The 56,425-nt window shown below is 39.4% G+C and carries 62 protein-coding genes, 1 tRNA gene, 2 pseudogenes and 1 other annotated feature (1 of these 66 running past the window's edge); of the genes and pseudogenes, 11 read left to right on the forward strand and 54 right to left on the reverse strand.

All coding sequences use genetic code 11. The features are described 5' to 3' along the window. Window position 1 precedes the first annotated feature (1 nt). From yidC to HUK45_RS01600, 3 genes are all read left to right on the forward strand, one after another. Window positions 2-970, forward strand: a complete 969-nt coding sequence (gene yidC, locus HUK45_RS01590; protein ID WP_191910786.1) for a membrane protein insertase YidC — start codon at window positions 2-4, stop codon at window positions 968-970. 54 nt (window positions 971-1,024) lie between these two features. After that, window positions 1,025-1,435, forward strand: a complete 411-nt coding sequence (locus HUK45_RS01595; protein WP_191910787.1) for a peptide deformylase — start codon at window positions 1,025-1,027, stop codon at window positions 1,433-1,435. Between the two features lie 203 nt (window positions 1,436-1,638). Further along, window positions 1,639-2,895: an MATE family efflux transporter gene (locus HUK45_RS01600; protein WP_235971928.1), complete on the forward strand. Its 1,257-nt coding sequence runs from the start codon at window positions 1,639-1,641 to the stop codon at window positions 2,893-2,895. A 53-nt stretch (window positions 2,896-2,948) separates the two neighbouring features. On the opposite strand, the gene yjeM is transcribed toward HUK45_RS01600, so the two are convergent. The 24 genes and pseudogenes from yjeM to polA form a co-directional block, all read right to left on the reverse strand. Further along, window positions 2,949-4,439: a glutamate/gamma-aminobutyrate family transporter YjeM gene (yjeM, locus tag HUK45_RS01605; protein ID WP_191910789.1), complete on the reverse strand. Its 1,491-nt coding sequence runs from the start codon at window positions 4,437-4,439 to the stop codon at window positions 2,949-2,951. 289 nt (window positions 4,440-4,728) lie between these two features. Next, a pseudogene (locus HUK45_RS01610) lies at window positions 4,729-6,489 on the reverse strand (ABC transporter ATP-binding protein). Window positions 6,490-6,521: 32 nt separating this feature from the next. Next, complete coding sequence (locus HUK45_RS01615; protein ID WP_191910790.1) at window positions 6,522-7,142, reverse strand: MarR family winged helix-turn-helix transcriptional regulator; 621 nt, start codon at window positions 7,140-7,142, stop codon at window positions 6,522-6,524. Between the two features lie 517 nt (window positions 7,143-7,659). Next, entirely contained in the window at window positions 7,660-9,138 is a 1,479-nt protein-coding gene (locus HUK45_RS01620) for a HAMP domain-containing sensor histidine kinase (protein WP_191910791.1), read from the reverse strand. A 9-nt stretch (window positions 9,139-9,147) separates the two neighbouring features. Continuing rightward, window positions 9,148-9,834: a response regulator transcription factor gene (locus HUK45_RS01625; protein ID WP_191910792.1), complete on the reverse strand. Its 687-nt coding sequence runs from the start codon at window positions 9,832-9,834 to the stop codon at window positions 9,148-9,150. A gap of 189 nt (window positions 9,835-10,023) precedes the next feature. Further along, the gene (rpmF, locus tag HUK45_RS01630) at window positions 10,024-10,203 is read right to left on the reverse strand and encodes a 50S ribosomal protein L32 (protein WP_003717284.1); all 180 of its coding nucleotides are present in this window, start codon (window positions 10,201-10,203) and stop codon (window positions 10,024-10,026) included. A 52-nt stretch (window positions 10,204-10,255) separates the two neighbouring features. Beyond that, complete coding sequence (locus HUK45_RS01635; protein WP_191910793.1) at window positions 10,256-10,822, reverse strand: YceD family protein; 567 nt, start codon at window positions 10,820-10,822, stop codon at window positions 10,256-10,258. 77 nt (window positions 10,823-10,899) lie between these two features. Then, the gene (locus tag HUK45_RS01640) at window positions 10,900-12,042 is read right to left on the reverse strand and encodes a nucleotidyltransferase (RefSeq protein WP_191910852.1); all 1,143 of its coding nucleotides are present in this window, start codon (window positions 12,040-12,042) and stop codon (window positions 10,900-10,902) included. A gap of 8 nt (window positions 12,043-12,050) precedes the next feature. Then, window positions 12,051-12,794: a class I SAM-dependent DNA methyltransferase gene (locus HUK45_RS01645; RefSeq protein ID WP_191910794.1), complete on the reverse strand. Its 744-nt coding sequence runs from the start codon at window positions 12,792-12,794 to the stop codon at window positions 12,051-12,053. Then, window positions 12,794-13,150, reverse strand: coding sequence for a ribosome silencing factor (gene rsfS, locus HUK45_RS01650; RefSeq protein ID WP_102169158.1), 357 nt, complete (start codon window positions 13,148-13,150; stop codon window positions 12,794-12,796). The genes HUK45_RS01645 and rsfS overlap by 1 nt, the downstream gene beginning before the upstream one ends. Continuing rightward, the gene (gene yqeK / locus HUK45_RS01655) at window positions 13,151-13,768 is read right to left on the reverse strand and encodes a bis(5'-nucleosyl)-tetraphosphatase (symmetrical) YqeK (RefSeq protein WP_191910795.1); all 618 of its coding nucleotides are present in this window, start codon (window positions 13,766-13,768) and stop codon (window positions 13,151-13,153) included. Further along, window positions 13,761-14,411, reverse strand: coding sequence for a nicotinate-nucleotide adenylyltransferase (locus tag HUK45_RS01660; protein WP_191910796.1), 651 nt, complete (start codon window positions 14,409-14,411; stop codon window positions 13,761-13,763). The genes yqeK and HUK45_RS01660 overlap by 8 nt, the downstream gene beginning before the upstream one ends. A gap of 15 nt (window positions 14,412-14,426) precedes the next feature. Continuing rightward, window positions 14,427-14,738, reverse strand: coding sequence for a ribosome assembly RNA-binding protein YhbY (gene yhbY / locus HUK45_RS01665; RefSeq protein ID WP_191910797.1), 312 nt, complete (start codon window positions 14,736-14,738; stop codon window positions 14,427-14,429). A 13-nt stretch (window positions 14,739-14,751) separates the two neighbouring features. After that, a complete protein-coding gene (gene yqeH, locus HUK45_RS01670; RefSeq protein ID WP_191910798.1) occupies window positions 14,752-15,879 on the reverse strand; it encodes a ribosome biogenesis GTPase YqeH in 1,128 nt (375 codons plus the stop codon). After that, the gene (locus HUK45_RS01675; protein WP_191910799.1) at window positions 15,872-16,402 is read right to left on the reverse strand and encodes a YqeG family HAD IIIA-type phosphatase; all 531 of its coding nucleotides are present in this window, start codon (window positions 16,400-16,402) and stop codon (window positions 15,872-15,874) included. The genes yqeH and HUK45_RS01675 overlap by 8 nt, the downstream gene beginning before the upstream one ends. A 150-nt stretch (window positions 16,403-16,552) precedes the next feature. Further along, window positions 16,553-16,906, reverse strand: coding sequence for a 50S ribosomal protein L20 (gene rplT / locus HUK45_RS01680; protein WP_003717274.1), 354 nt, complete (start codon window positions 16,904-16,906; stop codon window positions 16,553-16,555). A gap of 41 nt (window positions 16,907-16,947) precedes the next feature. Beyond that, entirely contained in the window at window positions 16,948-17,145 is a 198-nt protein-coding gene (rpmI, locus tag HUK45_RS01685; protein ID WP_003715352.1) for a 50S ribosomal protein L35, read from the reverse strand. A gap of 25 nt (window positions 17,146-17,170) precedes the next feature. Next, window positions 17,171-17,683 carry a translation initiation factor IF-3 gene (gene infC, locus HUK45_RS01690; RefSeq protein WP_003717273.1) on the reverse strand — a complete coding sequence of 171 codons (513 nt, stop codon included), beginning with the start codon at window positions 17,681-17,683 and terminating at the stop codon, window positions 17,171-17,173. Between the two features lie 43 nt (window positions 17,684-17,726). Further along, window positions 17,727-17,856 (reverse strand) — a sequence feature (ribosomal protein L20 leader region). A 60-nt stretch (window positions 17,857-17,916) separates the two neighbouring features. After that, on the reverse strand, window positions 17,917-18,855 hold the full coding sequence (dnaI, locus tag HUK45_RS01695) for a primosomal protein DnaI (protein ID WP_191910800.1): 939 nt from the start codon (window positions 18,853-18,855) through the stop codon (window positions 17,917-17,919). Continuing rightward, window positions 18,852-20,228 (reverse strand): replication initiation and membrane attachment family protein, encoded by a 1,377-nt coding sequence (locus HUK45_RS01700; RefSeq protein ID WP_191910801.1) that lies wholly within the window; start codon window positions 20,226-20,228, stop codon window positions 18,852-18,854. The genes dnaI and HUK45_RS01700 overlap by 4 nt, the downstream gene beginning before the upstream one ends. A gap of 17 nt (window positions 20,229-20,245) precedes the next feature. Continuing rightward, complete coding sequence (gene nrdR, locus HUK45_RS01705; protein WP_102169149.1) at window positions 20,246-20,710, reverse strand: transcriptional regulator NrdR; 465 nt, start codon at window positions 20,708-20,710, stop codon at window positions 20,246-20,248. 42 nt (window positions 20,711-20,752) lie between these two features. Further along, complete coding sequence (gene coaE, locus HUK45_RS01710) at window positions 20,753-21,358, reverse strand: dephospho-CoA kinase (RefSeq protein WP_191910802.1); 606 nt, start codon at window positions 21,356-21,358, stop codon at window positions 20,753-20,755. Beyond that, window positions 21,351-22,193 carry a DNA-formamidopyrimidine glycosylase gene (gene mutM, locus HUK45_RS01715; protein WP_191910803.1) on the reverse strand — a complete coding sequence of 281 codons (843 nt, stop codon included), beginning with the start codon at window positions 22,191-22,193 and terminating at the stop codon, window positions 21,351-21,353. Before mutM ends, coaE begins: the two co-directional genes overlap by 8 nt. An 18-nt stretch (window positions 22,194-22,211) precedes the next feature. After that, window positions 22,212-24,872 (reverse strand): DNA polymerase I, encoded by a 2,661-nt coding sequence (polA, locus tag HUK45_RS01720; RefSeq protein ID WP_191910804.1) that lies wholly within the window; start codon window positions 24,870-24,872, stop codon window positions 22,212-22,214. A gap of 122 nt (window positions 24,873-24,994) precedes the next feature. On the opposite strand from polA, the gene HUK45_RS01725 reads away from it, so the two are divergent. After that, complete coding sequence (locus HUK45_RS01725; protein WP_191910805.1) at window positions 24,995-25,663, forward strand: YoaK family protein; 669 nt, start codon at window positions 24,995-24,997, stop codon at window positions 25,661-25,663. A 66-nt stretch (window positions 25,664-25,729) separates the two neighbouring features. Here the strand turns inward: HUK45_RS01725 and HUK45_RS01730 are convergent, their stop codons facing one another. The 4 genes from HUK45_RS01730 to HUK45_RS01745 form a co-directional block, all read right to left on the reverse strand. Continuing rightward, on the reverse strand, window positions 25,730-26,443 hold the full coding sequence (locus HUK45_RS01730; RefSeq protein WP_191910806.1) for a Bax inhibitor-1/YccA family protein: 714 nt from the start codon (window positions 26,441-26,443) through the stop codon (window positions 25,730-25,732). 80 nt (window positions 26,444-26,523) lie between these two features. Then, entirely contained in the window at window positions 26,524-27,831 is a 1,308-nt protein-coding gene (gene murC / locus HUK45_RS01735) for a UDP-N-acetylmuramate--L-alanine ligase (RefSeq protein ID WP_191910807.1), read from the reverse strand. Between the two features lie 40 nt (window positions 27,832-27,871). After that, window positions 27,872-28,522 carry a YtpR family tRNA-binding protein gene (gene ytpR / locus HUK45_RS01740; RefSeq protein WP_191910808.1) on the reverse strand — a complete coding sequence of 217 codons (651 nt, stop codon included), beginning with the start codon at window positions 28,520-28,522 and terminating at the stop codon, window positions 27,872-27,874. Window positions 28,523-28,611: 89 nt separating this feature from the next. Continuing rightward, window positions 28,612-28,932, reverse strand: coding sequence for a thioredoxin family protein (locus HUK45_RS01745; RefSeq protein WP_191910809.1), 321 nt, complete (start codon window positions 28,930-28,932; stop codon window positions 28,612-28,614). 139 nt (window positions 28,933-29,071) lie between these two features. Here HUK45_RS01745 and HUK45_RS01750 point away from each other — a divergent pair, with 139 nt between their 5' ends. Then, window positions 29,072-29,419: a PepSY domain-containing protein gene (locus tag HUK45_RS01750; RefSeq protein ID WP_191910810.1), complete on the forward strand. Its 348-nt coding sequence runs from the start codon at window positions 29,072-29,074 to the stop codon at window positions 29,417-29,419. An 83-nt stretch (window positions 29,420-29,502) separates the two neighbouring features. Here HUK45_RS01750 and HUK45_RS01755 read toward each other — a convergent pair whose 3' ends face one another. Genes HUK45_RS01755 through HUK45_RS01770 form a run of 4 tightly spaced genes read right to left on the reverse strand, consistent with a single transcriptional unit; the run spans window position 29,503 to window position 32,500 of the window. Continuing rightward, window positions 29,503-29,892 (reverse strand): HesB/YadR/YfhF family protein, encoded by a 390-nt coding sequence (locus HUK45_RS01755; protein WP_191910811.1) that lies wholly within the window; start codon window positions 29,890-29,892, stop codon window positions 29,503-29,505. 10 nt (window positions 29,893-29,902) lie between these two features. Further along, window positions 29,903-30,559, reverse strand: coding sequence for a tRNA (guanosine(46)-N7)-methyltransferase TrmB (trmB, locus tag HUK45_RS01760; protein WP_191910812.1), 657 nt, complete (start codon window positions 30,557-30,559; stop codon window positions 29,903-29,905). 8 nt (window positions 30,560-30,567) lie between these two features. Continuing rightward, the gene (locus HUK45_RS01765; RefSeq protein ID WP_191910813.1) at window positions 30,568-31,770 is read right to left on the reverse strand and encodes an ABC transporter permease; all 1,203 of its coding nucleotides are present in this window, start codon (window positions 31,768-31,770) and stop codon (window positions 30,568-30,570) included. Next, window positions 31,763-32,500, reverse strand: coding sequence for an ABC transporter ATP-binding protein (locus HUK45_RS01770; protein ID WP_191910814.1), 738 nt, complete (start codon window positions 32,498-32,500; stop codon window positions 31,763-31,765). The genes HUK45_RS01765 and HUK45_RS01770 overlap by 8 nt, the downstream gene beginning before the upstream one ends. Before the next feature lie 125 nt (window positions 32,501-32,625). Between HUK45_RS01770 and HUK45_RS01775 the strand changes: the two genes are divergently transcribed. Together HUK45_RS01775 and HUK45_RS01780 are read left to right on the forward strand one after the other, a co-directional pair. Next, window positions 32,626-33,063 carry an HIT family protein gene (locus HUK45_RS01775; protein WP_191910815.1) on the forward strand — a complete coding sequence of 146 codons (438 nt, stop codon included), beginning with the start codon at window positions 32,626-32,628 and terminating at the stop codon, window positions 33,061-33,063. Next, complete coding sequence (locus HUK45_RS01780) at window positions 33,044-33,268, forward strand: hypothetical protein (RefSeq protein WP_191910816.1); 225 nt, start codon at window positions 33,044-33,046, stop codon at window positions 33,266-33,268. The genes HUK45_RS01775 and HUK45_RS01780 overlap by 20 nt, the downstream gene beginning before the upstream one ends. A gap of 69 nt (window positions 33,269-33,337) precedes the next feature. Here the strand turns inward: HUK45_RS01780 and HUK45_RS01785 are convergent, their stop codons facing one another. The 6 genes from HUK45_RS01785 to argS all read right to left on the reverse strand — a co-directional run bounded on the left by HUK45_RS01785 (window position 33,338) and on the right by argS (window position 42,597). Next, window positions 33,338-34,270: a peptidylprolyl isomerase gene (locus HUK45_RS01785; RefSeq protein WP_191910817.1), complete on the reverse strand. Its 933-nt coding sequence runs from the start codon at window positions 34,268-34,270 to the stop codon at window positions 33,338-33,340. A 105-nt stretch (window positions 34,271-34,375) separates the two neighbouring features. Further along, on the reverse strand, window positions 34,376-36,844 hold the full coding sequence (locus HUK45_RS01790; protein ID WP_191910818.1) for an ATP-binding protein: 2,469 nt from the start codon (window positions 36,842-36,844) through the stop codon (window positions 34,376-34,378). Continuing rightward, window positions 36,834-38,039: a metallophosphoesterase family protein gene (locus HUK45_RS01795; RefSeq protein WP_191910819.1), complete on the reverse strand. Its 1,206-nt coding sequence runs from the start codon at window positions 38,037-38,039 to the stop codon at window positions 36,834-36,836. The genes HUK45_RS01790 and HUK45_RS01795 overlap by 11 nt, the downstream gene beginning before the upstream one ends. 94 nt (window positions 38,040-38,133) lie before the next feature. Beyond that, entirely contained in the window at window positions 38,134-38,508 is a 375-nt protein-coding gene (locus tag HUK45_RS01800) for a YlbF family regulator (RefSeq protein WP_102169130.1), read from the reverse strand. Between the two features lie 67 nt (window positions 38,509-38,575). Then, the gene (locus HUK45_RS01805; protein ID WP_191910820.1) at window positions 38,576-40,741 is read right to left on the reverse strand and encodes a PBP1A family penicillin-binding protein; all 2,166 of its coding nucleotides are present in this window, start codon (window positions 40,739-40,741) and stop codon (window positions 38,576-38,578) included. Window positions 40,742-40,896: 155 nt separating this feature from the next. Beyond that, window positions 40,897-42,597 carry an arginine--tRNA ligase gene (gene argS, locus HUK45_RS01810; RefSeq protein ID WP_191910821.1) on the reverse strand — a complete coding sequence of 567 codons (1,701 nt, stop codon included), beginning with the start codon at window positions 42,595-42,597 and terminating at the stop codon, window positions 40,897-40,899. A 392-nt stretch (window positions 42,598-42,989) separates the two neighbouring features. Between argS and thiD the strand changes: the two genes are divergently transcribed. Together thiD and HUK45_RS01820 are read left to right on the forward strand one after the other, a co-directional pair. Further along, on the forward strand, window positions 42,990-43,817 hold the full coding sequence (gene thiD, locus HUK45_RS01815) for a bifunctional hydroxymethylpyrimidine kinase/phosphomethylpyrimidine kinase (RefSeq protein ID WP_191910822.1): 828 nt from the start codon (window positions 42,990-42,992) through the stop codon (window positions 43,815-43,817). After that, window positions 43,817-44,749, forward strand: coding sequence for an L-lactate dehydrogenase (locus HUK45_RS01820; protein ID WP_191910823.1), 933 nt, complete (start codon window positions 43,817-43,819; stop codon window positions 44,747-44,749). The genes thiD and HUK45_RS01820 overlap by 1 nt, the downstream gene beginning before the upstream one ends. Window positions 44,750-44,800: 51 nt before the next feature. Here HUK45_RS01820 and HUK45_RS01825 read toward each other — a convergent pair. Further along, a tRNA-Gly gene (locus tag HUK45_RS01825) sits at window positions 44,801-44,871 on the reverse strand. A 47-nt stretch (window positions 44,872-44,918) separates the two neighbouring features. Next, window positions 44,919-45,236, reverse strand: a complete 318-nt coding sequence (locus tag HUK45_RS01830; RefSeq protein WP_191910824.1) for a hypothetical protein — start codon at window positions 45,234-45,236, stop codon at window positions 44,919-44,921. Between the two features lie 140 nt (window positions 45,237-45,376). On the opposite strand from HUK45_RS01830, the gene HUK45_RS01835 reads away from it, so the two are divergent. After that, window positions 45,377-45,718, forward strand: coding sequence for a hypothetical protein (locus HUK45_RS01835; RefSeq protein WP_191910825.1), 342 nt, complete (start codon window positions 45,377-45,379; stop codon window positions 45,716-45,718). Here HUK45_RS01835 and HUK45_RS01840 read toward each other — a convergent pair. The 10 genes from HUK45_RS01840 to HUK45_RS01885 all read right to left on the reverse strand — a co-directional run bounded on the left by HUK45_RS01840 (window position 45,659) and on the right by HUK45_RS01885 (window position 53,049). Then, on the reverse strand, window positions 45,659-46,288 hold the full coding sequence (locus HUK45_RS01840) for a non-canonical purine NTP pyrophosphatase (protein ID WP_191910826.1): 630 nt from the start codon (window positions 46,286-46,288) through the stop codon (window positions 45,659-45,661). The genes HUK45_RS01835 and HUK45_RS01840 overlap by 60 nt on opposite strands. Before the next feature lie 12 nt (window positions 46,289-46,300). After that, window positions 46,301-46,696: an ASCH domain-containing protein gene (locus HUK45_RS01845; protein ID WP_191910827.1), complete on the reverse strand. Its 396-nt coding sequence runs from the start codon at window positions 46,694-46,696 to the stop codon at window positions 46,301-46,303. A 65-nt stretch (window positions 46,697-46,761) separates the two neighbouring features. Continuing rightward, window positions 46,762-47,133: a hypothetical protein gene (locus HUK45_RS01850; protein WP_235971917.1), complete on the reverse strand. Its 372-nt coding sequence runs from the start codon at window positions 47,131-47,133 to the stop codon at window positions 46,762-46,764. Further along, complete coding sequence (locus HUK45_RS01855; protein WP_191910828.1) at window positions 47,133-48,143, reverse strand: type II secretion system F family protein; 1,011 nt, start codon at window positions 48,141-48,143, stop codon at window positions 47,133-47,135. The genes HUK45_RS01850 and HUK45_RS01855 overlap by 1 nt, the downstream gene beginning before the upstream one ends. Then, window positions 48,121-49,098, reverse strand: a complete 978-nt coding sequence (comGA, locus tag HUK45_RS01860; protein WP_191910829.1) for a competence type IV pilus ATPase ComGA — start codon at window positions 49,096-49,098, stop codon at window positions 48,121-48,123. Before comGA ends, HUK45_RS01855 begins: the two co-directional genes overlap by 23 nt. A 179-nt stretch (window positions 49,099-49,277) precedes the next feature. Continuing rightward, the gene (locus HUK45_RS01865) at window positions 49,278-50,015 is read right to left on the reverse strand and encodes a YebC/PmpR family DNA-binding transcriptional regulator (protein ID WP_191910830.1); all 738 of its coding nucleotides are present in this window, start codon (window positions 50,013-50,015) and stop codon (window positions 49,278-49,280) included. Between the two features lie 72 nt (window positions 50,016-50,087). Beyond that, window positions 50,088-50,924: a hypothetical protein gene (locus tag HUK45_RS01870; RefSeq protein WP_191910831.1), complete on the reverse strand. Its 837-nt coding sequence runs from the start codon at window positions 50,922-50,924 to the stop codon at window positions 50,088-50,090. Between the two features lie 7 nt (window positions 50,925-50,931). Next, window positions 50,932-51,939 carry a catabolite control protein A gene (gene ccpA, locus HUK45_RS01875; RefSeq protein WP_191910832.1) on the reverse strand — a complete coding sequence of 336 codons (1,008 nt, stop codon included), beginning with the start codon at window positions 51,937-51,939 and terminating at the stop codon, window positions 50,932-50,934. A gap of 223 nt (window positions 51,940-52,162) precedes the next feature. Further along, window positions 52,163-52,618 (reverse strand): hypothetical protein, encoded by a 456-nt coding sequence (locus HUK45_RS01880; RefSeq protein ID WP_191910833.1) that lies wholly within the window; start codon window positions 52,616-52,618, stop codon window positions 52,163-52,165. Then, window positions 52,618-53,049, reverse strand: a complete 432-nt coding sequence (locus HUK45_RS01885) for a DUF948 domain-containing protein (RefSeq protein WP_191910834.1) — start codon at window positions 53,047-53,049, stop codon at window positions 52,618-52,620. The genes HUK45_RS01880 and HUK45_RS01885 overlap by 1 nt, the downstream gene beginning before the upstream one ends. A 130-nt stretch (window positions 53,050-53,179) precedes the next feature. Between HUK45_RS01885 and HUK45_RS01890 the strand changes: the two genes are divergently transcribed. Next, on the forward strand, window positions 53,180-54,049 hold the full coding sequence (locus tag HUK45_RS01890) for a mechanosensitive ion channel family protein (RefSeq protein ID WP_191910835.1): 870 nt from the start codon (window positions 53,180-53,182) through the stop codon (window positions 54,047-54,049). A 99-nt stretch (window positions 54,050-54,148) separates the two neighbouring features. Here HUK45_RS01890 and cbpB read toward each other — a convergent pair whose 3' ends face one another. From cbpB to murI, 4 genes and pseudogenes are all read right to left on the reverse strand, one after another. After that, window positions 54,149-54,616, reverse strand: a complete 468-nt coding sequence (cbpB, locus tag HUK45_RS01895) for a cyclic-di-AMP-binding protein CbpB (RefSeq protein ID WP_191910836.1) — start codon at window positions 54,614-54,616, stop codon at window positions 54,149-54,151. Between the two features lie 31 nt (window positions 54,617-54,647). Then, a pseudogene (locus tag HUK45_RS01900) lies at window positions 54,648-55,170 on the reverse strand (metallophosphoesterase). Next, window positions 55,170-55,766, reverse strand: coding sequence for an XTP/dITP diphosphatase (locus tag HUK45_RS01905; RefSeq protein ID WP_191910837.1), 597 nt, complete (start codon window positions 55,764-55,766; stop codon window positions 55,170-55,172). The pseudogene HUK45_RS01900 and the gene HUK45_RS01905 overlap by 1 nt, the downstream one beginning before the upstream one ends. Further along, window positions 55,766-56,425, reverse strand: partial view of a glutamate racemase gene (gene murI, locus HUK45_RS01910; RefSeq protein ID WP_191910838.1) — the 3' portion only. Its footprint extends 141 nt past the window's final position; the window shows 660 of its 801 coding nt (coding positions 142-801); its start codon lies off the right edge, out of view; its stop codon occupies window positions 55,766-55,768. Before murI ends, HUK45_RS01905 begins: the two co-directional genes overlap by 1 nt.

The raw sequence follows: 56,425 nt of genomic DNA on the forward strand, positions 1-56,425 counted from the left end.
GATGAAACGAAAACGACTTTCGGTTGCGGGACTATTAACCGTTACCCTGTTATTTCTGACTGGTTGTGTACGAACAACAAAGTCGGGAAAGCCATATGGACTGACATATACGTATCTTGCAAAGCCAATGCAACATTTAATGGAATGGCTCGCTAGTCACTTAGGTAATAATTATGGTTGGGCAATTATTGTAATTGTTGTTGTGGTTCGGACAATCCTGCTACCAGTAATGTTCTCACAGATGAAGAAATCAACCATCATGCAAGAAAAAATGGCTAAGATTCAGCCACTACTTAAAGATCTTCAAAAGAAGCAACGGGAAGCCAAAACTCCAGAAGAGCAAGCTGCTATTGGTGCACAAATGATGGCTGTCTATCGGGAAAATAATGTTAGTCTGACTGGAGGAATTGGCTGTTTACCACTACTAATCCAGTTTCCAGTCTTTGCTGCCCTCTATGCTGCAATCCGTTATTCCCCCGACCTTTATCATGCGACCTTTATGGGGATCGCGCTCGGAAAGCCAAGCATTCTTTTTGCAATCCTTTCCTTTATTGCATATGCAGCACAAAGCTACCTTGGATTAGTTGGCGTCCCTGAAGAACAAAAGAAGCAAATGAAGATGGCAATCTGGATGAGCCCATTTATGACCTTCTTCATCTCGTTAACTTCATCGGCTGGACTAGGTCTTTACTTCTTTATTGGTGGATTATTTGCAATCCTTCAAACCTTAATGATCAATGCATACCGTCCACGAATTCGTAGACAAATTGCAGAGGAAAACAAGAAAAACCCAATTAAAGTTCCTGATACTTTAACAACAAGTGATTCAGCAGCGAACGCAACTAACAACGTTTCTGCAACAATTGATCAATTAAAGAAATCCGCTGCACCGGCTTCTTCAGCTACACCGAAGCTAAGCAATCGTCAACGAAATGCTGGTAAGCAACATCATCATAAAAATAATAATTAAAAAAATAAGGACTATGGCAATCACTATAGCCCTTTTATTTTAGGAGACAAGATAATGATTAAACCAATTAACCACGATCAAATACTTTTACAACAACGTGCCACTCCCGCAACAAGGCAAGACCTTAATGTCGGTATCGATCTCAAAGACACCTTAAATGCACACCAAGCAGAATGCATTGGGATGGCAGCAAATATGATTGGCATCAATAAGGCAATTATTATTGCAAGCCTTGGGCCAGTTAATATGATAATGTACAATCCTCAAATAACCCAAAAACAAGAGCCATATCAAACCACTGAAGGCTGCCTCTCACTTCCCGGAAAAAGAGCCGTTACGCGCTATCGTCAAATTAAGGTTACCTTCCGTGATCAAGATTGGCGTTTACAAACCTTACAACTCTCAGATATAGCTGCAGAGGTCGTCCAACACGAGATTGATCACCTTAATGGGATCCTGATCTAAGGCCCACCTCTTTTACCGCTACACTCGATTTGCTAAGATAAAGTTAATGAAATAAGAGCCACAAAATCGCCGGGTTTTGTTTATAAATTATTTTACTTTCCAAACAGGCGTCCAATTTCTGGAGGATGGGAAGCTAATCTGGAGGTTTTATTTTGCCAATCACTAAAGAAGTTTTTCATTATGTTAGTCGAAACATTATTGCCATGCTTGGAACATCAATTTATGTTTTGATTGATACCCTCTTCATTTCAATTGCTGCGGGCGCATTAGGATTAACTGCTCTTAACCTTGCTCTGCCCATCTTTAATCTCTTTAACGCCCTTGGGTTATTACTCGGTGTTGGTGGTGCAACAATTTTTTCGCTCAATAAAATTCTTCATCCTGAGCGAATTGAATCTTTGTATAGCTCACTAATGATCTCCGCAGCAATTCTGGGAATAACACTTGCAATTCTAATTGACGTTTTTTCAGTCGGCATTGTTGACTTTCTCGGCGCCAATAATGCCACAAGGGAGCTCGCCATTACCTATGTACGAATAGTGGCATGGTGTGGCCCATTTGTAATGTGCAATTATGTCAGCATCAACTTTATTCGTAATGACGGCAACCCAACCTTAACCATGTTGGCGACTGTTAGCGAAACATCATCAGTAATTATCATTGACTGGTTCTTCATCTTTGGTCTCGGTTTAAAAATGGAAGGAGCCGCTTTAGCAGTAATCTTTTCACCCGCAATTAGTCTAGTAGTTTTATCATTTCACCGGAAATTTAAAAATCGCCGGCTGCACTTTCACCTTGTTCGTCCCTCTTTTAAGCCACTTATTGAATCAGCACGACTAGGTTCAGCAGCCGCATTAAATGAATTAAGCACCGGCGTTAGCGTTTTCTTCTTTAACCATGTTCTTTTAATGCTAGCAAATAATTATGCCGTTGCCGCCTATGGTGTAATTTCAAACATCGCAATCGTGGTTCTAGCAATTGCTAATGGGGTCGCCCTTGGTGTTCAACCAGTTGCTAGTCGCGAATATGGTGAACATCATTTTAACAATGTCTCGCACGCATTAAGAGTCGGAATTGTCATTACACTTGTGTTAGCCTTTACTGAATTTATTATCTTAACTACATTTAAGTACCCAATCATCGGGCTTTTTAATACTCAAAACTCACTTCAGCTCGTTCATTATGCCGCTGTAGGACTACCGATTTACTTCACGAGTGCCTTCTTCAGCGCCTTAAATTACCTCTTCATTTTGTTCTTAACAGCAACCAATTCGGCTCGTGCTTCATTCGCTCTATCACTTCTCCGCGGTTACCTGATTCTCCTGCCATTAATATTTATCCTGCCGTTTTTCTTTGGCCTTAAGGGAGTCTGGGCAGCGGTTCCGTTAACTGAACTAATTGTCACGGGAATTGGAATCGTCTTAATTCATCAACGGATTATTCAATACAAAGATATTTAAAATTAAATGAGGTTTAAAGCTCCACAATAATAAAGCTTTAAACCTCATTTTAGTTATGCTCGTGCATGTTTAGATGCATAATCATAGAGTATCCACGCAACGATTCCGAAGAAGACCGGTCCGATGGCTGTCCAAAAGGCCGTTTGATAATCATGATCCAAAATTGGTTGGATACAAGTAAAGATGATCCCCAAACAAACGATAATTTCGACAAACCATACCAAAACCTTAGTCCAAAAGCGGTTCTTAAATGCCACAAATTCACGTGGAATATCTTTCCGCTGAAATGCTGGAAATGCGCCAACCAAGAAAATATATGGCGCACAAGTGGAAACATTCCCCATATCAGTTAGGATCTGGTAAAAACTAGCTGCTGCAGAGCCACCAAAAGCTACTAGAAAGATAATTACCGAAACAATAATTGCTTGAATCCACATTGCAAAAGCGGGCATTCCATGTTGATTCAACTTGGTAACTCGTGCTGGCCATAAATCAGGGTTTGATCCCATAATAAAAGACTTAATTGGCGTATACACAAGGATAAACATCGCACCAAGCATCCCCATTAAACCGGCAAGGGCAATCAAGCGAGTAAATAAATCACCCAGGAAAAGATTTACTCCATGACTTAACCCTAGAGAAACACCCATCATGTAACCTAAACGGTGGAAAACAACATATGTTACATTTCCCAGATTAACACTTGATTTAGCAATTACTTGGTTATAATTTACACTAAATCCAGTCATTACAATCATTAATACGTAACTACCAATGGTCAAGATAGCCCCAATTGTTAATCCTTTAGGAAAAGTTCTTGAAGGATTTTTCATACTATCGGTAACCCCACCAAGATTTTCCATTCCTGCATATGCAAAGATCGCATAAACAACAAACGAAATAATTGCAATTGGCGTTTGAAATGATGGATTAGGCGATACAAAGAATGTCTTAATTCCGTCAATTGGCTGTGCCGGAACCCCATGATTTGCAATAATCGTAATTAAGCTGGCAAAAATAAAGATAAAGTTCATTATGATCATGAAAGCACCACCAAAGGAACTAATCTTTGTAATACCATTAATTCCCCGCGAACTTAACCAGGTAACAACGATCACAAAAATAATTGCCAAAAGCCCAATCAACTGTGTCGAATCTAAAGAACCAATATGCCAACTTTGAGTAGTGTCTCGCCCAAAAAGTAACGCTGATAATGTAATCCAAAGTCGTGAAGCACTTGAAACAATCCATAGGACCCAACTTGCAAGCCAGATGAACGTTCCAATGAATGCAAGCTTTTCGCCAATTGAACCCGCTAACCAGGAGTAAATTCCCCCTTTCGCTTCGTTAAATGCTGAACCATATTCGGCCATCATTAAACAACACGGGAAGAAGAAACAGATTCCTCCGACAATATACCAAAACATTCCTGCATATGACATCTGAGCATAGGCAATAGAAACATTTCCGAACCCATAAATGGTCGAAATGATCATCAAGACCAGCGTCGGTGTCGTAATTAACTTTTTCTTTTCCGTCGCCACGGATCTTCAACTCCTTATTCCAATTCCTTAACAATATTAAGTTATCCGCTTACATTATAAGCCTAAATCAACAAAATTTGTACAAACGATCACAATTCGTTGCGGTTTTAGATGTAATTATGAAGACAAAAAAGGTGGAGTTGGGTCCTAAGTCCTATTACTTAGATAAAGTACGAACGGTGCAGTATACAAACAAGGCCTCCAGTGCTCGGCAAAGCCGAACTCTGGAAGCCTGTTTTTACTTTCTAAAGGCTAACTACACGCACCCATCCCTTATCCAAGATTCTGATTAATTTTCTCCATTGCTTGCCTTGAATTGATTATGAACATACTCAGCATAAAGCGGTGTGCTCTTAATTAATTCCTTATGAGTACCGGATCCTGAAACGGTTCCATGATCAATAAAGTAAATTTGATCAGCATCGACAATGGTACTTAAACGATGAGCAATTATTAAGGTGGTTCGTCCCTTCATCAAGGTTGCTAATACTTTTTGACCCATTGATTCTGATTCAGAATCAAGACTAGCGGTTGCTTCATCAAGCATTAAGATCTTTGGGTTACGTAAGAATGCCCGAGCAATTGCGATTCGTTGTCGTTGACCACCAGAAATTTTAACACCACGTTCACCAATTTCAGTATCAAGTTGGTTGTCTAATTCCCGAACGAACTTATCCGCATACGCCATTTCCAATACCCGCCATAGTTCATCATCATTCACTTCACGGTCCAAACCATAGATCAGGTTTTCGCGAATCGTCCCTGGCATTACCGCTGAATTTTGACCAACTAAGCCAATTTGTTTTCGCCAGTAACTAAGACTGATATTATCAATGTTTTCATTACCGATTTTAATTGTTAAAGCAGTTGACTGGTAGAAACGTTCAATCAGCGAGAAGATCGTCGTCTTTCCACCACCAGACGGGCCAGCAAAAGCAACCACTGTATTTGGTTTAGCAACCACATTAATATCATGTAAAATTTGCTTTCCTTCTTCGTACGCAAAGTCAACATGCTCTAGCTTTAATGGCTGATCAATTACCGTAATCTCTTTTTCTGCTTTAGCCTTTTCTTCATCTTCATTGAGCATTTCTTGGATCCGTTCAGTTGAACCACTAGTCTTGGCCAACTCGTTAAATAATTGACTAACCATCATAACGGGACCCATCATTTGGAAAAGATACATTAAGAAGGAAATTAGCGTCCCCATTGATAATGAATGGTTCATTACACGGACCGCATCATAGCTTAAAACACCGATGAAGAGTACCATCATCATATTTGTTAATGGGGCCGTTAACGAGTTAATTTACACCAATATTTATAGGTTATTAATTCGTTGTTTTCCGGTAACAAATTCTTTTTTCTCCGAATTTGAAGATTTTACTAAGCGAATTTCACTAAGAATATTAGTTGAGTCTCCGGCTAAATTTGCCAATTCATCTTGCCGCTTCCAGCCAATCCGTCCAGCAATCTTCATTACCAGCATTACAGCGACAAAAACAATTGGGACCGTGATAAAAATAATCGCCGTCATTTTCCAGTCCATTGCAATCATGATCACTAACGCACCGACGAACTGCAGTAAAGATGTCAACGTATTGGGAACGGTATTTGCTAAGAGGTTCTTCACTTGAGAAGTATCGTTAGATAAACGCGAAGCAATTTCACCGGTTTTAGTCCGGTCAAAGTAGCGAACAGGTAGTTTTAATAATTTTTCCCATAACTCACGCCGGAGGTTAGCCACAACATTCTCACCAAATACACCAAGAATTAAACCAGAAAAGGCACTAATAATTGTTCCGGCAATGAACAAGCCAATTGTGATTATGACTAATTCTTTATCTAAGTGACCATTGTAACTATTGATTAGCTTTTGGGCCATCTTTGGAACCCACAAATTGATCCCAGTAGCAACCAGTCCAATTATAATTCCCAAAATGAACTGCCAATATTTAGGGTGAACCTGGTTAATTAATTTAAAGAAACTTCGAAAATTAAAGCGGCCATGCCCCTTCTCTACTCGAAGTCCACCATGTCGTTCGTTCATATTCTCTCATCTCCACTTATTATTTTGACTAGCTATTTTTTATTGCCAGCAATAATCTTGTCTAGCAACCGTGCTAATTCTGCTTTTTCATTTGCTGTTAGGCTATCGAATAAATGACCAAACATTTCCTTTTGTTGATCCTCGACTTCACTTGCACGTGCCTTTCCTAGATCAGTTAAAAAGATTAGGGTAGCTCGTTTATCAGTAGGATCGGTTGTCCGCCTAATATAACCATCATCTTCTAACTTCCCAAGCGATTCCGAAACAGATGATTGATTAATACCAGCTTGAGCAGCAATTTGCTTTGCGCGAATTCCTTCAGGAGCATCAGCAATAATCGTCAGGAGATTTTCCCGAACTAATCCTTGACGCCCTGAAAATTCTGGTTGCCGACCGTTCATCATTGAAAAGGCGCCATTCATCGCCCAATCGCCTGACATTGTTCGCCTAGCTCTTGGTGAAAATTGATGATCGTTAAACATTCCGTTAGGCCCGATTCCCCTACCCGGAAATTCTTGACCATCTCTTCCTAAACCAAAACCAGGCATTGAACCTTGGAATGGCTGATGAACATTTGCAAATGAATTCTCCCTAAGGATCACTAAGCTCTTCAACATTTTTTTAATTAATTCCATATTACTAATTTCAGTCATTATTAACTCTTCCTTTCCTTCTCAAATCTCAAATTCTTGCTAGTTTAAACCACTATTTTTTCTTTACGTCAGCAGTTAATAACGAGTTACTAGATAAAATAAGGATTAAGATTCCCGTCATTACTATTAAGCCAATCAGTTGATGGATAATCATATTATTTCTCCTACTTAATATATTATATTCTTCGGTACCGATGTATATAATATATTACTAGCAATTATTTTGTCAATATATTTTGGTACCAAATTATTTTTTAATTACCTCATTAAACACAAGTCAACTAGGCCAGGATAAAATAAGCGCCCAAAGTACGGGAATTCCCGTGCTTTGGAATTCTGGTTCTCCGATATTCAGTACTAATAAATGATTTCCCATCTGTTGGTGCTTGAGGTGTTTCGATTAATAAAAAATGGTTCATTATCAACCAATAATGATTGACAATGAACCAGAATCCTTATTCGTATTTATCAAAAACTAACTCCCCATCACCAAGAGTAAAATAAAGTCACAATTAACTTATTTAGTATCTAAGTTATCTTCTTCAACGATCGGTAAAATTATCCGAAAAATTGAGCCCCCACCTAATGAGCTTTCAAGAGTAATCGAACCATGATAGCCTTCAACTAATCGTTTAGCAATGGAAAGTCCTAACCCATTACCGCCTTTTTTCCGACTACGCGCCTTGTCAACCCGGTAAAAGCGGTCAAAGACCTTCTTAACATCTTCAGGGGCAATTCCTTCACCGAAGTCCTGAACACCAATTTCAACAGTGTTCATCCCGCGAGAAAGTGAAATATGAATCTCTTTCCGCTCCTGTGAGTATTTAATTGCATTATCACATAAAATTACCAGTACCTGTTCCAGATGATCACGGTAGATGTTACTAATAACCGGTGAATGAAGATCATCATCCAGAGTAAAAGTAAATTCCGGGTAGAGCATTTTAAAATTATTAAATACTTGATGAACCACATCATTAACAACCGTTTGTTGGTTACGGAAGTTAATTTCGACTTGTTCCGCACGACTCAAATCGAGCATCTCTTGAACAAGATTTTTCATTCTTTTGGTTTCAGCAAGAGAAGCATTTAGTGACTCCGCTAATACTTGAGGATCATCCTTCCCCCAACGCTGAAGCATTTCCAGATGTCCCTGAATAATTGCCACTGGTGTCCGTAATTCATGGCTTACATCACCAGCAAATTGTGACTGCTGGTCAATGTACCGTTGCATCCGGTCCAACATTTCATTAAACATTGCAGTTAATTCAGCTAACTCATCGTTTCTCCCCGTTACAGGAACTCGAATATTCTTTGTCGGGTCTTTACTAATTTCTTTTACCGTATCGTGAATATCACCTAATGGTTGAAGAAGAAAGTATGATAAGAAGTAGCCTAATAACCCGCTTGTTAAGATTACCAGTAACATCGCAAAGAAGCAAACTAATTTGAACTGATTATAACTTTTATAGTAGGCATTTAGACTATTTTCTACTTTTAAATAACCAATTAACTGGTGATTCCTATTAGAGTAAATTGCCTGTGTTCCAGCGAGAACATTATGTTCGGGACCAGGAACCTCACTAATCCGCTTGCTTTGTGAGAATTGGGAATGACTTAGCGGTTTTCCAGTACTAAAAATATTCTGCTTGTTAGGAGTATAGATGTTAACAATCAGGTGCGAATCACTTAATTCTTGAATGATTGGCCGTCGATAACGCTGACCATTGATAAAATCATCCCGTTCATGCTCAGGAATAATGATATTATTAATCCCCGTCTTGCTCAAGATGGTATTACTGCGTCCAAGCTGCTGACTGATTACGTTCATTCCTGAATTAAGCAACTCACGCTCAGAACTTAAGAGGTTCTGTGTAAAAGCACTAAACAGCGACATCGCTACCATGCAGAAGATCAAGAAAGAACCAATAGAAGTTCCTAGCGCCCATTTTAATTTTAACGAGAAAAATTTCTTTTGCTTTTGTGATTTTTCCATCAGTCAATCCTAGGAACGAATAACGTATCCTGTACCCCGAACTGTTTGAATGTAGCTCTTTTCACCAGGTCGGTCGATCTTATTCCGTAAGTAACGAATATAAACATCAACCACGTTAGTTTCAACCTTAGAATCGTAGCCCCAAACTTTACTTAATAGTTCTTTCCGTGACATTACAACGTTAATGTTTTCCATTAAGATTAAAAGAAGTTCATATTCCCGCTTAGTAAGGTTGATTACTTCATCACCACGACGAACAATCCGATTCTCTTTTTCAATTGTTAAATTCTTATATTGAACCGTCGTCTGGTGTTCCTTGTTACTACTATCTTCAATGTTAATTCGCCGTAGTAAAGCACGAACACGGGCCAAAAGTTCTTCAATTGCAAATGGCTTTACAATATAATCATCTGCACCATGGTCAAAGCCAGATACCCGATCGATCACAGAGTCTCGGGCGGTCATGATAATGATTGGTGTATTTTTTAATTCACGAACCCGCCGAGCGACCTCAATTCCGTTTAGTTCTGGCAACATTAGATCAAGTAAAATTAGATCAAAGTCCTGGTTAAGAGCCGCTTGCAGTCCTGCACGACCGTCTAATTCAACATCGGTCTCATATCCCTCGTGCTTAAGCTCCATCTCAACAAACTTTGCTAAATTTTCTTCATCCTCAATAATTAAAATTCGACTCATTGCTTTCACCTACACAATTAATTCTTATTTCGCACATTAATAAAACACAATAATTTTATCACAATTTTCTAATAAACCCCAGCCTTAATATGGTGATGTTTGAAGTAATCTCCACATAATAAATTAAATTTAAAAATAAAAAGACCCTTTCAGGTCCGGCGCCTAGAAAAGGATCTTTTTGTATTGATGTTAGTTGTTAGTATCAACAACTTGCTTGCCATCGTAGTAGCCACAATTTGGACATACCATGTGTGACTTGCGAAGTTCACCACAGTTTGGGCAAGGTGCAAGACCAGGTACACTCAACTTGATGTGACCCCGACGCATACGCTTCTTAGTCTTTGAAGTCTTCCGTGCTGGAACAGCCATGTTTGACACCTCCTAAGAAATTAATTATCCACAAATGGTTGTTAACCGTCCGCTACTTTTTTTCATCCTGATCAGGAAATAGTTTTTTCAACTTAGCGAGACGTGGATCAACTTTTTTAGCATTCTGCTGATTAGCTTTATAGTCATCTTCAGTGATAACTTCCCAGCCTTTCCCGTTTGGTAATGACTTACCATCGCGTTCATCATCAGAAAGAACTCGCAGCGGGATTTGCTCAACAATATTTTCGGCCATGGCTTCATCAAAATCAATTTTTTCACCGTGTTTTAAGACAAAGACAATTGCATCACTATCCTCGTCATCTTCATAACGAGAGAGGTGTGCAGGATCATCAACATAAGTCTCAGTAAACGAAAAATCGAGCGGTAACGCTACGGGTGTTAATGATCGACTAGAAGGTACAGTTACCGTTGTCTGTACATGAGTACTAATGGTAACATCCCCCTGATCATAACTAACATATCCATCAACCTTAACTGGTTGAACAGCCAAGATGGTGTCCGGAAATGATGTTGTTAAGATCTGGTTTAAATCGAGGGTTGTCTGAATGTGTAGCGGTTCATCTGAATAACGATGTAACTCTGCTATTGACCATTTCATCGTATTAACCTCCTAATGCAACAAGCACAATTATACTAGTCACAAATTTGCTTGTCAATGTTTTATCCTTGACACTTTTAATTCCCTTTACGAACAATAATTGGTGCATGTTTAACGTCCTGTTCTACGTCTGTAAACATTTGATATAACTTTCCTGCTCGATAGTCTAAATTAACTAAACCATCATGTTCATCCTGACCAATCTTGGTTAACAAGGGATATTCAACCCTTTTTTTAATCTGATGTAAATAATCTTGTCCTCGTTCTGTGAACCCCAAAACATGCAAGTATGGATGATCACTGGCCAGCGCTATTTGAGAATCTGTAATTCCCATCACAGCATACAAACATACCCGAAGTAAGCGTGAATAAGTATATCGTTTTGTTTTTACGCGACGAATAAAACCTGGAAACGTTAATTCTCGTTCTGCTGCATCACGATAACGATACTCTAGTCCTTCAGCCATTTGGTAAATCTGGTGAAGACTTTTCACTGGTGTTTGAATTAGAAAATTTCTTAATAACGGGTACAGTTGCTCCCACTTTGGTAATTGCGTTAGTTTGGCTAATGCAATTACAGTTTCTGCAGGTGCTATCTGAGCAATTGTCTCATGAAGCTCAACCGCCCTGCGAATTGCGCTTGCACTAGCGATTGTGCCAGTAACCGTTTGATCATGATACTGACTTCCCAAGCGATTAATTGGGTGAAGGGCAATTGGATACTGATTGTCAATGATCGCTTTATAGTACGCGAAAGCTAAAATATCATTTGGATCTGTTAACTGATGTCCAGTTAATTCATTTAATTGTTGGTTAAATTGCGTTGCATAGGTTGCATTAAATTGCTCAAAGGATTTCTCGTTAAAGTGCTTTTCTGCCATTACAAACTTCGAAAAGTCCCAAGATGGGTGTTCTGCCCCAAAAACCACATCAGTTACCTGCAAATCGTTTAGTAATTGTAATGCTCCCGCTGCAAAACGATGAGAAGGCTGAACAGCCATAAAAACAGGTAATTCTATTACTAGATCAACCCCATTTGCCAGTGCTGCTCGTGTTCGCTGCCATTTATCAAGGATTGTCGGTTCTCCACGTTGCGTAAAATTACCACTCATTACCGCAATTACTACATCAGCATTCGTAATCTTTTTTGCCTGCTCAATATGATAAATGTGCCCATTATGAAACGGGTTATATTCGGTAACTAACCCAACTGCATGCATCCTAGTTCCTATTTCTGACATTTAAAGAACCACCGCTCATCTTTATCAGTTACCTTATTTTGCCCAAAGTTGCTGGAGACTTCAATCCGTTCAAAGCCAACCTGGTCTAACGCTGTTTGCAATTCTACCAACTGATAGGCTCGTTCAAAATGGGTTTCCCCAACCCGCTGATACTCACCATTGCTTAACCGGTTGAAAAAGGCTAACTCATGGATTACCCCATGCTTAACCTCATCATCCATAAAGCTTCGCCACATAAACGCGTGCCGGTGAGCCTCATCTTCATAATTATACATGTAACCAGGATAGACAACATCTGTCTTGTAGGGGCTTATCATATCAAATAAAAAGATCCCATCAGTAGTCAAATGCTCATAAACTTGACGAAAAGTCATCTGCACGGCCACCATGTCATCTAGGTAGTTTAGCGAATCAGCATAGCAGGTCACTAAATTATATTGAGGCAAATTAGTAAGGTTCCGCATATCGGCCTCAATAATTTTTAAATTAACTCCGGCCTCATCAGCATGTTGATTTGCAAGACTTAACATCTCAGAAGAAAAATCAGCAACCGTAACATCATAGTGACGTTGAGCTAACATTACAGCAAGACGACCAGCACCTCCTGCAAGATCTAAGACTTTATTCCCCGCAACGGTTTGTCCGCAATTCAAGGTAAAATCAAGCCAACGCCTATACAGCTTCTGGTCAAATAATTGGTCGTATAGTTGGGCAAAGCTCTGGTAAATCATTAATCATTAACCCATTCACTAATATTAACCATTGGCGCATCTGACCATAACTTCTCAAGGTTATAAAAAGCCCGCGTTTCTTCACGGAAAACGTGAACAACAACGTCGCCAAGATCAATTAGTACCCATTGGGCATGATTCTTTCCTTCGACGCTTCCAATATTAACTTTTTCTTCATGAGCTTTTTCGATAATCGCGTTGGCAATTGCTTGTACTTGCCGGTCAGAACCACCAGTCATAATCACAAAGTAATCTGCCATTGGACTAATTTGGTCGACTTTCAAAGCAACGATATCCTCAGCCCGACGACCATCACCAGCTTTAACTGCCATTTCTAATAATTGTTTACTATCCATCTAGTTTATCTTCCTTTCATATTTTGGTACCCAAGCATTATAGGTTTCAATTGTCTTTGGATAAACGGGTTTATTATTTGCAATCAAATATTGAAGAGTGTGTTTTGTCTGATAAGCGACTCCAGCACCAAGATCATCAGCAGTAATTTTTCGTGCTGTTTGGACTCCATCAAAATCCCGTGCTGGTTCAATATAGTCTGCCATATAAATAACTTGTTCTAGCTTACTCATTATTGCAGCGCCAGTTGTATGATGGCGAACCGCATTTAAGATATCTTCATCCCAAATACCGAGTTCATCTTTCAACAACTCAGCACCAACAACACCGTGCCAAATGGCATTCCCGTAGTTTAACAATTCTGGTGACATTTTTTTATCCTTAATTACTTGGATAAAAACATCATCTGGACGTTGTTTTGCATAATCATGACAAAGGCCAGCAATACTTGCCTTTTCTGGATCAATTCCATTAGTCTTCGCCAATTTAACTGCTGTTTTCTCAACTCGAAGTACATGATTAAATCGTTTAGGACGCAATGCTAAGTGCAGGCGTTCTACTAATTCGTCCCGAGTTAATGGAATATAGTGCTTTTGATACTTAATTTGCTCTTCACTCATGATAAAGTCGGTGCTCCTTTATATATTGTGCAACCTTTTCTGGAACCATATACCTAATCGACTGTCCCGTTGAGATTCGATGACGAATATCAGTTGAACTAAAAGCAACTAGCGGGACATCAACCCAGATCACCGGATAGTGAGTTTCATTCTTTGCGCCCTGACGACGAACGCCCACAAAATGAAAACGAGGCAACTTTACTAAGTCATTAATTCGGTGCCACTTTGGCAAGTAGTCCACCATATCACCACCAATGATAAAGTAATATTCCGTTAGCGGGTTTTGTTCCAACAATTGTTTCATTGTGTCATAGGTATAACTAACCCCCCCACGGTTTAACTCTGCCATTTCAATTCCAAAACGACTATTATCACTAATTGCTAACTTTAACATCTCAACCCGTTTTTGAGCGTCAATGGCGCTTTTATGGTCAATATGTGGAGGAATAAAATCCGGCATAAAATCAACTCGGTTTAAACACAATAAAGATTGAACCTGATCTGCCACCAGTAAATGAGCATTATGAACTGGATTAAATGTTCCACCATATAAGCCAATCCGTTGACGTTGCTGATTAGGAGCAAGTTGAGGTTGCGACTTAGTAATTGGTTTTGTACTTGTTAAAACTCCACACTGTTGCAAAAAGCCTCACCCCAATTAGATCTTCTTTACCCGTGATGATAGTTCCCGAGCATCCTTGTTTGCAGATACCTTAAAAAGAACTAGTACCCGACCGATTATTTGGACAACCTGAATTGTCGTTTGACTTTCAATAAAGTGTTGAACCTCTTTAGGCGTCACATCAGAATTTTGGAGAATATTAACCTTGATTAATTCTCGACGATCCAATGCCCCATCTAATTGATTAACCCAGTTTTGGGTTAATCCCTCCTTACCAACCGCAAAAATTGGTTGAAGATGGTTAGCCTGTGCCCTTAAGAAACGTTTTTGCTTTCCTCTTAATTCCATTCTGTACCTCTTTTTAAATCATTGCTCGCCGTACTAAACTTGAAACACCTTTTGGAACCCAGGCAGCAACACTGGTCCCTGCCGGAACGGTGATCCAGCCCAAGCCTTCAAAAACAATATCACTCTTCTCAGATAAGTGAAACTCCTGACGCTCTAATGGCGGAAATCCTTTTAATTCGTCCTTCGTTGGTGGTGTTAATAATTCGCCAAGGTGTTTTTCATAAAAGTGATCAGCATTAGCTAACTTTGTTCGATGAAGGAGAAGGTTATTATCAAAGTAAGCAATTATCCCCGCATGATGACCTGTTAAGTAGTCAAAGCGAGCTACTCCACCAATAAAAATTGTCTGTTCCGGATCCAATTGGTAAGTCCGTGGTTTAATTTCCTTTTGTGGTGAAACATACTTTAAATCTTTAGCTGATAAGACATGAGCCATTTGATGCTGGTGAATAATTCCTGGGGTATCAATTAACCGATGACCATCATCAAGCGGAATTTCAATTTTATCTAAGGTTGTTCCCGGGAATTTAGACGTTGTGATTAGTTCCTTAATTCCTGTTTGCTGTTTAATTATTTGATTAACCAGCGTCGATTTACCAACGTTAGTTACCCCAACAAAATAGACATCCCGTTCTTGACGGTACTTATCAATCACTTCTAACAAGTAATCAATTTGATGGTTCTTTTTGGCAGATACAAGAACTGTATCGATTGGCCGCAAGCCTGCTAAATTAGCTTGCTGACGTAACCAATCACGGAGCTTCGAACGTCTTAATGAACGGGGTAACAAGTCTTCTTTATTACCGACAAGTAAAACTGGATTTGAACCAACAAAACGATGCAATCCCGGAATTATACTACCGTTAAAATCAAAAATATCAACAACATAAACAATTAGCGCATTATCATTCCGAATTTGACTAAGAAGACGAAGAAAATCATCATCACTCAAAGAAACTGGGGCAATTTCATTATAATGCCGAAGCCTAAAGCACCGTTGGCAATATAGTTCATTGTTCTTCAATCCCTTTTCAAGCGCTGATTGAGGAGTATAGCCAGGTTCTTTGGGATCAGTTGTTTGAATCTTTGCTCCGCAACCAATACATCTTAAATCATCACGATTTTGTTTTTCCTCAGTCATTCAAATCCTCCTGCCATTTTAAATTCGGGTAATGCCGACGCAATTCACGCCAGACATACTTTTCTATCAACCGATTCATTCTGGTAGTCCACTTATCAGTTTGGACGATTGGCTTAACCAAAATACTACGAACTCCAGCTTGATGAGCAGCCAGCATATCTGTCATTAACTGATCGCCAACCATCACTACCTCATTCTTAGCTAAACCTAGCTTTTTACGAGCTCGGGTAATCCCAAAACTTAACGGTTTTAAGGAACGCGACATGAATGGTAGTTTTAAATTAGCAACAGCTTTGGCAACTCGCTTCTTATTATTATTTGAAATAACAATTAACGGGATCCCCGCTTCCCTTAGCTCTGCCATCCATTGGTGTAATTCCGGTGTCCCCTCCGGATTATTCCAAGCGATCAAAGTATTGTCTAAATCACTAAAAACAGCACGAATGCCACGAGCCTTTAATTGTTCAGGAGAAACTGAATAAATACTCTCTACCATCCATGTTGGTTTAAACTCTTCTAACAAAGTCATACCTCTCAAATAATTACTATTATTCTAATTATAACGATTGTTTCTTCCAACCGCTACTCTTAACGACCTAATTAACCTGGGAAAATAAAAAAGCAACGATCCACTGGCTACTCACCAATGACCGTTGCTTCATTTTAAGAACTCTTAGTTAAGAGCCTTCTTTGCTTCGTCAACGATAGCCTTAAATGCTTCAGCATCGTTAACAGCCAAGTCAGCTAACATCTTCCGGTTGATGTCAATGTTAGCTAACTTCAAGCCATGCATTAACTTGCTGTAGCTAATATCGTTCATGCGTGCAGCAGCGTTAATCCGGGCAATCCAAAGTTCACGGAACTTACGCTTATTAACCTTCCGGTCACGGAAAGCATAAGTGTAGCTCTTCATTACTTGGTCCTTAGCAGTCTTAAAAAGACGGTGCTTTGAACCACGGTAACCCTTTGCTAATTTCATGATGCGCTTACGACGTGCGCGCGTAACAGTTCCACCTTTAACTCGCATGTTGAATTCCTCCTACGTGTTTTTCTTATTTCGAACGAAGTTTACTTAAATGGGAGTAACTTCTTGTAACGTTTTACGTTGGACTTGTCCATCATGCTCAAGCCACGTAATTGACGACGTTGCTTCTTGGTCTTACCGTGGAAACGGTGACTGGTGAATGAATTACCACTCTTGAATCCACCATTAGCAGTACGCTTAAAACGCTTTGCAGCGGCACGGTTAGTCTTCATCTTTGGCATAAGAAAAATTCCCTACTTTCTTAAATTAGTTTTTTGCTTTATCAGCAGCTGGGGCAAGAGTTAAGAAGATACTCCGCCCTTCCATCTTTGGTCGTTGTACAACTGTTGCAATGTCCTCAGTTTCTTTGGCCATTCTTTCAATCATGTCACGACCGATATCCTTATGGGTGATAGCACGACCACGGAATCGTAAGGAAACACGAACTTTATCGCCCTTTTCAATAAATTTACGAACACGCTTTAACTTGACATTAAAGTCATTCGTATCGATTGAAGGGCTCAACCGAATTTCCTTAACCGTTACAGTCTTTTGCTTCTTTCGAGCTTCACGCTCTTTCTTTTGCATTTCGTAACGGTACTTTCCGTAATCCATGATCCGGGCAACAGCTGGTCGAGCCTTTGGGGCTACCAGAACCAAATCAAGGTTAGCATCTTCAGCTAATTGTAACGCCTCGCGTTTTGACTTAATTCCTAACTGTTCGCCATCTTGACCAATTAGCCGTACTTCACGAGCACGAATACCGTTATTGACAATCATATCTTGAGCTATGGCAACGCACCTCCAATTTTATTAGCGAAAGATCAAGCAAAAAAGCGGAGTGCATTCTACACCCCGCTAATAATAAACAATACTATCATTGTTCTTATTTAACTCGTCAGCCCGGCAATCCTTATCACCTAGGCGAGAAGCGGGTGCTCCTGCTTTTTCTTTCAACGTTATCTAGGATACTAAAGCGATCATTCAATGTCAAGGGATAGCATTAAATATTTTTATCCTTTATCACGAAGATTGGCCCCCGCCATTTCATATTGGCGAGAAAGGAACTTGATCCGCTCCATAATCCGACTCGCCTTGACCGGCTCTTCTTCTCCCTTTACATTTACCGTTAAGTGACTTTGAAGCTCATCCATTGAGAAGTTAGAGCTAAAGAATGTTGGAAGCTCTTCTTGCATTCGGTATTCCAAGATAACACCCAGAATATCGTCTCTGGCCCAAGTGGTCATCGCATCAGCACCAATATCATCAAGCACCAATACCGGGGCCTTTTTTACCGCATCAAGTTTTGAGCCTAAATTATTCGTCTTAATCGAATTACGCATCTCAACAACAAAACTTGGAAAATGCATCATCGTTGTTGCAACACCCTTTTGTTGAGCAAGCTCATTAGCAATCGCTCCCAAAAGATAAGTCTTTCCAACACCAAACCGGCCATAAAGATATAATCCGGGATGAAATTCATTTGGAGAATATTGTTCAACAAAATCAAGCGCTGCATTTAAAGCAATGTTCCGTGTTTCTGTTTGGTACGGCCCCTCAATATAAAACCGATCAAAGGAAGCCCCATGAATAAACTTAGGCATATTAATTGAAGAAACCAGTTGCTTAATATGAGCTTGCCGTTGTTGCTCAAGCAGCTTTTTAGTGGGCACATAAGTTACATCAATTTGTCCCGCATTAACAATCAATTGCGGGAAATAGCCTGGTGCTACCGTGGCCGTCCCCTTACTAATCAATTGTTTTTCGTGAAAGTATTCGTAAAGCTTAGCCTCGCCTCGCTCAACTGCCTGAGGTGAAAGTTTTTGGGCATTATTCTTCAAAAAGGCAGCAACTTCCGGATCATTCAGAACCTGACTGATCACTTGCTCATAGGCAGGACCAAAATTTTGGCTCTTCATAATTTCTTTCATTGTTTTACTCAACGATTTCATTTACTCTCATCCCCTTCAGGACCACCCGACTTTTTTCGCCTTGCTAACCGCTGACGAAGCCGCTCTAATTGTTCTGGTGTTGGCTTCTTGATTTGCTGTTCATCTTCATTAGCCCATGCTGGCATCTTCTCTCGAACAGTAGTGGTTTGTCGGCGGTAATAGTTTGTTTGACGACTAGTACGTTTCTGCGCCTTTTGATCGTTAAATTCATGGATATGGGCAAGCGCTTCTTCAGCTGTCGCCACTCCAGCACGCATCCAATTATTAGCAATTGCATTTACATAATTTGCTTGAAGTGTCGGTCGTTTAAGCGACGCAATTACATACCATGAAAGAATATTAACAACGCCCGCATCTAATTGTTGTTCCTGAATTAAGTTCCGAATAATTGCTCGTTCTCCTGAAGTCACAAATCCGCCCATCTGTTGTTTTAGCTGTTGAAGAAACGTCACTGGCGCATAGTATTTGCATGTTTCAATTAACTGCTGTTCTTCCTGTGAAAGTGTGACTGTTCCTTTTTCTTCACTAACTTTTTCTTTACCCGGCTGCTTAGCATCTACTCGGTATTTTCCAGCTATAATTTGTTTAAGTCGTTGCGGACGAATTTTGCTTGTTGTCAAATCAGTTGATTGAGTAATCAGTCGGGCCATTGTTGGCTCATCAATCCCATAAAGCTGGTGCTCAACTTCTATTAAGTCACGGTTACTACTTAGATCCTTTTCGGTTATGGGCTGACCCTTTAACAACTGCACTAGGGTCGGCCAGTCAAAATCAACGTTAACTACCTTCTTTGGTTTCTTCTCACTAACTATTTTTTTGCGAGTAGTAGTGATCTCTGTCGGTAAATGCGTAATCCGTTGATCATTAACATGAAAAGCATCGAAGAAGTTATGGGTTATTTCTTTTAATGTTACTTGGTGACTTCCTAAAGCAAAACGGTTAGCAAATTCACCCAACTCCTTAAAACGCGCTTCACCAACAGCCTCTAATAGCAGAATACTAAGAAGATTATCATTAATAAATTCAGCTGGCGTAAGTGTTGGCTGAAGCTCATAAACGAATAAATCGCCAAGCTGATCAGTTTGGGTAAAAGTCCGTAGCATCCCAGTTGCTTCCAGGCGTTGAATGCCTTCTTCAGCTGTCTGCAGTCCTGCATTAAGCTGAACTAGTAATTGAGATTGGAGATGCCGATCACTAATTGCTGGTTTTTCGTTTAATTGTGTTCGTAAGGCATGAAACATCGCAAATGCGGCTGTTCCTAATATTGGCTGATAAAAAAGTTCAAAAACATTTTCATTAAAATTCGACCATTGGTGGCTAGCAGTAACAATATATCCAGCCCCTGGATCAAATATTGATTTACTTTTAGTCATTATGGCCTCGTTCCCCTTTACTTCTTATCGCTATTTTTCATCATGGATTCCAACTCGTTCATGAATGCATCAACATCCTTAAATTGACGGTAAACACTTGCAAAACGAATGTAGGCAATTTCGTCAATGTCTTTCAATTCTTGCATAACAAATTTACCAATCACCTGACTGGAAACCTCATTTTCACCAAGGCTGCGAACTTCTTTTTCAATTTTATCGGTTACTTTTGTTAGGCGCTCCATGCTAACAGGACGTTTTTCCGCAGATCTAACAATCCCGTTTAAAATCTTTTGACGACTAAATTCTTGCCGTGTTCCATCTTTTTTTATCACTAATAATGGAGTCTCTTCATACCGTTCAAAAGTGGTAAAACGGAAACCACAGTGAATGCATTCTCGACGTCGTCTAATAAAAGTGCCATCTTCACTTGGCCGACTATCAACAACACGCGAACCGTTTTTATGACAGTGTGGACAACGCATCTGGCCTTCCTCCTTGCTTACTATTAAATAGTTTTCATTTTATCATAACTTATTATTGTGCATCTGATCAATCAATCCAGCAACTTGCCGCTTTAATTCTTCCTTACTTCCATTATTATCAATTACAATATCAGCCAATTGTTTTTTCTTTTCTAATGACATCTGAGAGTCAATCCGCTGCTCTGCCTCAGTTTGCGAATACCCATTTCGCTTCATTAGTCGTTGGACCTGGATTTGATGATTAGTAGCAACAACCACGACCAGGTCACATTCATCAGTATAGTGTTCCTCAAACAGGAGCGGAGCATCTAAAATAACATATGGAATTTGTTGTTTTTGGTAGTTTTTTACCTGTCGCCAAATCTCTTCACGAATCAATGGCTGCATTATCATATTCAACTTAGCTAATTTAGCTTGATCACTGAATACAAGGGAACCCAACGCCTGCCGATTTAACGTCTGGTCAGCATTCAAGATCCCACTTCCAAATACTGCTGTTAACCGTTCTAGCCCTTTTGAATGTGCGGCCTGGAGCTGACGAACCACCTGATCCGCGTCAATTACCGGATACCCACTCAACCTTAGCAAAGTACTAACAGTTGATTTACCAGTTGCAATTCCACCAGTTAATCCAATTAACTTAGTCATTTTTCATCTCCAATAATGGCTGGCAATGTGGACAAAATGTGGTTCCGCGCTGGTTAACTTTTATTTTTACCATTTTTGTACCACACCGCGGACAATTATCTCCACCATGACCATACGCATTTAACTGCTCCTGAAATGCACCAGCATCGCCAAACGCATTTTTAAATGTATGAACAGTTGTCCCTTTATACTCAATTGCCCTTGATAACTCTTGAATAATATTATCATGCAGGGTCTGGATCTGCTTATCAGTAAGGGTGTTAGCGGGCTGTTCAGGATTGATCCCGCTCATCCAAAGAACTTCATCAACATAGATATTTCCTAATCCAGCAACATGGCGTTGATTAAGCAAAAACGGTTTTATTTTTCCACGGCTTCGTCGCAAGATTCGTTTAAAATAGTCAACCTTAAAATCAGTGGCAGTGGGCTCTGGACCAATTGTTTTCAACCCGCCAACTGTCATCTCATCGCCGGTTTTTACTAGTGTCATTCGGCCAAATTTCCGAGTATCACGGTAGCAAAGTTCTGTTCCATCCGTAAATTTAAAGACAACGTGAGTATGCTTATCAACCGAAGCTCCTGCCGGTTGTGTATAGTAACTGCCCTCCATACGTAAGTGGGAGACCATTGTTAGGTGATTACTAAACCGAAAAAGAAGGTATTTGCCACGACGATCAACAGTTTCGATTGTCTGGCCAATCAGTGACTGCCTAAACTGTTCAACATCATTAGTAATTGTCTTACCATAATGAACATCAATTCCATTGATCTTTCGTCCTGCAGCAATCTTTAATAATCCCCGACGAACCGTTTCAACTTCTGGTAATTCCGGCATCGATCCTTCCTCCTCAAATTATTTCTTCAAATCATACCATGTATCGCCATACTTACTATCGACCTTTAACGGAACAGAAAGTTTAACTGCTGAATCCATTACGTCAGGAACTAGTTTATTCAATACTGGGATTTCTTCTTTTGGCGCTTTAAAAACCAGCTCATCATGAATTTGAAGAAGCATTTTTGCCTTTAATTGACGCTTTTCTAATTCGTCCTGCATCTTAATCATTGCAATTTTAATGATATCTGCAGCACTTCCCTGAATTGGCGTATTCATCGCGGTTCGTTCTGCAAATGAACGCCGGCTAAAGCTCTTGGCATTAATGTCTGGCAAGTAACGACGACGATGAGTAATCGTTTCAACATATCCATTTTGCCGTGCAAACTCAATCGTGTTATGAATATAATCCTTAACTTTTGGAAATTCTTTAAAGTAATTTTGAATAAATTCGTGAGCTTGGCTGCGACTAACGTGAATTCGTTGGGCTAACCCATAATCACTGATCCCATAAACAATTCCAAAGTTAACCGCCTTTGCCCGCCGACGCATATTACGATCAATCTCTTGATCTGGTTTTAAATGAAAAATCCGGCGAGCTGTGCTGGCATGGATATCCTCACCATTCTTAAAGTCTTCCTGAAGGTTATGATCACCTGTAATATGAGCAAGAACTCGTAATTCAACCTGTGAATAATCAGAAGAGAATATCTGCCATCCCTCATGACTCGGAACAAACGCTTGACGAATAAGCCGCCCTTCTGGTAATCGTACTGGGATGTTCTGTAGATTAGGATCAACCGACGATAAACGTCCAGTTTGGGTTAATGTTTGTAGGTAACGGGTATGGATCTTTTGATCGCTCGAATGAATAACTTTTAGCAGTCCCTTAATATACGTTGATTGTAGCTTTGAGATCTGGCGATATTGAAGAATATTTTCCACAATTGGTGCCTGGGGAGCTAATTTTTCGAGAACATCAACAGCTGTTGAATACCCTGTCTTAGTTTTCTTAATAACAGGTAGCTTTAACTTTTCAAAGAGAATTTTACCAAGCTGTTTAGTGGAGTTAATGTTAAACTCTTCGCCAGCTTCTTGATAAATCTGTTCCTCAATCTCCGCGAGCCGTTCAGTTAACTTGCTCCCCATATTCTTTAACGTTTGCGCGTCAACATGAACCCCAGTAATTTCCATTTTGGCTAAAACATGGGTTAGTGGTAATTCAATATCAGTATAAAGAGGTAACTGTTCATTTTTCTTTAACTGTTCAAATAATTGGGGACGCAACTGTTCAATTGCTCGTGCCTTATTGGCAAGATGCTGAAAGAACAGCTGATCATCATCAGGAATTGTCCTCTTAGCTCCCTTTCCATAAACTTCTTCATCCGTTTGCACATCATCATATCCATGCTCATGAGCCAATTTTCCCAAATCATTGCTATTGTCATTGGTATTCAGAAGATAGGAAGCCAGAAGAAGATCAAAATCAATTCCGTCAAGAGTAATTCCTAATCGATTCAGGCCAACGATCTGTGCTTTCGCATTAAAAACGTCCTTCTTGATTTTAGAATCGGTTAGCCAGCTTTTGACCTCGGCCGTCTTCAGTAATTCAGGATCACGACTTACTAGCCATTGTTTGCCGTTACCCAAAGCAAAACCGGCAAATGATGAAGTGTGATAATTAGGATCTGGCATTTCTAAATAAAAGCTTCCCCGATCACCTAATTTAGCAATAAGATCCAGGTTATCAGCAGTCAGTTCCGTGTACTCAACCGGTGCAATTTCGGTGTCCTGATCATCTGGTGAAACAGCCATTTTCTTTAAAAATGACTGAAAATCCATCTTCTGATAGAAGTCAATTAGTTTTTCTGTTTGCGGACCCTTATATTCAAGATCTGCTAGCTTAACTTCAACCGGTGCATCGCGCAAAATAGTGGCTAACGTCTTACATTGTCGAGCAATATCTTCCTCTTCGACTAGGTGTTCTTTCATCTTGCTCTTTTTCAATTTATCAATATTTTCATAAATACCTTCGACAGAACCAAACTGTTTTACAAGCTTAATCGCGGTCTTTTCCCCAATTTTGGTAACTCCGGGATAATTATCAGAGGTATCACCCATTAAAGCCTTCATATCGATAATCTGGGCCGGTGTGATCCCAAGTTTTTCTTGAACATGTTCTGGCGTATAATGTTCAGTATCGGTAACTCCCTTATGGGTAACTGCTACCGTAGTATGTTCACTGGCAAGTTGGGTTAAGTCACGGTCACCTGTAACAATTAAGGTCTCATAGCCAGCTGTATCACCTTCCTTAGCGAGGGTTCCGATAATATCATCAGCCTCATAGCCCTTTAATTCATAACTATGTAATCCAGAATCTTTTACTAGTTCACGGACATACGGAAGTTGCTCAGTTAATTCTTCGGGAGTCTTACTCCGGCCACCCTTATAGTCGCCATACATTTTGGTTCGAAAAGTAACCTTACCAGCATCAAAAGCTACTAGTGCTGCATCTGGATGAAAATTTTCTAAAACATGATCAAGCATCAACTTGAAGCCATAAATAGCTGCCGTGTGCAGGCCATCCTTGTTAGTAAATTTATCAATCTGGTTGTGCATTGCAAAAAAAGCCCGAAAAACAATGCTGTTACCATCAATTAATAATAGTTGTTTTGCCATTTAATACCGCTCCTTCTCTTATTCTTAATAATTGTACCAAAGATTGGAAGGCTCCGTTAGTTTCCTGTTCACGAATTTAATGAGAGCGTTAAGGTTTTATCATCAGTTAAAGAAGGGATCTTTTGAACAAATTACTTAATACTCATCACGTTGAAGAGGCACGTCTGTTTGCCATCATCATGACTTTTTGTGGCGGCTTTCTTGATGCGTTCACCTATGTTCAATGTGGTCATACGCTTGCTGCTGCACAAACTGGAAATATCGTTTTTCTCGCTGCAGCGTTAGTTAATCATAATGTTATTGGGATTATCGATCGATGTGGCGCAATTGCCCTCTATATTCTCGGGATTATTGTTGCTATTACCTTACAGGCCCATATCAAATACTGGCGAATCTTCTGCCTTTTCCCAATCTTAATCATTGGTGGATTCGTGGGCAGTATGCCTGAGAACTTTCCTACATATCTTTCAGTCGGTCTGGTTTCCTTTGGCCTTGCTTTACTAAATACCGCTTTCAGTAAAATCGAGGGGCTCGGTTACAGCAGTGTTTTTACTACAGGTAACATTAAAAAGTCAGTCGTTTTCGGCACCGAATATATCTACCACCATCGTCAACAAGATTTAGAAATTGCTATTAACTACTTCATCATCGTTTTAGCATTTACCCTTGGCGCCATTTCATCGGCAATCATTCAGCCCTTCTTCAGGATGAAAACAATTTGGGTTGCAGTCGCCATTATCTTCTTAACTGATATATTTTATTATTATCAAAAAGTCCATGAATCTAATTAGAATAACCATTGAAAAAAGGAAGAGAGTGAGAAAAGCTAAACGTTTTCTCACCCCCCTCCCTTTTAATTAGTTTCGATCACTCATCCCAAAAATTTGGAGGAGTGAAATGAAGAGGTTAACAAAGTCTAAGTACAATTGAAGTGCACCCAAAACTGCTAATCCGGTTACTGAAACTTGATCACCATAGTTAACATAAATCTGCTTCATTTTCTGTGCATCCCAGCCAGTCAGTACAGTAAAAATAATTACTGTGATGAAAGAGAAAATGTAAGCAATCGCTGGACTTTGCAAGAACATATTAATAATGTAAGCAATAATCAAAGCAATCAATGCTGCCATTGCATGTGATCCAAACTTAGTCAAGTCCCGTTTAGTTACGGTCCCGTAAATCGCCATTACAATAAAGATCACTGATGATGAAACAAAAGCCGAAGCAATACTTGCACCAGTATAAACACCGGCAATCAATGCGAACTCAACTCCATAAATGATTGATATCAGCATCAACATTACGAAAGCACCAACAGGATTCCTGGTAGCGCTAAAACTAATTCCCATTGACAAAGCAATTGGCAACAGTAAGACAAGCCAGATCATTGCCGGATGGGCACCAAAGTAACCGAAAACCTCACGACGAAATGTATTCATTGTTAAATAGGCGGAAAATGCAGAAACCAAAATCGCAACCACCATGTTACCGTACATCCGAGTCAAGAACCGATTCAATCCTGCGGAATCAGTAACAACCCGGCGCTCCGGTTGTCCAGAAAAGTTATTCATTTATATCATTCCTTTTAATTTGACTTTCTCTGACCTTTCAAAAATAATAACAAATTTAATTGCGGCCTTCAACCTGCCAACTACTTGTTTAACAGCTCTTTATACTTATCTTCATATTTTTCAATATCTCCAGCACCCATGAAGACAACCACAGCATCATGATAATGAAGAAGCTTTGTCATCGTATCCATATCAATTCCTTCACTATCAGGAATCTTTGCTTCAAGATCTTCACTTGAAACATGCCCAGCTTGTTCACGAATAGAACCAAAGATTGGTGTAACAAAAACCTTATCTGCTTTTCTTAATGATTCTGCAAAGCCATCAATATAAGCGGCTAATCGCGAATAAGTATGTGGTTGGAAAACAGCAATCACTTGGCGATCCGGATATTTCTGCCGAGCAGCATCAATGGTTGCCTTAATTTCACTTGGGTGGTGAGCATAATCATCAATCAGTGTTTCATCGGCAATGTCGGTTTCACTAAACCGCCGCTTAACCCCAGTAAAGTTTGCCAGCTCACGTTTAATATCTGCCATATCGACATGTTCCATGTAAGCAACGGCAATTACTGCCAAGCTATTAAGAACACTGTGTTCGCCATAAAGATGAATGGTGAATGTTCCTAACTTTTGATCCTTAAAGTAGGCATCATAGGTCGAACCAGCTGGTGTTCGTTGGATATTTTCTGCACGGAAATCGTCTCTTTCATTTGTTCCATAGTAGTAAACAGGAACATCAACATCGAGTTTCCGCAGATTATCATCATCACCCCAAGCAAAGATCGCCTTCCTAACTTGCTTTCCGTATGTCTCAAAGGAACTGCGAACATCATCAATATCCTTAAAAAAGTCAGGGTGATCAAAATCAATGTTTGTCATAATGGCATAGTCTGGATGATATGCTAGGAAGTGATCACGGTACTCATCTGCCTCAAATACAAAGAAGCGGTCCTTGGCATTTCCCTTACCAACACCATCACCAATTAAGTAGCTAGTAGGTTCAACACCATCAAGGACATGGGCTAGGAGAGCTGTTGTACTGGTCTTACCATGCGCACCCGCAATTCCAATACTGGTATGACTAGCCACCTCGTTTTCTACCGCTTCAGGATAACTCATAACTGTTAATCCAAGTTCATGGGCCTTCTTTACCTCTGGATGATCTTCACCAAAAGCATTTCCTTGAATAACAATCATTCCTGGCTTTAAGTTAGCTGGATCAAACAGCAAAATCTTAATACCATTCTTCAATAATGGTCCCTGGGTAAAGGTTTCCTTTTCGATGTCTGACCCTAAAACCTCATTCCCCTTATCATGAAGGATTCGGGCAAGTGATGCCATCCCTGTTCCTTTAATTCCAATAAAATAATAAGTTTTTTTATCCATCAGTCTGGTTCCTTTCACAAATAGTTGTTAAATTAGCAGCCTAGTTTTGGGCTGGAAAGTAAGTATCGGCCCGTTTAAAGTCAACCGCTTCACCAGTTTCCTGCCAATCATCAGGAATTATCCATAGCCCTTTCTTATCAGGAGCATTCTTTAACCGAAGCTCACGAAAGCCGCAAAGCATTCCTTCACTTTTAACCCCCATTAATTCACCAGGCCAGATAATTTTACCACTCGGCATCATCGCACCAGGACGCGCTGCAACAACCTTAATATGCTCCTTAACATTAGGAGATCCACACACAATTTGAACCGTCTTGCCATCTTCTACTCGTGTTTGAGTAATTTTAAGGTGATCTGACTTGGGATGATCCTCAATTTTCTCAACATAACCAACTACAAACTTAGGTGTATGATCAGCTGTTAATTCATCAGTAAAACCTGCTTGAGTCAGCACTTTATTTAACTTAGCAACTTGTTCATCGCTTAAAAATACTTGTCCCCGTTCATCCTTCAGCTCTGGTAATACTTCACTTGCATTAAAGAAGTTATAGCCAAGAAGGCTTCCATCCTTCGCAGCAGTAATTTGTGTAACGTTTTCTTTAGAATTTACAGTCTGGTCAGCCACATCAGGACCAGTAATAACAACTAAAACATCGCCCATCTCTTGAGGGTTATAACTAGAAATTAACATCAGATTTTCCTTTCTCCATCAAAATAACAATGAAGGGAATCGTGATTAATAATACGCCGACCCCTTCATTCTTTTTACCGTTTACCATTTTACTTCAAATCATTTAAAAAATCTTCTACTTGTTGCTTAGTTTTTCGATCTTTGTTTACAAAACGACCGATTTCTTTGCCATCACTGTAAACAACAAAGCTTGGAATACCAAAAATATTTAATTCAGCAGCAAGGTCAATGTTTTCATCACGATCTACCTCAATGAAGGTGTATTCTGGGAAATCTTGTTCAATTTGTGGCATTGCTGGCTTAATAAAGTGACAGTCAGGACACCACCCAGCATCAAAAAACAGGACGACTTTCCCTTTACCAATCTTTTCTAATAATTGCTCTTCTTGCATTTGCGGTAACTTTTCCATTTTCTTACCTCCACGATAAATTGAAGTAATTATATCATTATGCTATCACATTAGCTCTTAATTAGCTTTTTCTATCCGTTAATGTTAAAATTAACATTATTAATTTTGATACTAACTGACAAAGGAAGCAATTAATTAAATGAATGATTCTAATAATTCACTCAATCCTTGGTTATTACCAGTAACACTCGGTGCATCTGGGGTGGTTGGGTTCCTTGCTGGAAAGTTGTTTGGTCAACGACGGATTTCAGCTGACCAAATTCTCAAAATGATTCGCGATGATTTCAAACGTGAAGGAGAGGTTACCGGTAGTTGGATTAATCAACATCGAATCCCCTATCAACGTTTCGCAGTTAAAACTGAAGCTTACGAAGGTGGCGTTACCCGTTTGGAAGATGATCAGCCAGTTGATTACCAATTTATTGCTGATGCCAAAACAGGGAGTCTTCTTTCATTGAAGCGGGTTGAGCGATCATTAAATAACTAAAAATTTCTATGAATAGAAAGAAAAATATAGGGTTCCAGAATTCGGTATTACCGAACGTTGGGACCCTATATTTATATACTTTACTATTCCCAGTAATCTTCAAATTTACTTGAAGCTCCAGTAGTAGCGTCAACATTTTCGCCAATAAAATTATCTGCAGTTACTACTTGCCCATTTTCTTCCCGTTGAAAGAAGAAGACAGGATACTGCGCATTATTTTGATAGTCGATTAACGTTACTAGTCCCGAAAAGAACCAGCTATCGTTAAAATTAATATGATAATTAATTCCATCCTTTTTCTCAATTACCGTTGCATTTGATAGATCCCTTTCTGGGGCAAACCCTTGCCGGGAACCGTGATGAACATCTCGTGGTTGAATAGTTTCCCCATAAATTCTAACCCCATCCCCAGGTTTAAGGGCGTAATTATCCTGAAACCATTTACTGGCACTGTTCGTAATAATTAATTTCATTTAATCATCCCTATAGGCTATCTTTTTTCGGCATTGCTGCGGTTAGCTTATAAATTGGCTGTCCCTTTGAAGCAAACTTATGCTCATATTCGGTTTCAACATTATGTTCATTCTCATCACTATTATGAAGATCAAGCCAAAGCCCAGCAAACTTCATTCCAAAATTATTCATACTAACAACGGAAAATTCAAAGAATCCCATATTATCAGTTTTCAGTTCAACTTGTCCTTGTGGCTGCAAAATGAGTTGATACTCACTCAAAAAGGTGTGATAGGTTAATCGCCGTTTTGCATGTCGTTTCTTTGGCCATGGATCTGAGAAGTTCAGGTAAAGTTTCTCAACTTCACCAGGTTCAAAATATTCAGTTAACTCCTCACCTTCACCACAAATCAACTGCAAGTTAGGTAGTTTTTCTGGAAGGGCTTTTTTTAAAGCAATTGCAGCAACAGTCCGCTGAATTTCCAAACCGATAAAGTTAATCTCCGGATGTGCTTTTGCCATTCCAATAATAAATTGCCCCTTTCCCATTCCTACTTCAAGATGAAGGGGCTGTTTCTTGGAAAAGCGCGATTGCCATTTTCCCTTAAACTGTGTTGCATCATCAACCAATAATTCAGGGTGTTCCGCCATTAATGGGTCCGCCCACTTCTTATGTTTTACACGCATAATATTCCTCACTTTGTCATTTTTTTAATTCGACGTTGAAAATAGAATTTAGTTAAAAGATAGCTTTCCACAATTCCTAAAACCAAGTTCAACCCTAACCGTTGCCAGTTAAGGTCCCGACCAATGCTTGCGATCACTATTAGTAACATTTCAATGATAATTACCCTACCCAATAGCCGTTGAAAGTCCTTAACCCGAACTTCATGGGCAATCGGATAAATATGAGTAAAAACGTTATTCTGGTACTGTTCGTAAAATGGCATTAGCTGGGTAGCAACAAGGTAAATAAACAGCAGAGCAATAACGGTATTTAACCAATTGACCGGAATGAAAAAGACAACTAGCATTCCAACAATCGTTAACCGCATTACTAATCCACTTACCTCAGTATTTCGCACAAAACCATGCGCATACAAGTATGCCCAAGGATGATTATCATTTTCTAGTAATTTAATTAAACCAGCTGCCCATTTCCGTCGCTTAATACGTCCCTGAACACTTGGGACATCAGTAAAGAGGTTAAAGAACCGGTAAATGCTAAACATCCGATCTTGTTCTGCTCGAACAGCTAGTCGCCAATCAATCGCAACACTTCTATAATAAGTAGTCATCGCAATTAGTAAGATTACCGATACTAACAGGCCCCAAATAGGTCCCACAAACCACGTCACCAGCCAAACAATTAATGGGTTTATCCAATATTCAGCAATCGTTCTGCTACGTTGTGCTCCCCAGCGAATACTGATCGCTTTCCTGGCTGTCCAAAGCCACGTTACCTTAACAATCAACGCTGTGATTAAGATTAGGCTAATATCAAGCTCTGTTAACCGCTCTGTCGTTAAAGCAAACGGTAGAGCAATTGCAGAGAGAATAAGCATCATAAGCACGCCTAAAATCATGCTATAGATAGTTGCTTGTTTCAAATAACGGCTAATAGATCTTACCTGGGGAAGAAGAAAGACAGGATCAGGGCGTTTAACCAGCGTTGCCAGCCGCCCAACCTGAGTAATTAACACAAACCAAAGAACTAGCAGCCATCGCGACCACCAGAGATGGTCATTTAATTGTGGCAGCCACTGTGAATAACCATAAGCCAGTACACCAAAGAGGAAGAATAAAGCAATGACAAAGTGGTCATTAAATACTAACCGCCAATACTTTAGTAACTCCGTGAAATGCCTTTGCCGACGTTGACTAAATAAATTATTCATTTTGATCATCCCTTGCTAGGCTGAGATAAATATCATCAAGTGACTCATCAGGCTTATCAGCTTTTTGCCGTAATTCGTCCAATGTCCCCCGAGCGCGAACTTTACCGTTAGCTAACAGGACAAAGCGATCACAGTAACGTTGAGCAGTGTCAAGAACGTGAGTTGACATCAAGACAGCTGTACCTGCCTTTTTCCGTTCCTCAATCAATTCTAACAAATCATGAACCGCCAATGGATCAAGTCCATAAAAAGGTTCATCAACAATTAATAATTTGGCATCAGTCATCAGAGCACAGCAAATCATTACTTTCTGCTTCATCCCTTTTGAAAAGTTAGCCGGAAACCAGTCAAGTTTATTATCCAACCGAAACGTTTTTAATAATTTCTGAGCCCTAGACCATGCCTCTGCGTTATTTAATGAGTATGCCTTAATCGTTAACTCAATGTGCTCCCGAAGAGTTAGTTCATCGTACAAAATTGGTGTTTCTGGAACATAAGCAATTTGTTTTTTATAATCGACGGGATCCTGTTGAATATTAACCCCATTTAAAGTAATTTCACCTGAAAATGGTCTTAATAATCCAATGACATGATTAATTGTTGTTGACTTACCAGCACCATTAAGACCAATTAGGCCGACCAGCTCACCAGGCTTAACCTGAAAACTAATTCCTTTTAGTACCGGGATTCGGGAATATCCCCCAATCAAATTTTTTATTTCAAGTGCCATTATTTTCCCTCTTTTTATTGACTTATCTAGCGTTGATTATATCATAGGTCACTTATTGACAGCTCTTTTTCGGAACACTTTTGGTATACTTATGGTAACAATATTTTTCAAAGGAGCGATCACTAATGGATGACTGTATTTTCTGTAAAATAGTAAAGGGTGAAATTCCTAGTTATACGGTATACGAAGATGACGTAGTAAAAGCGTTCCTTGATATTTCTCAAGGAACACCTGGACATACCTTGGTCATCCCCAAGAAGCATGTTCCAGATCTCTTTGCATATGACGAAGAATTAACTGCTGCCGTTTTCTCCCGCCTGCCAAAAATTGCACGGGCAGTTAAGGCCTCAAACCCTAAAATTAAGGGCCTTAATGTTTTGAATAATAACGGTAAAGTTGCCTACCAATCTGTTTTCCACTCACACATTCACTTAATTCCTCGTTACTCCGATCAAGACGATTTTAAGATGATTTTTAAGGATAATTCAGGTGAATACAATGACGCTAAATACAAAGAAATTCAAGAGTCAATTAAGCGACAATTTGATAACACCAATAACTAATCATTTTCAAGCAGACTTAGCTAATATTAAGTTTCTTCTCCACTCACTTAAACAACTATCCACAAGTACCCAGAAATTACAGGATGCTGCTAAAGGACTTGAAAAGTACGTTGATGAGGTTGAACTTCTTCATGAGCAATGGCAATTTAAAAGTCAGCCTCATCTTGAAAGAATTCAGCAAATTATTGATAAACTAAAAGAATAACAAAGGAAGCCCATCGTATTCGGATTAACCGGATGCCAAGGGCTTCCTTTTATTTTAGCCAGAATAATTTTAGTTATTAGCGAGGGATGAGCCACTATTTGATTTAGTGGTGCTTGCATTACTATTTAAGTAATCATCCATAATATTCTTTAGATCGTTATCTTTAATTGAAACGTTTCCCTTCTTAAGGACGTTTGAAACAACCTTATGTAAGAACTTAGAATCATTCATCTTTTCTTGAACGATTTGTGTCTTCAAGTCATTAATGTGTTGGCTCTTCTTCCCCTTTGCCGGGTGTTCAATCATGTAGATCACAACATAGCCGTCATCTGTTTTAACCGGCTCAGTAGTATATTCACCAGTCTTCAACTTAAATGCCGCCTTCTTGTATGCTGAGTCAACAGAAGTTGAAGTATTATCGAATGCTGCTACCTTACCACCAGCATTTTTGGTTGAGGCATCAGTTGACTTAGACTTAACTAACTTCTTGAAGGTCTTGTAAGGATGATCTGAATTATTCAACTGATCAATGATACTTTGAGCATCGTCCTTACTTCCCACAAGGATTTCAGCAGTTTGGACCTTTGGCTCGTACTTCTTCCACTGCTTATCAATTTGTGCATTAGTAATGTGGGTATAGCTTCGCACAGCAGCTTCCAAGCAGAGATTAGAGCGAATTTGTTGCTTTAACTTTTTCTCAGTCAACCCTTGCTGTTGTAACACCGCACTAAATTGTGAACCATATTGATTCTTGTACGTGTTGTATTGGGCGTTAACTTGCTTATCAGAAACCTGCTTCCCGTACTCCTTCTCCAAGACCTTATCCAAGATCATTTGTTGAAGAACTTGCTTCCCGTTAGTGGTGGTTTTCATTTCGTTATAGTACTCTTCCTGAGTAATCTTTCCCCCACTAGTAGTTGCAACGGCCTTACTCCCACAAGCTGCTAATGGCAGGACTAGCGTTGCACAGGCAATCATAGCGATTAACTTCTTAGATTTCAAAAAAACACTTCCTCGATTAAATTTGATTTTCACAAAACTTACCAATCTAATATACCACACTCAAAAAGTGATACCACGACTTGATCCAGAATGTTTAAACGATTTTCAAACTTTATTCTTATTTAGCTGATCGAGATCGACAACGGGTGCCCCCAGCTCCTTAATCTGATCATTAGCGGTAAAGTAAATTACTTGGTTTTCCTCAGCCATCTGGTTCAATAATTTTAACATCCGTCCCCGACGAACATTATCAAAATTAACAAAACCATCATCCACCATAACCGGTAATTTAATCTGGTCATTAATTACCGTAATGAATCCCAAACGGAGAGAAATAAATAATTGTTCTGCTGTTCCAAGCGATAGTTCAGCAACCTGAAAGATTTGCTGGTTATCGTTTAATACACTAATTCCACTATCATCAACAATAATTTTCTGGTAACGATCAGCAGTTAAAATTGCAAAAAACCTTTCTGCTTGTTGAAGAATCTTCGGGTACCGATCTTGAGATGCTAGTTTCAGTGCCCCATTAATCCACCGAATAGCAAGCTGGTCACTTAACCATTGTTTAGTTTCATCCCAAATTACCGTCTGCAGATTTGTTAACTGCTGGTTTAATTTACTAAATGAGCCATCCTGAACTAAGGTATTAATTTTAACATTGATTTGGGCTAATGCAGTTTCAAGCTCCGTTTGTTTTTGTTCATTAGCTGCTAATTCCTGATGAGCAAGAGAAACCTTATTATCAAGCAAATCCTTGCTATCATAGCGGGCTAATTGTTGACGATCACCAGTTGTTAGCTGCTGACCATAAGCTGATGCCGTGACCTTCCTAGTTTGGTCAGCTACTTTTTGTGCCTGAAGTTGTTTAAATTCATTATCAGTTTTAATTCCAAGCGACTTATATTCAGTCTCCTTAGCTTGCCGACACTTAGTCAACTGTTGCGTTAATTGGTCAATTTGGCTTTGGATTCGGGTTAGTTCCTGTTCCACACTACTTAATTGTTGTTCCTGATCCTGCATCTCAACAAGCCATCGCTGATAACTATTAATTAATTCATTGAGAGAATTAGCCGCTAACCTAACTGGTAGTTGTTGCTTAATTAATTCTAGCTGGTGTTCAAAACTAGTTTTACGCTTATCTGCTTGCTCTAATTGAGCTTTTAAATCATGGTAACGATGAAGGTCCCCCTGCATCATTAACCATTTACTTGTTGGAAATGCCGCTAAATTATGTTTCTCTCCAAATGACTGAAGCATAGCATTTCGTTCTGCCGTTAACTTTTTTTCGCGTTGTTGCTGCTTAAACCATAATGCTCCTGCACCACCAAGAGCAATAATTCCGCAAATCCAAACTAGGGGCTGGCGAAGAATCAATCCCAATACAAAAAGGACAATTCCAATTCCAGGAATAAATAGATTTTGGCTATTGCTAATTTGAGAGTTGGTCCTAAGCAGCCCTTCCAGTTCACTCACCGCTCGTTCAGAAAGTGGCTCTGGTAACTTAACACTTCCATAACGTTCCGCTAGCTGCTTAAGTTCGGTATGCCATTGTTCCTGCTGATCAACTGCTTGACTATTTTTTTGAATTTGTAAGGTCAACAACTGATCTTTTAATTGCAGATAATGTGCTTTATGTGATCGATAATCCTTTACTTCAGGATCAGCCATTTTTTTGATAACCGCTTGCTGTTCAAGCCGCTGTTGATTAAGTGACTTATATTGAGCGTTAAGTTCCCGCTCCCTACTTTGCAGTTCTTGAATCTTAATAATTTCATCGTCCGTTAACCGCTCTGTAGGGGATTCTTTCTGGTGATTTTGCCACTGTTCGTAAATTGGCCATAGTCGTTGAAGTCGTTCTTCTTTTTCGACCTGATGTTTGAGCTTTGGCTGTTCCTGCTTTAGTTGTTCTAATTCAGATTGTTTTTCAACTTGTTCTTCAACTAAACGGTGGTACTCACTACTCTTTGATTGAGCTTGGTTAACCCGTTCACGAAGTTCATCATATTCTTTCAAATGACGATTTAGACTTAACTTTCGTCCGCGGGGTTTATACAGGGAATCTGCTGCTTTTTCTAGGTGAGCAATTTGCTGGAGCCATTCCTGACTGCCAACTGCTCCTAATCGCTGTAAATGCTGCTCTAATTGTTCCCGGTCCAATTCATCATTTAGAATATTATTTTGGTTAAAGCTGTAGATGGTTTGATAAAGTTCACGATCTAAGGGGCCGAGCAATTTAGCAAGGAAATCCTGTTTTTCCTTTTTCCCCTTTTCATTGGTAATTGTGACTTTCCCACCATTTTTCCCCTTGACACGTTTGATAACATACTGGTGTTGATCAGCAATTACTGTTAAAGAGCCACCATAACGCGAACCATCTTTAGGGATATATTGTTGGTATTTATTTTTCCCTCGACCATCCGCAAATCCAAAAAGGATACTCAGGATAAACGAAGCTAAAGTGGTCTTCCCAGCTTCGTTGGCTCCATAAATTAGCACCGGATTGTTAGAAAAGCTAAAATCCTGATCATGCCATTTTCCGAAGCCATCAATGTGGACCTGTTTAATTTTCATCGTGATCCCCCTCACCTAATTTTTGACTTGCTTCGTAACGTAATTGTTTAACTAGGGAAGGATCTGCAAGTTGATCTGCAATAAAGCCATACTTCGCCAACTTATCAGCCAGATCAATAACGGCGGCTTGACTAAAGACATCCTTAGCAGATTGGTCCCAATATTTCTGGTCTAAATCGGTCATTTTCGGTAAGGCAGTATCTTTTAAGAGATTAAGTTGATATGGCCACCACTGGTAATCGCCCTTTTCACTCAATCTTTCCTGAAGCCGAGCCAAAATTGTCCCATTAGCTAGCAATTTTTTAGTTAAATCATTAACTTGACCTGTTAAATGGATATTAAACGCAATCATCTTAAAACGATCTTCTGTCTTTTCCTTATGAAGAAGCATTTCAATTAATGAATCAGCTGTTTGATCGTGGTTTAATTGAGCATCAATCTCACACCATTCAATTGGCGCAACCGACTTAAACTCTGCCGTTAACTTATCAGCATCACTTTGAACAAGATAATAGCCATGGTGACCATCCTCGTTTTTATGGCGTCCCTGCGGATTCCCTGGATAAATAACCAGTGGTTCCTCGTTCAGAACCTGGTGCTTATGAATATGTCCTAATGCCCAATAATCATATTTCTTCTGTAACAGTTCAGAAAGTGTGAAGGGAGCGTAGTGATCCTGATCGGGATTATTTTGTGAGATGGCGCCATGAAGCATCCCAATCTGCCAATCAGCAGTCCCTTTTTTCGGAAATTTACTGGTTTGATCTTCAACTAACCAACGCTTACCGTAACTAAATCCTGTAATTGCTACTATCTGGCCATCAGCAAGCGTTAATGTTTTTGTTTCAACCTGGTTACCAAATACATGAACATTGTTCGGCAATGAATTTAATTGTTCCGTTACTGGCTGATAATCATGATTACCATAACTCAGGTAAACAGGAATTTGTTGTTTTGCTAACTGTCGACACTGGTGGATAAAGAAATCTTCCGCTTCAGCACTGTGATGATCGCGATCATAAATATCGCCAACAATCAAGACAAAATCAACTTGCTGATTAATTGCATCATCAACAATTCGTTCAAATGCCGTAAATGTTGACTGGTGAACCCGTTGCCAAATTTGGGTTGGCATTTCATCCAGTCCCCGAAACGGGCTATCTAAATGTAAATCTGCAGTATGAATAAACTTCATTTTTTCACCCTTTGAATGGAAAAACGGGAAGAGCACTCAGACACGACTGTCATCATTCTGCTTCCCGTTATCATCTTTATAACTAAATTAACAGTTACTTGTCAGTTGGTTGTGGACCTTGTGGCATAACATCCTTGTAAATATCTTGGATAGGACTAGTAATTGTCCGGTTGAGTTGTTGAAGCATATTATCAACAGCACGTTCTTGGTTCATTAAGGTTTGAACTTCAGGCTTGGAGCTCATTTCCTTAGCAACGGTTTGAATTGCATTAATTTCGTCTTGAGTAAGCTTTTGACCAGTCATTTGCTTTTGTTGAGCATCTGCTTGCATTTGTTGGAACTTCTTAAAAGTTTCAAAAGTGTCTTTTTGGGCCTTCAAACTATCAAAAGCCTTCTTTAATCCTTGATATTCTTGGGTTTCTTTTAATTGATTACTAAGTTCATTAGCGGTGTCATAAATATTAACCATTTTTGTAACCTCTTTTCATTTATTCAACAATTCGATTGTATCATACTATCAGCTAATCATCATTCTTTCAGAATAAAGAGCGAACATTATTCCACAGCTGCCCAGCACGATTACCAAAGTCATTTACTGATTGATTAAACCGGTTCATCAGGTCACCACCATTTTTCAGCAGTGAGCCCCAACCCTTATTACTCTTCCCGCTATTTGCGGTTGCTCGTGTTTGGGCATCCTGAACGTTAAATTTCGTATTTGGCGTATTCTTCAAAATCCCACTCATCTCAGCTTTATAAAGGCTATTAACATTTTTCATTGAGATATCTTGAAGGGCATGGGATGAATTAGTATCATCATAACCTTCCCAAGTAGCAACTACCACATCAGGAGTATAACCAACAATCCACTTATCACGATCATCAGCACTATCGCTTTTAACTGCCGATTCCGTTGTTCCTGTTTTCCCGGCTAACGTGTAACCAGCAGGCCGAGCGGATTGACCAGTCCCGTGTTCAAAGACGCCGATTAACATACTTGTCATGTTCTTAGCAGTATTAGCAGTGACAACCCGTTTTGGTTTGGCCGTCTTGGCGGTAACAATCGTCTTTCCAGAAGCATCCTTGATCTTTGTAATGTAGTGGGTGTCAGGCATCTTACCCTCATTAGCAAAGGTAGCATAAGCACGAGCAATTTGTTCAGGAGAAACACCCTTAGTCATTCCCCCTAAAGCAAGGGCAAGGTTCTTATCCCCTTTTTCCACTGGTAGGCCAAATTTCTGGGCCATCTTATATCCAGTATTAACCCCGATCTTGTTTAACAACCATACTGCTGGCGCATTCAGACTTTCATAGACTGCCTTATACATAGGAACACTTCCGGCATAAGTATCATCATAGTTTTTTGGTGTATAGTCATTGGTCCCATACGCTTGTTTCTTATCCTGCAGCGTGGAATCATAGAAATAACCATGTTCTAAGGCTGGAGCATAAACAACCAGTGGCTTAATCGTTGAACCTGGTTGCCGACGCATCTGTATTCCCCGATTGAAGCCTCGGAAAACATGTTTCCCTCGACCACCAACAATTGCGGTAACCCCACCCGTTTTCGGATTCATCGCAACTGAAGCCGACTGTACCTTAGTCCCATCAACTGAATTGCTAGGGAAGTTATCATCGTCTTCGTAAGTTTGTTGCATTGAGCGTTGCTGATCCTGATCCAAGGTCGTATAAATCTTATAACCATTATTCATGATTTCCTTTTCTGAAAGGTGGTATTTATTAATTGCCTCAGAAATCACGGCATCGAAATAGTATGGGTAACGATAGGTATCCGGTGCAACATACCCGTTAGTAACTTCTAACGGAACCTTTTTATATTGGTCAGCTGCTGTTTGACTTAATTGGTGATTTTCAACCATTAGCTGGAGGACTAAGTTACGACGTTGCTTAGTTGCATCCGGATGAGTAACTGGATCATAAATTCCTGGTGATGTTAGCATTCCTGCCAACGTTGCAGCCTGAGGGACAGTTAGTTCATCTGCATTACAATCAAAATACCTTTTGGCGGCATCCTGAACCCCCCAGACCCCATTACCAAAGTAGGCATTATTAAGATACATCGTAAGAATTTGCTTTTTACTGTATTGATTTTCAACTTCTACCGCGATAAAAATTTCTCGTGCTTTCCGTGAAAATGTTTGCTGTTGGGTTAGAAAGGCATTCTTAACTAACTGCTGAGTCAAGGTGCTTCCCCCACCAGAAATGTAATCACGATGTAGCAGCTTATTCTTAATCAACAAAAAGCCGGCACGCCCAAGTCCCTTAACCGAAAAACCGTGTTCATGGTAAAAGTTCCGGTCTTCAGTAGAAATTACCGCTGCTGGAACATTTGCTGAAATCTTATTAAGTGGTACATACGTCCCTTTCTGCGAATATAAACTTCCAGCAGACTGATTATCATGGTCATAGATCATCGTTGGTCGCTGTAAACGATGTTCTAAGTTCTTAACATCTGCTGTCTTAGCAACAAATGTCAGGTAAGTACTAGTTGCCAAAAATACTCCTAAAAAAATTACAATTAGCCACCGTGTTAGTTGGTACCGATGCCAAAACTGCTTTAACCAACGAATAAACCGTTGCCAAAGTTCGTTAACAACCTCTTTTACCCGTTGCCAAAGCTGCTTTAGCCAAGCAAGCAACCGTTCCCGAAAAGGTGATTTCTCTTCTGGTTCTCTTCTCATTTATTAATCCCCATATTTAGTAACATTAAGTCTCAATCATTTTACCATAGGAGAATTTTTCCGTAGTCAATTTTCGGTCAGCATAACTAAAATTTAAAATAATAAAAGGAAGCCGAGGGATTCTCGATTTCCTTTTATTTAGAATAATTTTTCTCTTACATTTCGTCTGGAGCCTTAACATCAAGAAGAGCCAATGCAGACTTCAAAACATGACTAACAGCTTGAGTTAATGCTAACCGTGCTGGTTGTTGCGGATCATCATTTAGGATCCGGTTATGTGCATAGTATTGGTTAAACTTCTTGGCAAGTTCCAATGCATACTTTGCAACTACCGATGGATCATAGTTAAGTGCAGCCCGCTTGACAGCTTCACCATATTGGCCTAAGAAGCTAATTAATTCCCAAGCACCATCACCAACTTGAGTTAAGTCAACATCGCTAAAGTCACGAATGCCGCCTTTCCGCAAAATACTCTCAGCCCGTGCCCGTGCATATTGAACGTAAGGACCAGTTTCCCCTTCAAACTTAACAACATCTTCAAGCTTAAAGTTAACTGCGTTCCGCCGGTAATTCTTCAAATCGTGGAAAATTACGGCCCCAATACCAACTTGCTTTGCAACCTCGTCAGCGTTCTTTAGGTCAGGGTTCTTTTCTGCGATTTGCTTCCGAGCAAGATCAACGGAATCATTAAGAACATCTTCAAGAGAAACAACATTCCCTTTCCGTGTTGACATCTTTTGACCATTTAAGTTCATTAAACCAAAGGAAATATGTTCAATTTGATCCCACCAGTTAAAGCCAAGTTCCTTTAATGCCATCCGCAATTGTTTGAAGTAAACTTCTTGTTCAGCACCAACAACGTAGAGGGACTTAGCATGACCATACATCCGCTTCCGGAATAAAGCAGTAGCTAAATCACGGGTAATGTAGGTGGTAGTTCCGTTACTCTTAATAATCAGCAGTGGTGGTAAGTTGAATTGTTCAAGATCAACAATCTCAGCGCCACGGCTCTTCTTTAACAATCCCTTATCACGAAGGAGTTGAATTGGTTCTTCCATCTTTTGTGCTGAGAATGCTTCACCATTAAATGAGTCAAACTTGACATCTAACATGTCGTAAACCCGTTGGAACCGTTCCAAAGAGATTTCCCGGAACCAGTGCCAGAGACGCCAAGCTTCTTCATCACCGTGTTCCAGCTTAGCAAACCATTCCCGACCTGCATCAGTATATTCTGGATGTTCATCTGCTTCGGTGTTAATCCGAACGTAAAGTTGAAGCAGCGTATTAATAGGATCACTCTTCAAGCCGTCCTGAACTTCTTGACTATCGCCCCACATTTTATAAGCAGCCATCATCTTACCGAATTGAGTTCCCCAATCACCAAGGTAATCAATCCGAATCAAATTATAATTAACCTTTTCAAGGATCCGCGCAATGGCTTCACCAATCATTGTTGAACGAAGGTGACCCATCCCCATTGGCTTAGCAATATTAGGTGATGAATAATCAATTGTTACATTAGCCTTGTGACCAAGATCGCTTTCACCGTAGTGCTCCGGATCATTTAAAATTGTCTCTAGCACGCCAGCACCAACATTGGCTTTATCAAGGAAAAAGTTAATGTATGGACCGGCTACAACAACCTTATCAAAACCAGTTTGGTCAATCTTTTCAATTAATTCACTAGCAATCATTTGCGGTGCTTTATGTAAACTCTTAGCTAAGAAGAATGTTGGAAAGGCATAATCACCATTGTTTGAATCTTTTGGCCGTTCAATCTTTTCTTCAATTTCGTTTAATTCTAAATCTGGCAATGCAACAGCTAAGGCATTCGCTACTTGTAATTTTTCATCCATAAATTAATTCCTCCTATACAAAAAGTCTCTAGTAAACAACAAGGATTTACTAGAGACGAGATTTACCCGCGGTACCACTCTAATTGAATTAGAATTCCACTCATTTATTAAGCTTTACCTATGGGGCACGCCTTCATAAGGGTAAGCTTCCTGACTTCCACCATCACAGGATCGCTAATTAACTGCACCTTATTACTACTCCTCAATCATCGGTTTCTCGTCTAGTTTATCATATTCCACTTATTTGTAAACAAGATTTTTAGATTTGCTTTATCATCTTCCCCCCCCACTTTTCCTTTAGTATTTCGTTTTTAATAGGATTTTTATTGAATCATTATTAATCCTTTATGTTACAATTTTCCCAACACGTTAAAGAAAGGTTGCTGATAGACATGATTAATCAACAAGTACAAGCAGTAACAATTGCCGGTCATGACTCAGACGGTAGTGCAGGAATGCCAGCTGATCTCCACGCATTTTTTGTAGATGGTGTTTATGGCCACGGACTCCTTACCGCTGCCGTTTCAGGTAATTCTTATGGAATTGACGCGGCGCAAGTAATGCCAAAAGATTATATTGAACAGCAATTCAAAACATTATCTACTGATTTCAAGATTTCTGCTGCAAAAACGGGAATGCTTGCTAACGATGATGTAATTAATGTCGTGGCTGATCAGTATACTAAGGTTGATTTTGGCCCATTAGTTGTCGATCCAGTAATTATTACTAAACACGGGGCAATGCTTCTTGAACAGTCAGCATACGAATTATTCCGTGAACGAATTGTTCCCTTAGCAACTGTGATTACACCCAACTTTTACGAGGCACAAAAATTAACCGGACTACAGCTGAAAGATACCCAGGAAATGTTCGATGCAGCAGTCAAACTTCATGAAATGGGAGCCAAAAACGTTGTAATTAAAGGTGAACATAATGCTCCCACTCAAAAGGAAGTAGTTGATGTGGTCCTGCTAGAAGACGGCTCACGGTTTGAACTAACTAAGCCATTCTTCGATACGACCCACGTTAACGGGACTGGAGATACTTTTTCGGCTATCATCGCTGCTGAATTAGCTAAGGGCACGGACGTGAAGAATGCCGTTATTCGTGCTAAAGATGCGGTTTATGCTGCTATTTCTCATCCACTTGAGGTTGGTCATAAATTTGGCCCAATTAACCATTGGGCAGCAGAACGTGAATTAAAGAAGAAGGAATTATAATGATTAATCACTATCGTCATAAAGTAGTCTTAGTTGGGGATGGTGCAGTTGGTTCTGCATTCGCCTTTTCCCTTCTCCAATCAAATCGTGAAGTTGATGAACTAGTTATCGTAACTCGTCAACATGATAAGGCAGTCGGCGATGCCCTTGACCTTGCTGATATTACCCCGTTAACTGGACCCACAGACGTCTTTGCCGGCAACTATGAAGATGCTCATGATGCCGATGTCGTGGTTATTACCGCTGGTGTACCGCGAAAGCCTGGCGAGAGTCGTCTAGATCTTATTCATAAAAACGTTAAGATTCTCAAGGAGATTATTAACCCGATCGTTGCTAGTGGCTTTAATGGAGTTTTTGTAATCTCTAGTAATCCAGTTGATCTTTTAACCACCTTAACTCAGCGAATTTCTGGTTTTCCAAAAGAGCGGGTAATTGGTACGGGAACTTCACTTGACACAATGCGGTTACGGTTGATTCTTAGTCAGCGATTAAATATTTCAGTTAATGCAGTCGATGCCCAAGTCCTTGGCGAACATGGTGATTCTTCATTCGTTACTTTCGATGAGGCAATGATTAATGGACAACCATTAGATAAAATTATTCAATTCACGCCGGAAGAAAAGAATGAAATTGAGGAACAAGTTCGTCGAGCTGGTGCAAAAATTATCCAGCATAAGGGAGCAACCTTCTACGGTGTTGCTAAGTGTTTATCATCAATTGTCTGTGCAATTATCGAAAACCAAAATACTGTAATTCCTGTCTCAGCTCCCCTCACTGGCCAATATGGAATTAATGATCTTTACCTTGGCTCACCTGCAATTATTAATCGCCAGGGAATCGGTCAAGTAATTGAATATCAGTTATCACCAACTGAATTAGCTAAAATGCATACCTCTGCAGAACAGCTCTCCACAGTTCTGAAAGAAATTTAGGAGGAATGAAAAAAGCAAGGAAAACAAAATGTTTTCCTTGCTTTTTCTATAAGCGGGTAACGAGAATCGAACTCGCGACGCAACCTTGGGAAGGTTAAGTTTTACCACTAAACTATACCCGCATAAACTAAGTAATAGCAATTACTTAGTAAGTATATCGCTAATCCAACTATTTGTCAGCCTTTTTTGATGATTTTTTTGTTGGCTTTGAATCAGCAGATGACTTAGAGGACTCCTCATCACCATCTTCGTCTTCATCGTCAGCTTTTTCAGTACGTGGAACAGCCTTAATCATCTTGGCTTCACTTTGCCGAATAACAGCACGACTGTTTAATTCATTAACCCCATTCTTGTCACTAGGATCAAAGTCTTGAATCGAAATCATAATAGAATTGTTGTAGACTTTTTCAACGATTCCGGTAAAGTCATGATCCATCGGGCCAAATTTCTTTGCCTTAACAAGATCACCAATTTCAAAATCAGCCACAGGCTATCACCTCTTCATTATTCTAGTAAACACAATAATGTACAATACACTTTTTCTAACATTTTTTCAAGTAAAGTGTTCCTCTTAAGGCCCATAAATTCTTATCAGTGATAAAATCAGATCCTGAAAGGAGCTTTCTGATGCTAAATCTTCTAATTTTATTTGCGATTGTTATTTTAATCATTTCTTCTACTGCTGGCCTTCACGCTAAAATGGAAAAACACGTTAGTAATTGGTTAATTATTACCCGTTGTTTCTTCTTTATTCTCTTAACCTGCCAGATAATTCAACTATTTCTCACCTGGAAGACTAGCCTTCTCGTCAATCTTATTTGGTTAGTCATTTCTATCATCCTCTTCATTCTTACTGCGAATGCTTTCCGTGAAAAAATTGTAACGTTTGGTAATCCTCGTCATTCAAGATTAGTTTTCGCGGGGATGATTATTAACCTTTGTTTGGCGTTGATCGTGATTTTCTTTTAAGAATCCAATTAGTTTTTCAGCAGCTCGTGCCCGTGTTAAATAAGGATAACATTCCTCGAATGTCATCTGAGCTAATGTTTTAGTTAAGCCACATGGAATGAGAATTCGACTAAATCCTTCGCCATTAATTCCACGTTCAGTCCTTGCAATTCGTCCCTTTAATATTCCATCAGCTACTTTAATGATCTTTCCTTGGTGAGCACAAGCAATACTGGTCTGCATTATAAATGTCCGGTCTTTTCCTTGAACAAGACGAATAATGTGCTGTGCATACTGATGGGGTGTGGGATAGTTTGTAAGATCGCGTGCTGTCCTTACCCCAAGGATTTCGGGCCTAGCTGTGAGCAATAATCCTGAATCATCTGCAATGACTAATTTATCAGGAAGCAGTTCACTAATAAAAATCGCTTTATCACTAGCATTTTCTTCATATGAACGGTTCCCCTCTGGAGGGAATTTTTTCTTGGGAAGTAAATCCGTATATGGAATTATTTCATTATTGTAAATACGAAAGATCTGTTGAAGTTCTTTAATTTTAGCTTGATTATGACTAGCAATAACAAACTGCAATCGAATTCCTCCTTAGTACCGAAGTGGTGCAATTACTTTGTTGACCCATTCCATCGCCATCTTACTATGAATATCTGTAAATGGGGCTCGTTCAATCAGGTGATCATCAATATTAAATAATCGTAATTGTCCCTTAACTTTAATTGGCTTAATCCAATACGAACCATCTTTTACAAACGGAGCGATCTTCCAAGCATAATAAGAACCATTCCGGCCTTGCCGTTGCTCAATGTCAACAATTTTAGCAACGCAGAGGGCGTACCCAGGTACAAAGCCATGAATCTTTTTGGCAGTATTGCATATCAACAGGTCTCCCCGATACTTAGTTGACCATGAACGATATTCTTCAATTTTTGTCCCATTCATGATTTCAGCAGCAAAGTCCGACCGAATCGATAAGGCTTTCATACTGACACTCCTTCCTAAAAGGGCACCACCAATCCTGAAATAGTAGGATTCGTAGTGCCATTTTCTTAACCTAAAATATGATTAACAAACAGTAATCCCAGAATGAATACAACCCAGCCGACCACCGTTTTCACATTTTTACGCCGATTGAAGCGTTTCTTATAGGCTTCAGCTGACTTAACCAACTCTGGCGAAACTGCCAAATGTTCTTCGGTGTACCCACTGATATCAAGGCTCTGTTGATGATTAAAGTCTTCTCCATTCAGGTGGAAGTGAGCACCATAAACGATATTATAAATTTTCCACTGTGCACTTCCTTTTTCTCGCCCAAAGACAACATAATCTGTCCACTGCTGCCGTTTAAATGACGAATTAAAATCAGAGAGAACATTCACTTCACTATCTAATAACGTGAATGCTTCTCGCTTTCGTAACATTAAATCACTCCCTGCATCGAATGATAGATCGGTAACAATAGTCGTAAATAAAGGCCAATAATGATTAACGCAATCACGCTAAAAATAATTGGCTGGATAAGTGCTAATAATCGCTCAATTCGGCTTGTTAAACGAGTAAACAAAATATTAGCTAAAGCCGTTAAATCACTACCTAGATCTGATAAAGTCGATCCTTTCGCCACAATTATTTTAAGTTCTTCTGGTAAGAATCGTGCACGCTTAAACGGTTCCGTTAATCCATGTCCCTGATTAACTGCAGTTTCCGTAAGATTTCCTAGTATTGATAAGAAGTTTTGCTCGGAACTTTCGCTAACAATTACACAAATTTCTTTAATCGTTAATCCATGACGAATCATCATTGCAAGATTAGTAACCACATAGTAGCTATAAAACAGTTGGTAGCATTTACCAATTACCGGTAATGAACATAATGTATTAATCCTTTGTAACTGGTCTAGTTTTAGCCACCGTAGTCCTACTAAGAAGCTTCCAGCTAATATTCCTCCGCTAAGGTAAGCAATTATTTCTAACAAATAATAATTAGCTCTGCTTTGTGGATTCCCTGTTCCCCATTGAGAGAGCTCGGGAAAAACAAATATTTTTAACGTCACCATTAAACTAACCAATAATCCCAATAAAATTAATGGGTATTGCAATAATGTCATTAACTTTTGTCGCTGCTTTTCTTGATGGAGCATTAACTTACCGATTTCCTGCAAACATTCTTCTAAACTTCCATACTGTTCTGCAAAAAGTAACTGGTAATATAAATTTGTCTTTATATACGGTTTTAAGCACTCTGCAAACGCTTTTCCATCTTGCATTGCCAAACTAATTTCCTGAAAAAGGAATTGGTGTCTTTTTAAAATTACTCCTGAAAATTCAATCGCATGACGCAGGGAAAAACCGCTTTTTAATAAGTCAGCAACTAACAACAGCCACTCTGCTTGAGCATGAAAGTTAAATTTACCCGTTTTTGAGTTTCTCATAATTTGCCACTGTAATGCTCTCTTCTTCCCGTAATTTTTTAAGCTGTTGGCGCCAAGCACTGCTCATCCCCCGCATTCTTTGTTCTTCAATTACTGTTGATAATTCTTTTCCACTCAAGACATCAAATAAAACTGCATCTCCATCACGGAGAGGCAACAATCTCTGGTAACAAATTCCCGTTAATCCTTGGTGAAGGTAATATTTTTCAACTCCTAATTGTTGCATTCTAGCAACTACCCCATAAGCATTTGCCGCATGGACCGTTGCTAAGACGAGGTGTCCACTAAGTGCCGCTTGAATCGCTAATTTTGCCGTTTCAGGATCACGAATTTCACCAATAATAAAGTTATCCGGACGGTGCCGTAAACCAACCTTTAGCAACTCTTGATACCCCATTGCCGCCTTTTCATTGACCTGTAACTGCAAAAATGCTGCTTCCTCAATTTCTACGGGATCTTCAATCGTCATCACAAGCTCTTTCTTTGCAAGCTCCTTAGCTAACCGATACATTGTCGTTGTTTTCCCTGATCCCATTGGTCCTGCAAATAATATTAAGCCACGTGATTGGGTTAGTTTAGTGATCATGTTCCACTGCTCCGGTCGATTTATTCGATAATTGATATCTTTTAACGGATAAATAAAACGAATAACCATTGATTCTTGCGCTTGATAATTTCCGACGGTCGATAGACGCAGATCAATTGTTTCATTACAACTAACCTGCCATTTAAGTGCACCAATTTGAGGACGGCGATGTTCACTCATAATCATATTGCCGCGATATTTAAAGTAGGCTATCATCTGTTGTCCCTCAGCCGTCGTTAATTCTGCAATCACCCTTTTCTTACCTTGGACGCAAGTTAGAATCCGGTAGTGGTCCTGGTAAGGAAGAATGAAAAGATCAGAACTCCGGTTTTTAATCGCATTATTCACTAGTCTTTGAAATTTTTCCATTTGGTCACCTCCAATATAAAAGAACGGAATTTAATTCAAATTCTATTTTTTTAAAGAAAAAACGATCAAGATTGCTTCTTTCTCAATCTTGATCGTCGACTTTCACTTTCCAACTCATATTAAGTTAAAAATTATTTAAACTAATAAAGAGATTGGAAATACCAATCTCTTTATTATTACTATTCAGCATCTTCTGGTAGCTGACCAGCTTCATAGATATCCGCAACATCATCGTTAGCAGTCAACTCGTCAATAAGATGGTTATATTGCTTAACCTTATCTTCTGGAACTGCAGTCCGGTTTTGTGGAATCATGGTTACTTCAGCAGTATCCAGTTCGTAACCCTTTTCTTGTAAAGCATCACGAACACTAGTCATATTACTTGGATCAGTGAAGATTTGGAACTTTTCGTCGCTTGCCTTCATGTCATCTGCACCTGCATCAAGTGCATCTATTAACATATCATCTTCACTCTTATCAAGGCCATCACGAAGGACTTCAATTAATCCTTTCCGGTCAAACATGTATGAAACTGAACCGCTAGCACCAAGCGAACCTCCCGCATGGGTAAATGCTGAACGTACCGCAGCAGCAGTCCGGTTCTTGTTATCAGTCAAAGCAGATACCATTACAGCAACACCACCTGGGGCGTAACCTTCATAGGTAACTTCTTCAAACTTTGCGCCACCGATACCAGAAGCCTTAGCAATTGCCCGATCAATGTTCTTCTTTGGCATGTTAGCGGCGTGTGCCTTATCAATTACCAAACGTAATTGAGCATTGTTCGCTGGATCAGGGTCACCTGCTTTAGCTGCTTGGTATAAGTCACGTGAAATCTTTTGGAAAATCTTACCACGCTTAGCATCTTGGGCGTTTTTCCGTCCCTGAATGTTATGCCATTTTGAATGTCCTGACATTACTGACTCCTCTTTTCTTAATTAATGTGATAAACAGGTAGATTTTAGCAGATCTCCTTCTGAAATTCAAGGTCACCGTCTTTTTAAGACTCCCCTAACTATTCGCCAACCAAATAAAACAATCGTGAATATTAGGAGGATTAACCAAGAACTGATTGCTTGGGAATGGAAATCCGTCCCTAACTGAGCTGTAAAGGAGCTAAAATCCGGATAGTTACTTCCAATCTGATTGACAATTTCTCCCAGACCAAGGATTAAAACATAAGTAATTAGTGAACTCCACAAGCCAACCCACGAAAATGATCGAATAAAGTACTTCCTTAAAACTGCAACTAGGATCATTAATCCTAAACCAATTGCGGAGATTAAGGCAATTACATGATCAACCGTTTTGGCAATTGAGATCATACTAGTAAATTGCTTAACCTGTGAAGTATTTAACTGACTATTAATCGCACTTGCAACTTCACCGCTAACACCAGAAGTCATTGAATTAGTAACCCCAGCAGATATTCCATACCTTGCAGCCATTTGTGAAGCTGAATTATCAACATTATTTATTACCGGTTGCAAGTTAAGTTTAATTTTTTTCCCAGAATAAACCTGATCAACAGCTTGAGTAACCAGTTTATTCGCCTCTTTATCAGATAAAGCTGTAGTTGATATTCCATACTGCGATAGGTTACTATTAACAGTTTCCATTAACGTTGACGATAAGTTCGAGCGAGAAATTTCGTGGTTAATGAATCGTGCATTCAGGAATGTTTGGTTTAAAATTAACGCGATCATTAATAAAACAACTAAAATTGTTCCCCAAACAATCACTAGCGGATGACGATGTGGCTGTTCCAAACCATTGTTTAGCGTTTTTGGTTGCTGTTTACGACGAATTGCACTTCGCGTTTCCACGATCTTATTAACCCCGTCGTGTGGATTGTCGTTCAATAATTCCGTGATCAAGAATTACATCGTCAGTGTCGCTAACCTCGCCATCCATCATCTTCGTTAAGAGTCGCATTGAAATTGCACCAATGTCGTAAAGGGGTTGTGTGATTGAGGTTAAGGTTGGCCGAGTAATCTTGGCATATGTTGTATCGTTCGAAGTAACAATTTCAAAGTCATCGGGAACATTAACACCATTATCAGTCAAGCCATTTAGGAGTCCAGCAGCTAGATCGTCATCACTAACGTAAGCAGCCTTAATCCCCTGTTCCATTAAGTGATCAGCTTGTTGATAGGCGCGATTATAATCACCATTTGTCTCGATCACGTATTTAGACTCAAATGGAATTCCATGTTCTGCCAATGCCTCTTTATATCCAGCTAACCGGTACTTAGAGTTAATTGAATAGTCAAGAGAACTAACAACAAAAGCAACTCGATCATCATTATGATCTAACAAGTAATTTGTTGCCTCCTTAGCAGCACTCTGATAGTCAATCCGAACTGTTGCAAGCTTATCATCGTTAACAATAGAGCCAGCAACAACTACCGGAGTATTGGAAGCTGCAAATTCTTGCTGTAACTCAGCTGACATATCATGACCCATAAAGATAATCCCATCAACTTGTTTTGCAAGTAAACCACGAGCAACCTTTAAAATCTTATCATCATTAAAGTCTGAATTAGTCAAGATAATATTGTACTTGTACATGGTTGCAATATCATCAATTCCTAAGGCAAGTTCGGCAAAGTATGGGTTAGTAACACTAGGAATGATTACCCCAACCGTTGTTGTCTTCTTTGAAGCTAAACCACGAGCAACCGCATTAGGCCGATAGTTTAACTTTTTAATAACATCAAGAACCTTTTGACGAGTTTCAGGTTTAACATTTGGGTTCCCATTTACTACCCGTGAAACGGTAGCCATTGAGACTCGTGCTTCTCGCGCTACAGTATAAATAGTAACTGCTTGTTTCTCCATATTGATAGCCCTTTCTTTACTGTTTTTATTTGTTTTCATAACCACATTAATATAGCAGATCAATATTCTTTTGGCAAACGTTATCATAAAAAAATTTAACTTTCAATTAGTTAATGATGCGGGATTATCAGATCTAAAAAGGCCAATAACACCACTTTTTGATATTATCAGTCTTAATCGCTTTTATTGTTGATTGATTCTTCGTTAAATTAAAAGTCACTGACTAGTCCTTATCAGTTTTACTTTCTTCAGCTGAATCACTCTTAGAATCTTGATTATCCGGTTTAGCTGATGCATTAGTTTGGTTTGTGGCATCAATGATGATATCAGGATCGCTGTTTTTAGCAAGTTGCTGCCGAATTTCTGCCGTTTCCTTATCGAAGTCATCATTAGTAAAGTGATCAACTACGTGATTTGCCTTACTTTTAACCTTATCTGCTGTCTTACTAAAACGACTACCTAAGTCATCTAACTTTTCACTTGCATCATGTTCGGCTAGCTTTTCATCAATAATGTCAAGAGCATTTAATGCATAGTCAGTGGAAGCATCAGCAACTTCATTTACATATGAATTAACATTTTTCTTAATATTATTTTTTTGCTTATCAGATAGACACTTCCATACAACATAAGTAGCGGCACCACCAAGGATGGTTCCTAACAATAAATTCTTACTCATTATTCATCCATCTCCTTTGCCTTTTTTGTTTGTCGGTGCTGACGTATTTTTCGCCATGCGCTCATGACAACAGCTTGTGTTGCCAATTTGGTAAATCCAGAAAATTTACTTTGGCGTTCTTCATGACGTTCAACAAAGTTATTAACCGCTTCGTTGACATTCGAAACACTCTGACCAACATCAGCAACTGCTTTAACTGCCGGATCAAGCTCAACAGATTTCTTATTCAAATCTTCCAACAAACTATTAGTATTTCCCAGCAGCTTTTCGGTTTCTTTGCTTAAAGTATCAACATCATCTGATAAGACTTTAACTGATTCATTAGTCTCCTTAAGAACCTTACTTACTCGACTAAGTGAAATACAAGCAAAAACAACCAAAATAACGAATGCAATTGCTGCAATAAGACCAGCTAATTCACCAATTGTCATTATTTATCCCCTTCCTATCAAGAAATCTCGATAATTCTACCCACATTAGTAGAATAGCATACCTAACTCCCATTCGACAATTGATCCAATGGCTTGTACAATAAAATAAGTATTTTTAAGGAGGAAAATAATGAATTCGGTGCTTAACAAGCAAGTCCAACAGGTTACTAAAGTTTTTACTGACTTATCATGGCATGAAATTTCACAACATTTTTTTAGTCGATTACTCTTAATCGTAGTTACTCTTTTACTCTTCTGCGTCCTTCTCTGGTTAGGACGGTTAATTATCGATCACTTATTCGTTGAATCAAACCACGTTAAATTTCTCCAATCAAGTAACCGGGTTGCTACTATCCATGCCCTTACCTTAAACATCTATCGCTATACGTGTTATTTTTTTCTACTCTACGCCATTCTATCAGAAATTGGTGTTCCAGTCGGGACATTAATTGCTGGAGCTGGGATCTTTAGTATTGCTTTAGGACTAGGTGCCCAAGGTTTTGTCAGTGATATGGTTACTGGCTTTTTCATCCTTTTAGAACAGCAGCTAGACGTCGGTGATGTTGTAAAGGTTGATTCAATCAAGGGAACAGTCACCGCACTTGGGCTCAGGACAACCCAAATTACAAGTAGTGATGGAACACTTAACTACATTCCCAATCGGAATATTACAACTGTGCAAAATTTTTCACGGAATAACATGGTCGCTAACGTTGATATTCGTATCTCTGCCAAGGCACCATTAGAAAAAATCGCTGAAATTATTAGTGCAGAAAATAAAAAGTTGGTGGCCACCATCCCTGAGCTCCGTTCTACACCAGTAATTGTTGGCCCCGTTAATGTCGGTGGTCAACTAGTCTTTCGTGTTACAATTACCACGCAAAATGGCGTTCAGGATAAAATTGCTAGCCGCTTCCTTTCAGACTACTTAAAGGCATTACGAAAAGATAAAATTCCGCTAGGCTGGGATAATGAGTCTAGTCCAAGTCAAAATAGTTAAAAAATTAAGTAACAGTAACGATGCAATACAAAACAAGCTTCAAAGGTCCAGATTTACCAACCTTTTGAAGCTTGTTTTCTCTTTTCATCCCGAATATTACTATTTTTTCGGTATAACTTTATAGTCTTTCCCGAATTCATGCAAAGTATAACTAACTGCTTTTAGTAATTCTCGCCGTGTCACAATCCCACAAAACTGGTCCTGACGATCGACAACCGCCAAGAATGACTGATCAATCATTAAACGAAGATTCTCTTCGACATCAAACGGATCCTGAATTATAGGCGTATTGGTTTGCATCACATCGGCAACCGTTAGTTCATTCAACTTATTAACGTTAATTTGCTCCGTTTCCAACAGCCGATCAGTAATCATTGCTAAAGAAAGCTGCCCACGATAATGATTTTCATTATCAACAACGATAATTTTAGCATACCGATCTTTCGTCAATACTAAGAATGCATGATCAAGGCTGTTATTAACATTCACCGTTGCTACTAAACTAGCAGGAATCATAAATTTTTCGCGGCGCTGAAGTAGTAATTTCTGGAGATGTTCTTCAATCATTAATTAGTCCACCCTTCATTTTTAATTAATTTTAAGAGCGATTAAATTCAAAATGTAGTTCAGAAATTGGCGAACAATTCCGGTTATAGTAATCAACAATAAATTGCTTCTTTGTAATCTCTACAAGTGCAAATGTTCCCCCCAATTCGTGAGTATTCACCACGGGGAAGACTAATGCTCCCAGGATTGATAAAAAGGATCCCTGCATCCATTGAGACTGCTAATTGGTGAGTATGACCATAACAAACTACTTGCGCACCAAGTGATTGGGCTTTAAGCATTAATGGTGTTAATGAATAATTAACCTGATCATGATCACCATGAACAACTAGGAATTTAGTGTCTTTAACCGTCAAAGTTAGCTGCGGAGGGTAATTTAAGCCCCAATCATTATTTCCCTTAACCGCCTGAAAATGAGTCATCTCGACAGAATCATTTGGTAATTCTGAATCACCACAATGGATCAAAACATCGACCTGCGTAGCGAACTCATCCTGAATCTCCTTCAAGATTTTTTGGTCGCCATGATTATCGCTAACAATTAATGCCTTCATTATTTATTCCACCATTCTGCAAAATGTTGAAGAAATTCTTCTAGTGCTTGTCCACGATGACTAATTGAATTTTTTTGTTCAGCAGTTAATTCTGCCATCGAGCAGTCAAATTTTTCGACATAGAATAATGGATCATACCCAAAGCCATTTTTGCCACGAGGACTTGTTAATATTCGCCCATCAACTCGACCATTAGCAACTAACTTGGCACCATCTGGTTTTAAAGCAACAATCGTAGTATGGAAGTGAGCTGTCCGCTTCATAGTAGGTACTCCTGATAATTCACAAAGCAACTTTTTATTATTTGCTTGATCATCATGATCGCCAGCATAACGTGCTGAATGAACTCCTGGAGCACCATTCAGCGCATCAACCACTAATCCGGAATCATCTGCCATTACAGGAACGTTCAACTTTGCCATTACGGTTTGTGCCTTAATTGTGGCATTTTCTAAAAAGGTTGCCCCATTCTCATTGATCTTAATCGGTACCGAAAAATCAGCCAGTGTCTTCACATCAATATTATAGGGAGCAAACATTTCACGATATTCACGTGCTTTCCCTTGGTTTTTAGTTGCGATTACTAGAGAATCCATTAATTTTCTCCTTCTAAATCCAAATTATTACAACTATCATAATGACCATGTAACCACTTATCTGCACCAGCAATTAAATCATTGCGGTCACCAGTAGAATAGAGCTGATAACTAGCGGGATGCTGTGCTAATAGGTGTTCAGTGGTCAATAATTTTTTGACTTGGTTAACCGTTTCTAGTGCTGGATCGATTAACTTTACTTTGTTCCCCATCTTTTGCCTAATCTCATTGGCAAGAAACGGGAAATGAGTACACCCTAAGATTAATGCATCCACTGGTTCCTGATCAAAGGATGCTAATTGTTGATCTACTATTTGCTGTGCTTCTCTGGTTCCAGTCTTACCATGCTCAACAATCGCTACTAACGGTTGGGTTGCCTTACTAATCACTTTAACTTGAGAATCAAGCTTTTGTAATTCACGCACATAGGCACCATCCTTAGTAGTCGACTCAGTTGCGATAACGCCAATTCGTCTTGAATTACTTTCAATTGCAGCGGTTGCCCCAGGGTTAATTACACCAATAACTGGAATTGGCAGTTCCTTTTGGACGGTTGATAAAGCAGCTGCCGTAGCGGTATTACAGGCAATTACCATTAATTTTACCGGCTGTGCTGCTAAAAAGCGGCCAATTTTTAAAACTAGTTGGCGGACAAGTTC

The sequence above is a fragment of the Limosilactobacillus urinaemulieris genome (genome assembly GCF_014838745.1).
Taxonomy (GTDB): domain Bacteria; phylum Bacillota; class Bacilli; order Lactobacillales; family Lactobacillaceae; genus Limosilactobacillus; species Limosilactobacillus urinaemulieris.

Excerpts from the sequence above, each read along its gene's own strand:
- yidC (WP_191910786.1), top strand. The coding sequence starts at position 2 with ATGAAACGAAAACGACTTTCGGTTGCGGGACTATTAACCGTTACCCTG.
- HUK45_RS01595 (WP_191910787.1), top strand. The coding sequence starts at position 1,025 with ATGATTAAACCAATTAACCACGATCAAATACTTTTACAACAACGTGCC.
- HUK45_RS01600 (WP_235971928.1), top strand. The coding sequence starts at position 1,639 with ATGCTTGGAACATCAATTTATGTTTTGATTGATACCCTCTTCATTTCA.
- HUK45_RS01615 (WP_191910790.1), bottom strand. The coding sequence starts at position 7,142 with ATGACTGAAATTAGTAATATGGAATTAATTAAAAAAATGTTGAAGAGC.
- HUK45_RS01620 (WP_191910791.1), bottom strand. The coding sequence starts at position 9,138 with ATGGAAAAATCACAAAAGCAAAAGAAATTTTTCTCGTTAAAATTAAAA.
- HUK45_RS01625 (WP_191910792.1), bottom strand. The coding sequence starts at position 9,834 with ATGAGTCGAATTTTAATTATTGAGGATGAAGAAAATTTAGCAAAGTTT.
- rpmF (WP_003717284.1), bottom strand. The coding sequence starts at position 10,203 with ATGGCTGTTCCAGCACGGAAGACTTCAAAGACTAAGAAGCGTATGCGT.
- HUK45_RS01635 (WP_191910793.1), bottom strand. The coding sequence starts at position 10,822 with ATGAAATGGTCAATAGCAGAGTTACATCGTTATTCAGATGAACCGCTA.
- HUK45_RS01640 (WP_191910852.1), bottom strand. The coding sequence starts at position 12,042 with ATGCATGCAGTTGGGTTAGTTACCGAATATAACCCGTTTCATAATGGG.
- HUK45_RS01645 (WP_191910794.1), bottom strand. The coding sequence starts at position 12,794 with ATGATTTACCAGAGCTTTGCCCAACTATACGACCAATTATTTGACCAG.
- rsfS (WP_102169158.1), bottom strand. The coding sequence starts at position 13,150 with ATGGATAGTAAACAATTATTAGAAATGGCAGTTAAAGCTGGTGATGGT.
- yqeK (WP_191910795.1), bottom strand. The coding sequence starts at position 13,768 with ATGAGTGAAGAGCAAATTAAGTATCAAAAGCACTATATTCCATTAACT.
- yhbY (WP_191910797.1), bottom strand. The coding sequence starts at position 14,738 with ATGGAATTAAGAGGAAAGCAAAAACGTTTCTTAAGGGCACAGGCTAAC.
- yqeH (WP_191910798.1), bottom strand. The coding sequence starts at position 15,879 with ATGACTGAGGAAAAACAAAATCGTGATGATTTAAGATGTATTGGTTGC.
- rplT (WP_003717274.1), bottom strand. The coding sequence starts at position 16,906 with ATGCGAGTTAAAGGTGGAACTGTTACGCGCGCACGTCGTAAGCGCATC.
- rpmI (WP_003715352.1), bottom strand. The coding sequence starts at position 17,145 with ATGCCAAAGATGAAGACTAACCGTGCCGCTGCAAAGCGTTTTAAGCGT.
- infC (WP_003717273.1), bottom strand. The coding sequence starts at position 17,683 with ATGATTGTCAATAACGGTATTCGTGCTCGTGAAGTACGGCTAATTGGT.
- dnaI (WP_191910800.1), bottom strand. The coding sequence starts at position 18,855 with ATGAAATCGTTGAGTAAAACAATGAAAGAAATTATGAAGAGCCAAAAT.
- HUK45_RS01700 (WP_191910801.1), bottom strand. The coding sequence starts at position 20,228 with ATGACTAAAAGTAAATCAATATTTGATCCAGGGGCTGGATATATTGTT.
- nrdR (WP_102169149.1), bottom strand. The coding sequence starts at position 20,710 with ATGCGTTGTCCACACTGTCATAAAAACGGTTCGCGTGTTGTTGATAGT.
- coaE (WP_191910802.1), bottom strand. The coding sequence starts at position 21,358 with ATGACTAAGTTAATTGGATTAACTGGTGGAATTGCAACTGGTAAATCA.
- mutM (WP_191910803.1), bottom strand. The coding sequence starts at position 22,193 with ATGCCGGAATTACCAGAAGTTGAAACGGTTCGTCGGGGATTATTAAAG.
- polA (WP_191910804.1), bottom strand. The coding sequence starts at position 24,872 with ATGGCAAAACAACTATTATTAATTGATGGTAACAGCATTGTTTTTCGG.
- HUK45_RS01730 (WP_191910806.1), bottom strand. The coding sequence starts at position 26,443 with ATGAATAACTTTTCTGGACAACCGGAGCGCCGGGTTGTTACTGATTCC.
- murC (WP_191910807.1), bottom strand. The coding sequence starts at position 27,831 with ATGGATAAAAAAACTTATTATTTTATTGGAATTAAAGGAACAGGGATG.
- ytpR (WP_191910808.1), bottom strand. The coding sequence starts at position 28,522 with ATGTTAATTTCTAGTTATAACCCTCAAGAGATGGGCGATGTTTTAGTT.
- HUK45_RS01745 (WP_191910809.1), bottom strand. The coding sequence starts at position 28,932 with ATGGAAAAGTTACCGCAAATGCAAGAAGAGCAATTATTAGAAAAGATT.
- HUK45_RS01750 (WP_191910810.1), top strand. The coding sequence starts at position 29,072 with ATGAATGATTCTAATAATTCACTCAATCCTTGGTTATTACCAGTAACA.
- HUK45_RS01755 (WP_191910811.1), bottom strand. The coding sequence starts at position 29,892 with ATGAAATTAATTATTACGAACAGTGCCAGTAAATGGTTTCAGGATAAT.
- trmB (WP_191910812.1), bottom strand. The coding sequence starts at position 30,559 with ATGCGTGTAAAACATAAGAAGTGGGCGGACCCATTAATGGCGGAACAC.
- HUK45_RS01765 (WP_191910813.1), bottom strand. The coding sequence starts at position 31,770 with ATGAATAATTTATTTAGTCAACGTCGGCAAAGGCATTTCACGGAGTTA.
- HUK45_RS01770 (WP_191910814.1), bottom strand. The coding sequence starts at position 32,500 with ATGGCACTTGAAATAAAAAATTTGATTGGGGGATATTCCCGAATCCCG.
- HUK45_RS01775 (WP_191910815.1), top strand. The coding sequence starts at position 32,626 with ATGGATGACTGTATTTTCTGTAAAATAGTAAAGGGTGAAATTCCTAGT.
- HUK45_RS01790 (WP_191910818.1), bottom strand. The coding sequence starts at position 36,844 with ATGAAAATTAAACAGGTCCACATTGATGGCTTCGGAAAATGGCATGAT.
- HUK45_RS01795 (WP_191910819.1), bottom strand. The coding sequence starts at position 38,039 with ATGAAGTTTATTCATACTGCAGATTTACATTTAGATAGCCCGTTTCGG.
- HUK45_RS01800 (WP_102169130.1), bottom strand. The coding sequence starts at position 38,508 with ATGGTTAATATTTATGACACCGCTAATGAACTTAGTAATCAATTAAAA.
- HUK45_RS01805 (WP_191910820.1), bottom strand. The coding sequence starts at position 40,741 with ATGAGAAGAGAACCAGAAGAGAAATCACCTTTTCGGGAACGGTTGCTT.
- argS (WP_191910821.1), bottom strand. The coding sequence starts at position 42,597 with ATGGATGAAAAATTACAAGTAGCGAATGCCTTAGCTGTTGCATTGCCA.
- thiD (WP_191910822.1), top strand. The coding sequence starts at position 42,990 with ATGATTAATCAACAAGTACAAGCAGTAACAATTGCCGGTCATGACTCA.
- HUK45_RS01820 (WP_191910823.1), top strand. The coding sequence starts at position 43,817 with ATGATTAATCACTATCGTCATAAAGTAGTCTTAGTTGGGGATGGTGCA.
- HUK45_RS01835 (WP_191910825.1), top strand. The coding sequence starts at position 45,377 with ATGCTAAATCTTCTAATTTTATTTGCGATTGTTATTTTAATCATTTCT.
- HUK45_RS01845 (WP_191910827.1), bottom strand. The coding sequence starts at position 46,696 with ATGAAAGCCTTATCGATTCGGTCGGACTTTGCTGCTGAAATCATGAAT.
- HUK45_RS01850 (WP_235971917.1), bottom strand. The coding sequence starts at position 47,133 with ATGTTACGAAAGCGAGAAGCATTCACGTTATTAGATAGTGAAGTGAAT.
- HUK45_RS01855 (WP_191910828.1), bottom strand. The coding sequence starts at position 48,143 with ATGAGAAACTCAAAAACGGGTAAATTTAACTTTCATGCTCAAGCAGAG.
- comGA (WP_191910829.1), bottom strand. The coding sequence starts at position 49,098 with ATGGAAAAATTTCAAAGACTAGTGAATAATGCGATTAAAAACCGGAGT.
- HUK45_RS01865 (WP_191910830.1), bottom strand. The coding sequence starts at position 50,015 with ATGTCAGGACATTCAAAATGGCATAACATTCAGGGACGGAAAAACGCC.
- ccpA (WP_191910832.1), bottom strand. The coding sequence starts at position 51,939 with ATGGAGAAACAAGCAGTTACTATTTATACTGTAGCGCGAGAAGCACGA.
- HUK45_RS01880 (WP_191910833.1), bottom strand. The coding sequence starts at position 52,618 with ATGAGTAAGAATTTATTGTTAGGAACCATCCTTGGTGGTGCCGCTACT.
- HUK45_RS01885 (WP_191910834.1), bottom strand. The coding sequence starts at position 53,049 with ATGACAATTGGTGAATTAGCTGGTCTTATTGCAGCAATTGCATTCGTT.
- HUK45_RS01890 (WP_191910835.1), top strand. The coding sequence starts at position 53,180 with ATGAATTCGGTGCTTAACAAGCAAGTCCAACAGGTTACTAAAGTTTTT.
- cbpB (WP_191910836.1), bottom strand. The coding sequence starts at position 54,616 with ATGATTGAAGAACATCTCCAGAAATTACTACTTCAGCGCCGCGAAAAA.
- HUK45_RS01905 (WP_191910837.1), bottom strand. The coding sequence starts at position 55,766 with ATGGATTCTCTAGTAATCGCAACTAAAAACCAAGGGAAAGCACGTGAA.